45 protein-coding genes are annotated in these 56570 nt (G+C 73.6%); 12 read left to right on the forward strand and 33 right to left on the reverse strand.

Annotated elements, in window-relative coordinates; translation table 11 throughout:
• Positions 1–121: 121 nt before the first annotated feature.
• From AB0D94_RS20955 to AB0D94_RS20990, 8 genes are all read right to left on the reverse strand, one after another.
• Positions 122–1066 (reverse strand): MerR family transcriptional regulator, encoded by a 945-nt coding sequence (locus tag AB0D94_RS20955; RefSeq protein WP_362053922.1) that lies wholly within the window; start codon positions 1064–1066, stop codon positions 122–124.
• 68 nt (positions 1067–1134) lie between these two features.
• A complete protein-coding gene (locus tag AB0D94_RS20960) occupies positions 1135–1617 on the reverse strand; it encodes a VOC family protein (RefSeq protein WP_362053925.1) in 483 nt (160 codons plus the stop codon).
• A 136-nt stretch (positions 1618–1753) separates the two neighbouring features.
• A complete protein-coding gene (locus AB0D94_RS20965) occupies positions 1754–5335 on the reverse strand; it encodes a bifunctional glycosyltransferase family 2 protein/CDP-glycerol:glycerophosphate glycerophosphotransferase (protein ID WP_362053928.1) in 3582 nt (1193 codons plus the stop codon).
• A 194-nt stretch (positions 5336–5529) separates the two neighbouring features.
• Positions 5530–5904, reverse strand: coding sequence for a hypothetical protein (locus AB0D94_RS20970; RefSeq protein ID WP_362053931.1), 375 nt, complete (start codon positions 5902–5904; stop codon positions 5530–5532).
• A gap of 80 nt (positions 5905–5984) precedes the next feature.
• Positions 5985–6404: a roadblock/LC7 domain-containing protein gene (locus tag AB0D94_RS20975; protein WP_362053934.1), complete on the reverse strand. Its 420-nt coding sequence runs from the start codon at positions 6402–6404 to the stop codon at positions 5985–5987.
• Between the two features lie 71 nt (positions 6405–6475).
• Positions 6476–7267 carry a transcriptional regulator gene (locus AB0D94_RS20980; RefSeq protein ID WP_362053937.1) on the reverse strand — a complete coding sequence of 264 codons (792 nt, stop codon included), beginning with the start codon at positions 7265–7267 and terminating at the stop codon, positions 6476–6478.
• Positions 7264–7683 carry a hypothetical protein gene (locus AB0D94_RS20985; RefSeq protein WP_362053940.1) on the reverse strand — a complete coding sequence of 140 codons (420 nt, stop codon included), beginning with the start codon at positions 7681–7683 and terminating at the stop codon, positions 7264–7266. Before AB0D94_RS20985 ends, AB0D94_RS20980 begins: the two co-directional genes overlap by 4 nt.
• A 160-nt stretch (positions 7684–7843) precedes the next feature.
• Positions 7844–8425 (reverse strand): TetR family transcriptional regulator, encoded by a 582-nt coding sequence (locus AB0D94_RS20990; protein ID WP_362053943.1) that lies wholly within the window; start codon positions 8423–8425, stop codon positions 7844–7846.
• Positions 8426–8579: 154 nt separating this feature from the next.
• Here AB0D94_RS20990 and AB0D94_RS20995 point away from each other — a divergent pair, with 154 nt between their 5' ends.
• Positions 8580–9992, forward strand: coding sequence for a helix-turn-helix domain-containing protein (locus AB0D94_RS20995; RefSeq protein WP_362053946.1), 1413 nt, complete (start codon positions 8580–8582; stop codon positions 9990–9992).
• Here the strand turns inward: AB0D94_RS20995 and AB0D94_RS21000 are convergent.
• The 4 genes from AB0D94_RS21000 to AB0D94_RS21015 all read right to left on the reverse strand — a co-directional run bounded on the left by AB0D94_RS21000 (position 9898) and on the right by AB0D94_RS21015 (position 16374).
• Positions 9898–11850 (reverse strand): APC family permease, encoded by a 1953-nt coding sequence (locus tag AB0D94_RS21000; RefSeq protein WP_362053949.1) that lies wholly within the window; start codon positions 11848–11850, stop codon positions 9898–9900. The two genes, AB0D94_RS20995 and AB0D94_RS21000, sit on opposite strands and share 95 nt — an antisense overlap.
• Positions 11847–13445, reverse strand: coding sequence for a helix-turn-helix domain-containing protein (locus tag AB0D94_RS21005; protein ID WP_362053952.1), 1599 nt, complete (start codon positions 13443–13445; stop codon positions 11847–11849). The genes AB0D94_RS21000 and AB0D94_RS21005 overlap by 4 nt, the downstream gene beginning before the upstream one ends.
• 242 nt (positions 13446–13687) lie before the next feature.
• The gene (locus AB0D94_RS21010) at positions 13688–14143 is read right to left on the reverse strand and encodes a (2Fe-2S)-binding protein (protein ID WP_362053955.1); all 456 of its coding nucleotides are present in this window, start codon (positions 14141–14143) and stop codon (positions 13688–13690) included.
• Positions 14144–14163: 20 nt separating this feature from the next.
• Complete coding sequence (locus tag AB0D94_RS21015) at positions 14164–16374, reverse strand: molybdopterin cofactor-binding domain-containing protein (RefSeq protein ID WP_362053958.1); 2211 nt, start codon at positions 16372–16374, stop codon at positions 14164–14166.
• A 370-nt stretch (positions 16375–16744) separates the two neighbouring features.
• Between AB0D94_RS21015 and AB0D94_RS21020 the strand changes: the two genes are divergently transcribed.
• Both AB0D94_RS21020 and AB0D94_RS21025 read left to right on the forward strand, forming a co-directional pair.
• Positions 16745–16996 (forward strand): SCO4226 family nickel-binding protein, encoded by a 252-nt coding sequence (locus AB0D94_RS21020; RefSeq protein WP_362053961.1) that lies wholly within the window; start codon positions 16745–16747, stop codon positions 16994–16996.
• A 217-nt stretch (positions 16997–17213) separates the two neighbouring features.
• The gene (locus AB0D94_RS21025; protein ID WP_362053964.1) at positions 17214–18638 is read left to right on the forward strand and encodes a SpoIIE family protein phosphatase; all 1425 of its coding nucleotides are present in this window, start codon (positions 17214–17216) and stop codon (positions 18636–18638) included.
• Between the two features lie 113 nt (positions 18639–18751).
• On the opposite strand, the gene AB0D94_RS21030 is transcribed toward AB0D94_RS21025, so the two are convergent.
• Positions 18752–20248, reverse strand: coding sequence for a hypothetical protein (locus tag AB0D94_RS21030; protein ID WP_362053967.1), 1497 nt, complete (start codon positions 20246–20248; stop codon positions 18752–18754).
• A 229-nt stretch (positions 20249–20477) separates the two neighbouring features.
• Between AB0D94_RS21030 and AB0D94_RS21035 the strand changes: the two genes are divergently transcribed.
• On the forward strand, positions 20478–21602 hold the full coding sequence (locus AB0D94_RS21035) for an aminoglycoside phosphotransferase family protein (protein ID WP_362053970.1): 1125 nt from the start codon (positions 20478–20480) through the stop codon (positions 21600–21602).
• A gap of 99 nt (positions 21603–21701) precedes the next feature.
• Here AB0D94_RS21035 and AB0D94_RS21040 read toward each other — a convergent pair whose 3' ends face one another.
• Positions 21702–22358: an ankyrin repeat domain-containing protein gene (locus tag AB0D94_RS21040; protein WP_362053973.1), complete on the reverse strand. Its 657-nt coding sequence runs from the start codon at positions 22356–22358 to the stop codon at positions 21702–21704.
• Between the two features lie 177 nt (positions 22359–22535).
• On the opposite strand from AB0D94_RS21040, the gene kstD reads away from it, so the two are divergent.
• Positions 22536–24308, forward strand: coding sequence for a 3-oxosteroid 1-dehydrogenase (gene kstD / locus AB0D94_RS21045; protein WP_362053976.1), 1773 nt, complete (start codon positions 22536–22538; stop codon positions 24306–24308).
• Positions 24309–24345: 37 nt separating this feature from the next.
• On the opposite strand, the gene AB0D94_RS21050 is transcribed toward kstD, so the two are convergent.
• From AB0D94_RS21050 to AB0D94_RS21090, 9 genes are all read right to left on the reverse strand, one after another.
• Positions 24346–24846 carry a hypothetical protein gene (locus AB0D94_RS21050; protein WP_031151070.1) on the reverse strand — a complete coding sequence of 167 codons (501 nt, stop codon included), beginning with the start codon at positions 24844–24846 and terminating at the stop codon, positions 24346–24348.
• Between the two features lie 102 nt (positions 24847–24948).
• Positions 24949–25767: a maleylpyruvate isomerase family mycothiol-dependent enzyme gene (locus tag AB0D94_RS21055; RefSeq protein WP_362053981.1), complete on the reverse strand. Its 819-nt coding sequence runs from the start codon at positions 25765–25767 to the stop codon at positions 24949–24951.
• Between the two features lie 34 nt (positions 25768–25801).
• Positions 25802–28834, reverse strand: a complete 3033-nt coding sequence (locus AB0D94_RS21060) for an AAA family ATPase (protein WP_362053984.1) — start codon at positions 28832–28834, stop codon at positions 25802–25804.
• Between the two features lie 159 nt (positions 28835–28993).
• Positions 28994–29401: an ACT domain-containing protein gene (locus tag AB0D94_RS21065; protein WP_362053987.1), complete on the reverse strand. Its 408-nt coding sequence runs from the start codon at positions 29399–29401 to the stop codon at positions 28994–28996.
• A 211-nt stretch (positions 29402–29612) separates the two neighbouring features.
• The gene (locus AB0D94_RS21070) at positions 29613–29852 is read right to left on the reverse strand and encodes a DUF397 domain-containing protein (RefSeq protein WP_362053990.1); all 240 of its coding nucleotides are present in this window, start codon (positions 29850–29852) and stop codon (positions 29613–29615) included.
• Positions 29853–29972: 120 nt separating this feature from the next.
• Positions 29973–31139 carry a thiolase domain-containing protein gene (locus AB0D94_RS21075; RefSeq protein ID WP_362053992.1) on the reverse strand — a complete coding sequence of 389 codons (1167 nt, stop codon included), beginning with the start codon at positions 31137–31139 and terminating at the stop codon, positions 29973–29975.
• Positions 31136–32203: a thiolase domain-containing protein gene (locus tag AB0D94_RS21080; RefSeq protein WP_362053995.1), complete on the reverse strand. Its 1068-nt coding sequence runs from the start codon at positions 32201–32203 to the stop codon at positions 31136–31138. The genes AB0D94_RS21075 and AB0D94_RS21080 overlap by 4 nt, the downstream gene beginning before the upstream one ends.
• Entirely contained in the window at positions 32203–33165 is a 963-nt protein-coding gene (locus tag AB0D94_RS21085) for an OB-fold domain-containing protein (RefSeq protein WP_362053998.1), read from the reverse strand. Before AB0D94_RS21085 ends, AB0D94_RS21080 begins: the two co-directional genes overlap by 1 nt.
• A 330-nt stretch (positions 33166–33495) precedes the next feature.
• Entirely contained in the window at positions 33496–34296 is an 801-nt protein-coding gene (locus AB0D94_RS21090) for a crotonase/enoyl-CoA hydratase family protein (protein ID WP_362054001.1), read from the reverse strand.
• A gap of 187 nt (positions 34297–34483) precedes the next feature.
• On the opposite strand from AB0D94_RS21090, the gene AB0D94_RS21095 reads away from it, so the two are divergent.
• A complete protein-coding gene (locus tag AB0D94_RS21095) occupies positions 34484–36115 on the forward strand; it encodes an acyl-CoA synthetase (RefSeq protein ID WP_362054004.1) in 1632 nt (543 codons plus the stop codon).
• A 94-nt stretch (positions 36116–36209) separates the two neighbouring features.
• On the opposite strand, the gene AB0D94_RS21100 is transcribed toward AB0D94_RS21095, so the two are convergent.
• Complete coding sequence (locus AB0D94_RS21100) at positions 36210–37061, reverse strand: alpha/beta hydrolase (protein WP_362054007.1); 852 nt, start codon at positions 37059–37061, stop codon at positions 36210–36212.
• Positions 37062–37166: 105 nt separating this feature from the next.
• Between AB0D94_RS21100 and paaK the strand changes: the two genes are divergently transcribed.
• Both paaK and AB0D94_RS21110 read left to right on the forward strand, forming a co-directional pair.
• Positions 37167–38468 (forward strand): phenylacetate--CoA ligase PaaK, encoded by a 1302-nt coding sequence (gene paaK / locus AB0D94_RS21105; RefSeq protein WP_362054010.1) that lies wholly within the window; start codon positions 37167–37169, stop codon positions 38466–38468.
• Between the two features lie 349 nt (positions 38469–38817).
• On the forward strand, positions 38818–39717 hold the full coding sequence (locus AB0D94_RS21110; protein WP_362054013.1) for a YhjD/YihY/BrkB family envelope integrity protein: 900 nt from the start codon (positions 38818–38820) through the stop codon (positions 39715–39717).
• Positions 39718–39760: 43 nt separating this feature from the next.
• On the opposite strand, the gene AB0D94_RS21115 is transcribed toward AB0D94_RS21110, so the two are convergent.
• A complete protein-coding gene (locus AB0D94_RS21115; protein WP_362054016.1) occupies positions 39761–41266 on the reverse strand; it encodes a fatty acyl-CoA synthetase in 1506 nt (501 codons plus the stop codon).
• An 86-nt stretch (positions 41267–41352) separates the two neighbouring features.
• Complete coding sequence (locus tag AB0D94_RS21120; RefSeq protein ID WP_362054019.1) at positions 41353–42558, reverse strand: ionic transporter y4hA; 1206 nt, start codon at positions 42556–42558, stop codon at positions 41353–41355.
• Positions 42559–42843: 285 nt separating this feature from the next.
• On the opposite strand from AB0D94_RS21120, the gene AB0D94_RS21125 reads away from it, so the two are divergent.
• Positions 42844–43581 carry a hypothetical protein gene (locus AB0D94_RS21125; RefSeq protein WP_362054022.1) on the forward strand — a complete coding sequence of 246 codons (738 nt, stop codon included), beginning with the start codon at positions 42844–42846 and terminating at the stop codon, positions 43579–43581.
• A 95-nt stretch (positions 43582–43676) separates the two neighbouring features.
• Here the strand turns inward: AB0D94_RS21125 and AB0D94_RS21130 are convergent, their stop codons facing one another.
• Both AB0D94_RS21130 and AB0D94_RS21135 read right to left on the reverse strand, forming a co-directional pair.
• The gene (locus AB0D94_RS21130; RefSeq protein ID WP_362054025.1) at positions 43677–45245 is read right to left on the reverse strand and encodes an acyl-CoA synthetase; all 1569 of its coding nucleotides are present in this window, start codon (positions 45243–45245) and stop codon (positions 43677–43679) included.
• Between the two features lie 12 nt (positions 45246–45257).
• The gene (locus AB0D94_RS21135) at positions 45258–46364 is read right to left on the reverse strand and encodes a nitronate monooxygenase family protein (RefSeq protein WP_266938514.1); all 1107 of its coding nucleotides are present in this window, start codon (positions 46362–46364) and stop codon (positions 45258–45260) included.
• Positions 46365–46791: 427 nt separating this feature from the next.
• Between AB0D94_RS21135 and AB0D94_RS21140 the strand changes: the two genes are divergently transcribed.
• A complete protein-coding gene (locus AB0D94_RS21140; protein ID WP_362054030.1) occupies positions 46792–48603 on the forward strand; it encodes a serine hydrolase domain-containing protein in 1812 nt (603 codons plus the stop codon).
• A gap of 54 nt (positions 48604–48657) precedes the next feature.
• Here AB0D94_RS21140 and AB0D94_RS21145 read toward each other — a convergent pair whose 3' ends face one another.
• A complete protein-coding gene (locus tag AB0D94_RS21145; protein ID WP_362054033.1) occupies positions 48658–49047 on the reverse strand; it encodes a VOC family protein in 390 nt (129 codons plus the stop codon).
• Positions 49048–49056: 9 nt separating this feature from the next.
• Complete coding sequence (locus AB0D94_RS21150; RefSeq protein ID WP_362054036.1) at positions 49057–49773, reverse strand: TetR family transcriptional regulator; 717 nt, start codon at positions 49771–49773, stop codon at positions 49057–49059.
• Positions 49774–49856: 83 nt separating this feature from the next.
• Between AB0D94_RS21150 and AB0D94_RS21155 the strand changes: the two genes are divergently transcribed.
• Positions 49857–51050, forward strand: coding sequence for an FAD-dependent monooxygenase (locus AB0D94_RS21155; RefSeq protein WP_362054039.1), 1194 nt, complete (start codon positions 49857–49859; stop codon positions 51048–51050).
• A gap of 134 nt (positions 51051–51184) precedes the next feature.
• The gene (locus AB0D94_RS21160) at positions 51185–51631 is read left to right on the forward strand and encodes a nitroreductase family deazaflavin-dependent oxidoreductase (protein WP_362054042.1); all 447 of its coding nucleotides are present in this window, start codon (positions 51185–51187) and stop codon (positions 51629–51631) included.
• Between the two features lie 73 nt (positions 51632–51704).
• Here AB0D94_RS21160 and AB0D94_RS21165 read toward each other — a convergent pair whose 3' ends face one another.
• Genes AB0D94_RS21165 through AB0D94_RS21175 form a run of 3 tightly spaced genes read right to left on the reverse strand, consistent with a single transcriptional unit; the run spans position 51705 to position 56397 of the window.
• A complete protein-coding gene (locus tag AB0D94_RS21165) occupies positions 51705–53324 on the reverse strand; it encodes an NAD(P)/FAD-dependent oxidoreductase (RefSeq protein WP_362054045.1) in 1620 nt (539 codons plus the stop codon).
• Complete coding sequence (locus tag AB0D94_RS21170; protein ID WP_362054048.1) at positions 53321–55489, reverse strand: serine/threonine-protein kinase; 2169 nt, start codon at positions 55487–55489, stop codon at positions 53321–53323. Before AB0D94_RS21170 ends, AB0D94_RS21165 begins: the two co-directional genes overlap by 4 nt.
• Positions 55471–56397, reverse strand: a complete 927-nt coding sequence (locus AB0D94_RS21175) for an oxygenase MpaB family protein (protein ID WP_362054051.1) — start codon at positions 56395–56397, stop codon at positions 55471–55473. Before AB0D94_RS21175 ends, AB0D94_RS21170 begins: the two co-directional genes overlap by 19 nt.
• Between the last annotated feature and the right edge of the window lie 173 nt (positions 56398–56570).

A 56570-nucleotide genomic window follows, 5' to 3' on the forward strand; every position in this document is an offset into this window, starting at 1 on the left:
GGCTCGTACTGGACGTACCGGCGCGGTCCGACAACGCGGCGAGGTGCCGTGCCGGGCGGCGCGACCCGGTGAACCTTTCCGGTCACAGCACTAGATTCCGGGGCGGTGCCCACTGCGGTGACTAGGTCCTGTCCGGGTCATTGCGCAGGGCCTGGATGAGCCAGGGATACACCGGGATCAGGTTCGGTACCACCTGCCAGCCGTTGACGATCCACACCAGCCGCCAGTACCGGTCCACCCGGGGATCGTGTGCTTCTTCGAACTGCTGGGCCAGCCAGTCCCGGAATTCCGTGTCCGGGGTGCGCGCGAACACCGCGGCAAAGCGGCGCACGAGGTCGTCGATGACGGGTGCCGCCCTGTCGCCGAGCGGGTCGGTGCCCGACTCCATGGCCTCGGCCACCTTCTGGCGGGTGAACTCCATCAGTTCCTCGCCGGCCTCGCTCTCGATGTCGAGCGTGCGCCCGGCGGCCTGGCGCCTGGCCGTCCGGCGCATCCGGGCCCGGAAGTCCTCGTCGCCGACCAGCTCGGCGAGTTCCACCCACGCGGCGACCTGCTCGCTGGACGGATCAGCCGGGAGGGCGGGAGTGGCAGCGCGGACCATGGCCACCGCGGCCGGGTCGGCGTCCACTGTGCCGAAGGTGCCATCGACGAAATCGTCGATCAACCGTCGGCGTTCCTCGACGGACAACTGGGTGAGCCTGTGCATGAGCTTGGTCTCCTCGGGATCGGACCCGCGTCCGGCCACGGCTCGCAGAACGCTCCGACGCAGTTGCAGCACCCGGATCTGGACGTCCATGGCGTCGGCGTGCGCCGCGGCGACTTCCGCCACCGAGAGCTCGCGGTCCAGCACCCGCTGGATCGTGGCCAGGTCCATGCCCAGTTCGCGCAGGGTGCGCAGGAGTTCCAGACGAAGCAGTGCGTCGAGGTCGTAGAGCCGGTAGCCGGCGGGACTTCGGGTGGTCGGCGCCACCACCCCCGAATCGGAGTAGAACCGGATGGTCCGCACGGGCAAGCCGGTCCGCCGGGAGAGCTCCCCGATCGAATAGAGGGTCGTGACGTCTTCCATGTCCCCCACTCTGCTGTCTCCACTCACTGGAGACTCAAGCCTCAAGGCTCGATCATCCAGCGGGTTCGCTACTCCCCGTCGGCCGCGCGGCGCATCGCCGCAACGTCCAGCTTCTTCATCTTCAGCATGGCGGCGGTGGCCCGGGCGGCCCGCGCCGGGTCCGGGTCGGCGATCAGGTCGATGGCCTCCTCCGGGGTGACCTGCCAGGACACGCCGAACTTGTCCTTGACCCAGCCGCAGGCCGACTCCTGCCCGCCGTCACGGGTCAGCGCCTCGTAGTAGTAGTCCGCCTCGGCGTCGTCGGCACAGCGGATCTGGAAGGAGATCGCCTCGGTGAACGGGAACTGGGGCCCGCCGTTGAGGCCGACGAACTTCTGCCCGTTGATCTCGAACTCGACGACCATGACGTCGCCGTCCGCCCCCGGACCCGCCTCCGTGTAGCGGCCGATCCGGCCGAGCTTGCCGTCCTTGAATACGGACAGGTAGTAGTCGGCGGCGGCCTCCGCGTCCCCGTCGAACCACAGGCACGTGGTGAATCCGTTGCTGCTCATGACTGCCTCCAGGCGCGTGCGTGCCGGACGGTTCCGCGGTGGACGCCGTCCCTCACATACAGACCGGCCCCGGGCCCGGAATTCATCGGTGGGCCCGGGGCCGGTCTGTGTCCAGCCTGGAATTCGCTCGTACGGGTTACTTCGCGGGCGTCCCGGTCACTCCGAGCATCCGGTCGACGACCCGCTTGGTGGCCTCGCCGTCGTCCAGGTCGCAGAACTCGGCGCGGAACGCCGCCCGCGCCTCGGCGTACTGCTCACCGACCGCGTCCGCGTCCCGCACGGCGGCGATCAGGCTCGCCGAGTCCGCGAGCAGCGGGCCGGGCGCCTTCTCCTCCAGGTCGAAGTTGAAGCCGCGCAGCGTGCCGCGGTAGTGCTGGAGGTCGTACGTGAAGAGCAGGATCGGCCGGTCCGTGAGGGCGAAGTCGAAGATCGCGGAGGAGTAGTCCGAGATCAGCACGTCGGCGACGAGCAGCAGGTCCGTGGCGTCGGGCCAGCGCGAGACGTCGACGACGAAGCCGTCACGGGCCCCCTCGCGGACCTGCTCGCCCACGTTGTGGTGGCCGCGGATCAGCAGGACGTGGTCCTCGCCGAGCTCGCGGCGGGCCTGGTCCAGGTCGATCCGCAGGTCGAGCTTGTAGCCGCCGGACCAGCCCTCGCAGTTCTCCCGCCACGTGGGCATGTAGAGGACGACCTTCTTGCCCTCGGGCAGGCCGAGCCGGCGCCGGACCTCCGCGATCCGCTGCGCGTCGGGCCGTACGAGCGCGTCCGTGCGCGGGGCGCCGGACTCGATGACCTCGCCCTGGTAGCCGAGGGCGCGCTTGAGGACGGGCGTGGCGTACGAACTCGGGGAGGCGAGCAGGGTCCACTGGGCGCTGTCGTGTTCGAGCCCCTCCAGCACCTCGGGGCTGGTGTAGTAGTCGTGGACGAAGTCGTGGCCGATCTGCTTGATCGGCGTCCCGTGCCAGGTCTGGACGACGGTCTGGCCGGGGCGGCGGAGGAAGTTCCGCGGCACGTTGGAGTTCACCACGTAGTAGCGGGCACGGGCCAGGACGTCCCAGGACTCCACGCTGTCGTACTGCACGGCGCGGGCGGTCTCCGGCACCTCGGCGCGGCCGTCGCGGACCAGCCAGATGTGCTCCAGCTTCTCCCCGCGGCGCAGCAGCTCCTCGTGGATGGCGCGCGGCGAGTCCCCGGCGCCGTTCCCCTGGAAGGTGTCGTAGACGACGATGTCCTTGACCGGCAGGGCGCGCTGCGCCGGGTAGGTCTCGAAACGGGCCACGCGCTGGGCGAAGTTGGAACGGTCGTGCGGGCTGAGCAGCGGGTCGGAGACCAGGACCGTGCGGTCGTAGAAGCGCGCCTCGACGCGCATCCGGCGGCCGTGCGTGGTGAAGGGGTGCGGGCCGGCGAAGAGCAGGCCCGGGCCCATCTGCACGGGCGCGCCGCGGTCCACGCCGAGCAGGCCGGCGGTGGTGCCGCCCTGGGCGGCGGGGCGCAGCGTGGGCCACCAGCGGCCCTCGGGGAGCGTGGTGCGGCCGGCGTAGGCCTCGGGGAGCGAGGGCTCGAAGGTGGCCGTGAAGCCGTCCCCGTCACGGGTGACCGGGTAGCTGAACTCGACTCCGTGCGCGTTGTGCAGGACGAGTTCGTACGGCTCGTCGGTGGGCGCGACGAAGCGGCCGCGCAGGGTCACGCTGCCGCCCTCGGTCTCGACGGCGTCGACCAGCGGCGGCGAGGGCTGCACGGAGAGGGTCAGGTGTCCGGTGTTGCCGCGCTTGGCGAAGAGGGTGCGGCCGGCATCGGCCCCGGGCAGGGGCACGACGAGGCCGGTGAAACCGCCGCGCTCGTCGTAGACCAGCCGGTGCTCGGTGCCGTCGGCGCCGAGCACCGACAGGCTCCAGGGCTCGGGGGTCCACTCGCCGGGCTCGCTCTCGGCGTCCGGTACGGCGGCCAGCTCGGCCAGTGGCACGCGGGCGGTGAACGGGGTCCGGCCGCCGGTGCCGGCCGGGGCGGTCTCGACCGGGACGGTGAGGACGGTGCCGGTGGAGACGTGGACGGCCTGCAGGGTGGCCTCGGTGCCGATCTCGGCGGCGAGTTCACCCCTCACCTCGACGGCGTCGTCGCCGGCCTTGCGGACGTCCAGGGCCCGGGCGCGGACGAGCTCCACCTGGATGGTGAGGGCGCCGGACACGGTCGGGAGGATGCGGACGTCGGGGGCCACCCAGTGCGGGGGCGGGTTCTGGCCGGTGTCGTGCTCGCCGCCCTTGAGGCGGGCCCGGTGCAGGCCGCCGGCACCGGTGACGGCGATGGAGGTGGTCCACGTACCCTCGCGCCAGCCGCCGCCCGACTGGAAGATCGAGGGGTCGACGACGGCGGTGAAGCCGGCCCAGTCGGCGTGCTTCAGGGCGAGGTGCGGGGCGTTGACGGTGGCCATCGGGGAGGCGACCGTACGGGCGCTGACGACGGAGCGGCGGCGCTTGCCGCCCTCGCGGAACACCAGCATCTTGCGCGAGCCGAGGCGGCTCTCCGCGCCGAGGTGGCCGGGCACGGCGTAGCCGCGCAGCAGCAGCTTGCCGTCGGCCCAGGCCGCCTGCTCCAGGCGGCTGACGACGCGGCGTTCGCGAGGGCCGAGGGTGAGGATCTTGGCGGGGACCGGCGGGCGGCCGTGCAGGAAGGGGTAGTCCGCCTGCGGGCGGGCGAGTCCCTTGACGGGCACGCTGTAGTGGTAGTCGCGCTGGTGGTCCTGGAGGGCGATGAAGTCCTCGACGCGGCCTTCGCGGGCCAGGTAGGCCTTGAGGCGGTCGGCGACGGTCAGGTCGGACCAGGGGCCGGTGCCGATCTCCCGGACGAGGCCGCCGACCTCCTTGACGAACGCGGCGCGGAAGTCCGGGCCGCCTTCACCGACGTACTTGTAGATGAGCGGGAGCTCCTCGCTCAGCACGTTGTAGTCGTAGTCGCGGAGGTAGCGCTCGTACTTGGCGCCCTGCTTGGCCTTGAGGGACTCGCGGACCAGGCGGACCGACTTCACGCGGTCGATGAGGGAGACCGGGTCGGTGGAGCGCTGGGTGATGGAGCGCTCGCCGGTCTCGCGGACGCGCCAGTGGTAGACGCAGTCGCTGATGATGTCGACGCTGGAGGCGAAGTAGTGCGCCGGGATGCTGACGGGGGCGTCCTCGTAGAGGATGCCCTCGGGGTACTGGAAGCCGTGCGCGTCCCAGAAGGTGCGCCGGTACACCTTGTTCCACGCGGTGCGGTCGGTGACCAGTGCCGGGAACTTGGAGATGTGGGTCTTCAACTGGGTCTTGGCGAATGCCGCCCGGTGGCCCCAGGACTGCTGCATGCCGACGGAGCGGAAGCGCTTCACGTTGCCGCCGGCGAAGTCCGAGCCCGTCTCGTCGAGGGCGTCGATGAGCCGCTGGTAGGCGTAGACCGGCATGGTGTCGTCACTGTCGACGAAGGCCAGGTACTCGCTGTCCTTGTCGGCGTGCCGGGCGCCCACGTTACGGGCGGCGCCGAGGCCTGCGTTCTCCTGCATGACGACCCGGAAGCGCTTGTCCCGCGCGGCGAACGCCTTGGCTATGACGGCGCTGGTGTCCGTGGACCCGTCGTCCACGAGGATGACCTCGAAGTCTTCGAAGGTCTGAGCGGCAATGGATTCCAGGCACTCGTCGAGGTAGAGCTCGACGTTGTAGACGGGGACGACGATGCTCAGGCGCGGGGGCATGGGTGGCGGATTCTCCAGCGTTTTATGCTTTATCGATGATCAGTTGATGACAGCATCCTACTCTGTAACAGATTCATAAAATCCCCCTATCTCGGTCATACCCCAACTGATCGCCGGGGCGGACGGCAAAGATTTCAGCCGCCCGCCACCCGGACGATACGGTCGGACGCGGTCCGGCGAGCGGGGGACCCGGGTCAGACCTCCAGCTCGTTCTCGATCTTCTTCAGCTGGTGGCGTGCCATCGCCAGGTTCGCGCGGCCCTTGTCGAGGGCCAGGTAGAGGAAGAAGCCGCTGGCACCGCGGCCCTTCAGGAGCCGGATCAGGTGGTACTGGTTGCCGAGGGTGATCAGGATGTCCTCGATCTCGTCGTTCAGCCCGAGCATCTCCATGGTGCGGACCTTGGCGCGCACCACGTCGGTGTTGCCCGCGGCCGCGACCGCGAGGTCGAGGTCCTTGCCGCCCCCGACGGTGCCGAGGGCCATGCCGCTGCCGTAGTCGACCAGTGCGGCGCCGAGCGCGCCGTCGATCGTCGTGGTGGCTTCCTTGAGGGCGGTGTCGACGTTGGCCATGGGTGTTACCTCTTTCTCTGTTCTCTGTGGTGGTTGCGGATCCGGTCGGACCGCGGAGTCGGCTTCGGCTTCGGGTCGGATCACGCGGGGGGTGCGGCGGGACCGCGCCGCCCCAGGGTGTGGTCGATGAGTTCGGCTATGCGCAGGCTGGAGCGCCGGGCCTCCAGGTGGAGGCGCCCCACGTTGAGGCGCGGCTCCGCGATCAGGGTGAGGACGGCCGCCTCGCCCGCCGCGTACGTGGCCACGTAGCCGTGCTCGCCGCGCACCAGCAGCTCACGGAAGCCGCCCTGGCCGGTGCTGTCGCTGAGCCGCTGGGCCACCGCGAGCGCGGCCGCGGTCAGCGCCGCGACGGACTCGGACTCGGTGGCGGCGCTGTCCTGGGCGAGCACCAGGCCGTCCGCGCTGGCGGCGAGGGCGCCGGTGAGCTGCGGTACGCGGGCCCGCAGCCTGCGGAGCTCGGCGAGTATCTCGGCTTCCGCTTCGGCGGGCACCGTACTCATGTCGGCCTTTCTCCTCTCGGGCTGCCTCCGCTCGGAGCGGTCGGCGCGCAGGGCCGGTCGCAGCGGGAGCCTCACAGGCTTGCCTCCAGTGCGTCGCGTAACCGGCGGAGCAGCGCCACGTCCGGGGATTGGGCCTGGGTCATCCAGTCGGGCAGGGGATGCGCGGCCGGTACGGGGGCCGGCGCGTGCGGGGTCTCGACCAGTCCGGCCGCCGCGAGGCGCCGTACGTCGAGCAGCGTGTGGAAGGCGGGCCTGCCCAGCAGCCAGGCGAGGTCCGCGGGGGTGCGTACGCCGTCCGCCCGGTCCAGCAGCAGCCGCTGGCGGGCGGTGACGGTCTGGCCGGGTGCGGCGGCCCGCGGCACCACCGGGGCGGTGTCCAGCAGCGGGTACGGCCAGACGGCGTCGAGCAGCTCGCAGCGGCGCCGGGTCTCGCGCTCGACGGCGGCGGCCGGGACCGAGCGGACGGAGCCGATCCAGTGGGTGGCCCCGCGGCGGAACCGGGAGGGCCCGCTGCCCGGGGACAGGGCGAAGAACGCGGCGTCGAAGATCGCGGCGAGATGGCAGATCTCCAGTTCCCCGCCCGCGAGCCCGCCGCTGTCCACGAGGAAGCGGGCGACCTGGCGGCGGGCGCCGGCCCGGTCCACGGCCTCGCGCCAGCGTTCGGGGGCGAGGCCGCCGCCGGTGGTGAGGAGCACGTCGAGGCCGGGGGTGGCCGGGCTCTCGGCGTGCACGATGCGGCCGTCCTCCAGGAAGAGGGTGCCGCGGTCCCGGAGCAGGGCGCCGGTGGCGCGCTCGGCGGCGAGCCGGGTGAGGAGGGGGGAGACCGCGACCGAGGCGGCCGGGGCGGTGGCCGCGGCGGTCATCTGAGCACCAGCCCTTCGGCCAGTGCGCGGAGTCTGTGGCGGGCGAGGGCGAGGTTGCCGTCCGCGCGGTCGAGCCACAGGTGCAGGAAGACGCTGCTGTCGAAGCTGGTCTCGACGAAGCGGAGCACGTGGTAGCCGGTGCGGGTGGTGACGATCAGGTCCTCGACGGGCGGCCCGGAGAGGCCGGGGCCCGCTCCGCCCCGGGGCGCCGGCCCGTCCGCCGCCGGGGCGAAGGACTCGTACTCGGCGGCCGCGCGGGCCAGCTCGGCGGTCTCGGCGGCGGTCGTCTCGTGGTCGCCCACGGGCGAGTCCCCGGCGGTGCCGAGGGCCAGTCCGCTGCTCCAGTCGACCAGCGCGGCCCCCCGCGCACCAGGCAGGGCCATGGCTTCGAGCAGACATTCGTCGATCCCGGGCACTCGGGCTCCCCTCCCGGCCGGACGTGCGGGGTGCACGGTCGTACGGCGCGACAGGAGGGAACTTACTCAACTTCCACACTGCGGAAGGGCGTTCTGGCATTTTCCGCTGGAACATGCGCGGATGGGCGCGACAGCTTGGCCGGAACCCGTCGACTTTTGATCACGTAGGGAGCGGAAGATCGTCCGCGGGTCGCTCGGGGAGGAGGCGCTCGACCATCACCTTGATGAGCCCCTCCACGGAATGGGGCTCCAGCAGGCCGGGCACGGTCAGGTCGTCCACGATGAGGCCGAGCATGGCGAGGTAGAGCAGGACCACGCCCTGCCGGTCCCCCGGCAGGCCCGCCGCCAGGTGCCAGTCGACGTTGGCCGCCAGCTCAGCCGCCTGGAACCCGGCGAGTTCCGCCTGGAGCTCGGGGCGCCGGGTGCCCTCCAGGCGCAGCTCCAGCATCGCGATGTGCACGCTGCGCTCGCGCCTCATCCGCTCCAGGAGTTGCCTGAGCAGCACCTCGGTGTCCAGCGGGCCGGTCAGGTCCGCCGGGTCGGGGGTGAGCCGCTCCCGGGTGCGGTGCAAGATCTGCACGAGCAGCTGGGCCCGGTTGGCGAAGTAGTTCGAGGCGGTGCCGATGGGCACGCCCGCCTCCGTGTCCACGGCCCGCAGCGTCAGGCCCCGCGAGCCCTCGCGCGCCAGGACTTCGATGGCGGCGTCGAGCAGCGCGGCGCGGCGTTGCGGATTCTGGCGCATTGGCGGTTCCTGGGGACGGGGGCGGCACCTGAAGATGATCACTGCAAGTGCAGTACTTCGATCACAGTAGCGGATGCGGAAGGACCTGTCTTTCCGATCAGGCGTCATCCGGACCCCTCCCCACCGCCGCCTCCCGCGTGTCAGGCTGCCCGTCATGGAGCGGATCATCGAGGAGATACGCGAGGACCTGTACCGCCGGCTCGCCCCGGTGGCGGACCGGCTCGCCGACCGGACCCTGGCCGAGGACCCCGCGTACGCCGCCCTGCTCGGCCGGGCTGAGCTGCGCGAGCGGATCCACCACAACCTCCGGCAGGCCGTCGAAGGCCTGGCCCGCAGCCTCCGCGGGCTGCCGGTGGACCTCTCCGACGCCCGCGCCACCGGCACCCTCCGGGCCGAGCAAGGGCTGCCGCTCGCCTCGCTGCTGCGCACCTACCGCCGCGGCGGGCGGCTGCTGTGGCAGACCCTCACCGAGGCCGTCACCGCGTACGACCGCGCGGCGCTGCCCCGGCTGCTGCCGGGCGCGAACGCCCTGTGGGACGTGCTGGACCAGCTGACGGACGCCGTGGCCGAGGCCTACCGGCGTACGGAGTCGCTGCGCGGCGAGCGCGACCGGGAGCGCCGCGCGGCCCTGCTGGACGTCCTGCTCGACGGGGCCGCGGACGGGCCGGCGGCCCCGGAGGCCGCGGCGCAGCTGGGACTGCCGGAGCGGGGGCGCTTCGCGGTGGTCGCCGTCGGCCCCGGCGGCCCGGCCCTGCTGCCCGGTGCCGCGCCCGCGACCCGCAGCGCGTCCGGGGTCGCGGGTGTGGCAGCAGGCGGGGGCGCGGCAGCGTCCGGGGTCGCGTCCGCCGGCCAGGGCTCCGGCTCGGGCCCGCGCGTGCTGTGGCGGATCCGCGCCGACGGGGAGACCGGCCTGGTGGAGCTGGGCCACCATCCGCTGGAGTCCGTACGGGAGCTGCTCGCGCCGTTCGGGGTCCGCGCCGGGGTCAGCCCGGTCGTGGAGGCGCCCGCCGAACTGGCCCGGGCCCGCGGGCTGGCCGCCCTGGCGCTGCGCACCGCACCCGCGTCCATGTCCGTGTCCGGCGGCCCGTACACCGTCCTGCTCGACGAACGGCTGCCCGCGGCGCTCGTCGCGGCCCAGGCCGAACTCGCCGCCCGGCTGCGCCAGGTGGTACTGGGGCCCGTACTGGAGCTGCCCGCGGAGGACCGCCGGGTGCTGCTGACCACCCTCGGGACCTGGCTGGCCTGCCAGGGCTCGACGATCCACGCGGCCCAGCGGCTGTACTGCCACCGCAACACCGTCTCCAACCGGCTGCGCCGCATGGAGCGGCTCACCGGCCGCAGCCTCGCCGACCCGGCCCACGTGGTGGAACTGGCGCTCGCGCACGCGGCGGTCGTCCAGCGGGCCGCCGCCGAGCCGGGCCCGGCGCGCCCGGGGCAGGGCCGGGGGCCCGGCCTCGGCCCGGACGGCCGGGCTATCCCCCTTCCGCGTCCTGGCGACCCGGCCGCGCGGCGGTCTTCGCCGACTCCAGCCGGTACGGCACGTCGATCACCGCGACCCCGGGCGTGAACAGGAGCCGCGCCTTCAGCCGCAGCGCGTTCTGGTTGTGCAGGGGCTGCTCCCACCAGTGGCCCACGACGTACTCGGGGATCACCACCGACAGCATGTCCGTCGAGGAGTCCGCGGCCAGTTCCTGGATATGGGACATGATCGGCCCCACCACCTCGCGGTAGGGCGAGTGCAGGATCTTCAGCGGGAGCCCCGGATCGTGCTCGGCCCAGTCCTGCCTCAGCCGGGCCGCGTCCTCCTCGTCCGCCGCGACGGTGACCGCCGTGAGGGTGTCGGCCCGCAAGCCCTGCGCGTAGCCGAGGGCCTTCAGGGTCGGGGCGTGCACGGAGGCGACCAGGACCAGTACGTGGTGGCGGGCGGGCTTGCGCGGCCGGGCGCCCGGGGGGACGGCGACCTGGCGGGCGACCTGGTCGTAGTGGCGGCGTACGCCCTTCATGCCGAGGAAGAGCAGCGGCATGGCGATGACGACCAGCCAAGCGCCGTGCGTGAATTTGGTGACCAGGACGATGACCAGGACCAGCGCGGTCAGGGTGGCGCCGACCGCGTTGATGGCGAGGCGGCGGTGGATGTGCACCCGCTCCGCGCGCGGGGTGGCCGGTGAGGCGAGTTCCCTCCTCCAGTGCCGGACCATGCCCGACTGGGAGAGGGTGAAGGAGACGAAGACCCCGATGATGTAGAGCTGGATGAGGCGGGTCAGCTCGGCGTCGAAGGCGACGATGAGGGCGATCGCGGCGAGCGCGAGGAGCACGACGCCGTTGGAGTAGACGAGCCGGTCGCCCCGGTTGAAGAGCTGGCGGGGCGCGTAGCGGTCCTTCGCCAGGATGGAGGCGAGCATCGGGAAGCCGTTGAAGGCGGTGTTCGCGGCGAGGATCAGCACGCCGGCGGTGACGGCCTGGAGCAGGTAGAAGAGGAAGTGCCAGCTCCCGAAGGTGGCGCGGCCGATCTGGGCCAGGGCGGTGGACATCGGGGTGCCGGGCGGCAGGCCCAGTTCGGTGGGGTCCTCCGCGACGTGCACCTGGTAGGTCATGGCGAGGGCGGTGATGCCCACGAACATGGTCACCGAGAGCACGCCCATCGCGGCGAGCGTGTTCGCCGCGTTCCTTGCCTTGGGCTTCTGGAAGGCGGGCACGCCGTTGCTGATCGCCTCGACACCGGTGAGCGCGGTACAGCCGGAGGCGAAGGCGCGCATCGCGAGGAGTACGAGGGCGAGGCCCGCGTAGGTGCCCTCCGCGGTGATGGGCAGGTGCGCCGATTCGGCGCGGATGGTGTCGCCGGTCGCCAGCCGTACGGCGGCGCAGGCGAACATGATGTAGACGACGAGGACGAAACCGTAGGTGGGGATCGCGAAGACGCGGCCCGACTCGCGGACGCCGCGCAGGTTCATCAGGGTCAGCAGGACGACGAAGGCGACGGACAGGGCCACTTCGTGGTCGCTGAGCGCGGGGACGGCCGAGGTGATGGCGGAGACGCCGGAGACGATGGATACCGCGACGGTCATCACGTAGTCGACGAGGAGGGCGCTGGCGGCGGTGAGCGCGGCGGTGGGCCCGAGGTTCTCGGAGCTGACGACGTACGCGCCGCCCCCGCCCGGGTAGGCGTGGCAGGTCTGCCGGTAGGAGGCGATGACCACCACCAGCAGGAAGACGATGGCGGCGGCCGCGTACCAGGCGAGGTGGAGCAGCGCGACGCCGCCGAGGGCGAGGATCAGCAGGATCTCCTCGGTGGCGTAGGCCACGGAGGAGAGCGGGTCGCTGCAGAAGATCGGCAGGGCGAGCCGTTTGGGCAGCAGGGTCTCGCCCAGGCGCGCGGTGTCGAGGGGCTCACCGACCAGCACGCGTTTCGCATTGATACGCCTCATTTCGGCATGATCGTGCATGATCCTGCCCGATTCGCGGTCTTCACCCCCTGCTGCGCCTGTGTCACCCCGGCGAGCTCTTCCGCCCGGTGCGCCAGCCACAGGTCGTGGCGGGTGCTCGGGCACTGGAGCAGGGATCGTTCCAGCACGGCCTCGATGCGCGTGAGCCGCTTGCGCGCGCCGGGCACCGAGATGCCCAGCGCGGCTGCCGTCGGGACGAGTTGGGCGTCGTGGTCCAGCCAGGTGCGGATGGTCGCGCGGGCACCCGGCGGGGCCCCGGTCCCGGCGAGCGGCCCCAGATGGGTGCGGGCCCAGGCGGTCAGCCCCGGATCGCGCAGCACGTCGTCGAGGGCAGGCTTCGGGTCCGGCGGAGGCGCAGGGGCTCCGGCCCGGGCGCGTACGGTGTCCCCTCCCCCGCCCGGCCGCGCGGCGCCGGGCGTCAGCCGCAGCGCCAGCGAGAGCGCCGCCTGGTCGGCGAGGCGCGTCAGGTCCAGCCCGAGCACGGCCTCGATCAGGCGCAGGCGTCCGGCCAGCGTATTGCGGTGGATCTTCAGCAGCCGGGTCGCGTGCGAGGTGAAGTTCAGCCAGGCGTGGGCGGTGGCGCGCAGCTCCTGCGCTCCCGGGTCCTGGAGGCGGCGGGGCTCGTACGCGTGCAGGGGCGCGAGCAGGGCTTGCGCCCAGCCCGCCCCCGCGCCGTGGGCGGCGAGCGCCAGTTCGGGTCCCGGCCCGAACCGGGCGTGCCGTTCGTCCCGGCCCCGGGCGACGGCCAGGGCGTGGAAGGCCTGGCCGTAGGCGGCCGGCGCCTCGCGCAGGAACAGTTCCCCGCTGACGCCGACCGCGCAGTCCGGGGCCGCGCCCACCAGGGCCGCCGCGAGCGGGTCGTGGTCGGCGGCGACCGCGGCCAGGCCGGCCGGGACGAACACGATGAGGTGGCGTACGTAGACCGGGCAGCGCACGATCCAGGCCTGGCCGCCCGTCAGCTCCTCGCACAGCCGGGTCACCTCGGCGCGGCTCCCGGTCCGGCATTCGACGACGTACATCCGCATCGGCTCGGGCAGCGAGGGGCCGAGCGCCCCGGCGATCTGGTGGGCGGTGGAGAGCCGGCCGTTCATCAGCAGGTGCAGCACCGCCTCGCGGGCCCGCGACTCGGCGAGCGCCGCCCGCTCCTCGCGCCGCACGGCCTCCTCGGCGCGCAGGACGAGGGCCAGCGGTACGGCGGCGTCCGCGAGCAGCGCCGGCGCGCCCTGGTGGTGCGGGCGCTCCAGTACGGCGGCCAGCGCGCGCCCGCCCTCCAGCGCGAACAGCAGCGCCACGGAGCCGCCGCCGTGCAGGACGGCCGAGCGCACGCCCCGGGCGCTCATCTCGGCGGCGCCCCGGACGGCGAGTTCGGGTCCCAGGGCCTCCACCGTGTCCACCACCCCGGTCCAGCCGCCCAGCCGTGCGGCGAGCCATTCCAGCAGTGCGGCCGAACCGCCGGTGTGGGCGAGCCGGTGGAGCCGGAGGACGTCGTCGGACCGCGACCAGTCCGAGTACGGCGGCGGGGGCCGAGGCGGCGGGGGCGTGGGCGGAGGCGGCGGGGACGGGGACGGGGGCGGCACGGCGCGGTGCTGAATGGGACGCTCCCTCCGGTCCGGGACAGGGCCGCCGCATTCAACCATCCGCCGCACACTGTGCGCAGTGATACCGGTCTCGCCCGGCCACTGGGCACACCGAATCCTGCGAACGGGCCGGTGGGCGCCTAGGTTGGGCCACAGGCACCGGACCCCGGTGTTCACGGGGGAAGCACCGGGGTCCGGCAGCCGTGCCCGCCCCGCGCCCCGTGCGCCGCGGGGGCCGGCCCCTACATCTTGGCGGCCGCGCTGCGGATGGCCTCCCGGATGCGGAAGTAGGTCCCGCACCGGCAGATGTTGGCGATCGCGTCGATGTCCTCGTCGGTGGGCCGGCTGGTGCGCTTCAGCAGGGCGACCGCCGCCATGATCTGGCCGGGCTGGCAGAAGCCGCACTGGGCGACGTCCTGTTCGAGCCAGGCCTCCTGCACGGGGTGCAGCTCGTCCCCGTCGGCCAGGCCCTCGATGGTGGTCACCGCCTTCCCCGCGCAGGCGGAGACGGGCACCACGCACGGCCGGACGTCCTCACCGTCGAGGTGGCTGGTGCAGGCCTTGCAGACGTCCACGCCGCAGCCGTACTTGGGACCGGTGACGCCCAGCATGTCGCGGAGCACCCACAGGAGGGGCAGATCGTCGGGCGCGTCCACGGTGACGCTCTGCCCGTTGACGGTGAAGGTGTGCGAGGGCACGGCGTACTCCTGGCTCGGTGCTATCGGGGGTAGGGGGTGAAGTCGACGTCGAAGTCGAGGGGGAAGCTGCGCGGCTTGGAACCGGTGGCCCGGGCCCAGGCGTTGGCGATCGCCCCCACCGCCGCCGGGACCCCGAGCTCGCCCGCTCCGCCCGGCTCCTCGCCGGTGGCGGGCAGCACGAAGACCCGTACGTCACGCGGGGTGTCCCGCTGCTGCGCCCAGTGGAACTGGCTGTAACTGCCCTCCAGGGGAAGCCCCTTGTCCAGGTGGAGTCCGGCGCGCAAGGTGGTGGAGATGGCGTCGGTGAGGCCGCCGATCATCTGGGCCTCCAGCCCGCGCGGGTTGACGGGCAGGCCCACGTCCACGGCGATGACCGCCTTGGTGACACGGACGTGCTGCGGGTCGCGGGTGTCGATCTCGACCAGGCAGGCGGTGCGGGACTTGTACTCCTCGTGGAAGGCGATGCCCTGGGCGCAGCCCGGCTCCATCGGCCGCCCCCACTGCCCTTCCGTGGCCGCCTTGTCGAGCACGGCCCGCTGGGCGGCGGTCTTCAGGAAGGTCCGCCGGAACCGGTAGGGGTCCCGGCCGGTCCGCGCGGCCAGTTCGTCGACCACGATCTCCTCGGCGCCGCGGGTGTTGGCGGAGTACACCGAGCGCCAGGAGCCGGTGGGGATGCCGGTCGGCACCTCGGTCAGCGCTTGTGTGGTGAGCCCGAAGTGGTAGGGGGACTTCACCGTGGTGTGGAAGAGGGTCTGCGCGAGGGTGGCGTTGCCGATGCCGAGCGGGAGGTGCGCGGCGGTGGCCGTGATGATCTCGCCGAGCCCGTGCCGGAAGTCGGTCTCGGCGGCGGCGACGCGGTGTTCGAAGCTGAGCACCTCCCCCAGCAGGTGGGTGGCCCGGATCTTGTGGTGGGTGGCGGGGCGCATCCGGCCGTGCCGGGTGTCGTCCACGCGGGTCCACATCAGCCGGACCGGGCGGCGGCAGGCCTTGGAGATCCGGGCGGCCTCCAGGGCCGCGTCGAAGAAGAGCCGCCGGCCGAAGGAGCCGCCGGCCTGGACCACGTGCACCGTCACCTTGTCGAGGGGCAGGCCGAGGTCGGCAGCGATGGTCTGGCGGGCCACGATCGGGGACTTGAGCCCGGACCAGATCTCGGCGCGGTCCTCCCGTACGTCGGCGACGGCGGAGTTGGTCTCCATCGGGGCGTGGCTGACGAAGGCGAAGTCGAACTCGGCGTCCACGTACGGGGTCAGCAGGGGCGGCACCAGCAGCGGCGGGGTCGCGGCGCGCAGCGTGGAGCGGATCTGCGCGTCCGACAGGTGGTCGGCGGGGCCGGGTCCCCAGGTGACCTGGAGGGCGGCCTTGGCGTCCAGCGCCTGCCCGAAGGTCTCGGCGACGACGGCGACCCCGGTCGGGACGGTGACCACGTGCAGGACGCCAGGCATCGCCTTGACGGCGGCGAGATTGGCGACGGCGCGGACGCTGCCGCCGAGGGTGGGCGGGCGGCGCACCACGCAGGGCTTGGCGCCGGGCACCTGGAGGTCGAGCGTGTACCGCTGGGAACCGGTGACCATGGCGCGCGCGTCGATACGGCTGGTCGGCTTCCCCACCAGGGTGTGCTTCGCCGTCTTCTTGGGGGTGGCGCCGAGGACGACCAGGCCGGGGTCGGCGGCGGCCGCGGCGAGGCTTCCGTAGTCGGCGGTGCGGCCGTCGGGGGCGCGCACGGCGCCGTCCGCGGTGGTCAGCCCGGCCGCGGAGAGGTTCCAGCGGCGGGCGGCGGCCGCGACGAGGCGGGCCCGGGCGGTGGCGGCGCACTGCCGGACCGGCCCGTAGAGGGAGCGGATCGAGTTGGAGGAGCCGGTGAGCTGGTTGAAGAGCAACTCGGGTCGGGCGTCGTCCAGTTCGACGCGCACGTCGGCCAGCGGCGCGTCGAGTTCCTCCGCGACCAGCATGGCGACGGCGGTGTTGAGTCCCTGGCCGACCTCCTCGCGCGGCAACCGGAAGCGGATGGTGCCGTCCGCCTCGACGGCGAGCGCCAGCAGGGCGGAGGTGGGCGCGCCGGCCAGGATGAACAGGTCGCCGAGGTCGATGAGGTCGGCGACGGCGGGCAGGCTCGGCACCACGGCGTGGGCGGGCTGCGGGAGCAGGGCGTCGGCGCCGGCCCGGGTGACGAGGGCGAGGGTCGGCGCCGCGACGAGGTAGGTGAGGAAGGAGCGGCGGCTCTGCCCGGTCATGTGTCGTGTCCCCACCCTGCGCGGGTCCGCCCGTGCGAACCACCCCCGGTTCAATACCGACACGTAGAGTAGCTACCGGCGGGTACGGTGGGAAGCCCGGGGCCGGTGAGGTCTGCGCCGCCGGTACGGGGAGGCCGCCGCGGCCCGCCGTGCGGGAGCGCGGCGTCCTCCGTTCGGGCGGCGGGGCCCCGGAATGTTGATCCGCACCCCGGGCCAATTGCGTCGGCCCGCTCGCTTCGTACGCCTCGGCCGTACGAACGAGAAGCCTCCTCGGCAGGGCCTATTTCCGGCCGCCGTGCCCGGCCGCCTCCGACTCGACCTCCCCTCGTCACGGGCGGATGATGGAGTGAGCAGAGGGAGGTGGTCCATCATGGCCACGTTCATGGATGTCCACACCGGAATGAAGGGCATCACGAGCGAGCAGCTGGCGGAGGCCCACCGGGCCGACCTGGCGATCGAGGGCGAAGAGGGCGTCCACTTCGAGAAGGCCTGGGCCGACCCCGAGTCGGGCACGGTCTACTGCCTCTCCGAAGGCCCCTCCGCGGAGGCGGTCCAGCGCATCCACGAGCGCACGGGCCACCCGGCGGACGAGATCCACCCGGTTCCGCTGACCGTGTCCTGAGCCCGCGCCCCGGTCCCACGTCCTGACCTCACGCCAGGAACGCGGCTGACTGGATTCGTTCGCACGGGAAGGAGGAACCCGGAGGCCTGCGGCATATGCCAGGAGCAAGGCCGTTGCGGATGTTGCCAAACGTCTTACACGTCGTCGCTGCCTGTGCAACAGTCATTACCGGTCCTTCCTTCAGACTTGGCCGTGCCGCGCCTGTATCGGAGTTCTCATGCCGTCCCACCTGTTCGCGGACCGTCCCGCGCAGCCGCCCGAGCCAGGGTCGGTGGACGCGCTGATCTCGCAGACCCGGCGGCTGCGGGGCGAAGTGGATGCCGTCCGCCGCGACACCGTCGTGGACGACGACGACGCCCAGGGCCGCTGGCAGCGCGCGCTGTGTGATCTGGCCGTCCATCACCTCGACGACCTCGGCCAGCACCTCGGCCAGCTCAAGGAGGGCCTGCCACCCGTCCCCGAGCGGATCGAGGCCCCGCAGGCCGGGCCGGAGCTCGGTCCGGAGGACCGCCAGACCCGCGTCGGCAGCGCCGAGTGGAACCTGCTGACCGACGAGGTCACCTGGTCCGACGAACTCTTCCAGATCTTCGGCCGCTCCCCCGAGGCGGGTGCGCTGCCCCTCGACGAGCTGGGCTCCACCCTCTTCTCGGAGGACCAGCCCCTGCTCACCGCATGGGTCACCGCCTGCCTGGTGGACGGGCGGCCGATAGACGGGGAGTTCCGCATCGTCCGGGCCGACGGCCGGGTCCGGACGCTGCACATGAGGGGCGAGCCGGTCATCGACTCCGACGGCTGTACGGCATCCATGTGGGCCGTACTGCGGGACGTGAGCGAGCTGCGGCGGAGCCAGCGGGCGGTGCGCGAGTCCCGTGACTCGCTGCAGCGCCGGCGGGAGATCGCGCAGACCGAGCACCGGCTGGCGGTCGAACTGCAGGAAGCCGTGCTCCCCCCGTGGCGCGGCTCCCTGCGGTTCCCGCACGGCAGCGCGGGCAGTCTGGACGTGGCCGCGCACTACCTTCCCTCCGCGACCAGCGCGCTGATCGGCGGCGACTGGTACGACGCACTCGAACTCCCCGACGGGCGCTCGATGCTGACGGTCGGTGATCTGACCGGGCACGGGGTGACCGCCACCTCCGGCATGGCGATGATGCTGGGCGCCCTGCGCGGGATGGCCATGGCGGGGATCGAACCGGGCCCGCTGATGGGCTGGCTCAACCAGCTCCTGGAGACCTCCGTACAGCCCGCGCTCGGCTCTGCCGTGTGCTGCTGCTACGACCCCGCGCGCCGCGTGCTGACCTGGGCCCAGGCCGGGCACCCCGCCCCGCTGCTGTTCCGGCGCGGCTCGGGCCGCTCCCTGGTTCCGCCCGAGGGCGTGCTGCTGGGCGCGACCTCCGGCGCGTCCTACGGGCAGGCCGAGGAACCGCTCGAGGTGGGCGACGTACTCGTCCTGAGCACGGACGGACTGACCCCGCGCAGCATCGAGTTCAGCCGCACGGACGGCACCGAGCGGCTGCTGGCGCTGGCGCCGCGGTTCTCGGCGGCGCGGTCGGCGCAGGACTGCGTGCGGATGGTCATCGAGGAGTTCGGCGAGAGCGAGCGCGAGGACGACGCCTGCGTGCTCGTCGCCCGGGTGGGCGGGTAGCGGGTAGCGGGCGAGCCGCCCGCAGGAGCTTCGGGGCCGCGCCGGGAGGCGCGGCCTTCTTCGTCTCCGTGCAGGGGCGCCGTACGGGTCCGCCGTACGGTGCCGGTCGGGGGCTATACCTCGCTGCCGCGCGGGCTGCGCGGCGCCGGGCTGTCCGGGAGGGCCAGCTCGATCTCCTCGCGCAGGTCCTCGATGCGCCCGTACCCGGCGTACTGGCCGGTGAGCCGGTACATCTCGCGCAGCCGGTCCCATGTCCGGTGCGAGGAGGTCTCGTTCATCGAGACCAGCGCGAGGCGGGCGTACCGGTCGGCCTGCTCCGGGTCGTCGGCGATGAAGCAGGCAGAGGCCATCGAGATGTAGTCGAAGATCTGCGAACGCTGGTAGCCGTCACCGCGCAGCCGCAGCGCTTCCCTCGCGTGCCGCGCGGCGACGGGCGCCGCCGTGGCGTCGTGGTCGGCGAGCGTCCGGTACGCCAGAGCCTGCATGCCGTGCAGGTCCGCCTCGTCGAAGTGCTGCATCCAGCTCGGCGGCGGTACGTCGCCCTTGTCGGAGACGAACAGCTCCTCCGCCTCGCCCAGGGTGCGGCGCATGGCCTGGCCCTTGCCCATCGCCGCCTGCGCCCAGGCCTCGATGGTGTGCAGCATGGCGCGGGTGCGCGGCAAGGTCTGCTCGCCCGAGCCGGACTTGGCCAGCTTCATCAGGTCCAGGGCCTCGTGCGGTTTGCCGAGGTGGACCATCTGCCGGGCGGCCCGGGACAGCGCCTCGCCCGCGCGGGGCCGGTCGCCGCCCTCGCGGGCCGCGTGCGCGGCGATCACGAAGTACTTCTGCGCCGTCGGTTCGAGGCCCACGTCGTGGGACATCCAGCCCGCCAGAACCGCCAGGTTGGCCGCCACCCCCCACAGCCGCCGCTGGAGGTGGTCGGGGTGGTGGTAGGCGAGCATGCCGCCCACCTCGTTGAGCTGGCCGACGACGGCCTTGCGCTGGAGTCCGCCGCCTCTGGAGGCGTCCCAGGCGCGGAAGACCTCCACGGAGCGCTCCAGGGCTGCGATCTCCTGGGATCCGATCGGGGCCGCCTCGTAGCGGTCGTAGCCCGCGGGGTCGGCCTGGAAGGAATCTCCGGGGCCCTGCGCTTCCCTGGCGCGGGAGGGGTCGGTGTGCAGCCAGTCGTACATGGCGTTGCTGAGGGCGGAGCCGGCGGTGAGCACGGCGCCCGCGCCCATCAGACCGCGACGGTTGAGCATGAGGTCCATTCCCGTGAATTCGGTGAGGACCGCGGCCGTGCGTTCGGGCGCCCAGGGCACTCCGTCGGGGTTCTCCTTCACCCCGTCCGGCTGCCGTTTGCTGGTGCGCCGCTGCCGTACGAACCCGAGGTCCTCGATGGTCACGACACGACCGAGCCGCTCGGTGAACAGTGCTGCCAGTACCGTGGGCACCGGTTCGCGCGGGGTCTCCCCCATGTCGATCCAGCGCCGCACCCGCGAGGTGTCGGTGGCCAGTTGGTGGTGACCCATGGCCGCCGCCTGCCGGTTGACCATCCTCGCCAGTTCGCCCTTCGACCAGCCGGCCAGGCCGAACAGGTCGTTCAAGCGGGTGTTTGGACCTTTGCTCACGTCAAGCCCCCAGGTTCTCGGCTGACTTGACAGTAGCCCCCCGTCAGATGCCGAGCGACTATTCGCCAGGCTTCGCCAGGGCACGCTCGATGGTCCGCCACCCACGGCCGGGTGTCAGGTAGGAATGCGCCTCCCCGACCCGGTCACCGGCGGAACTCCCCAGGGTGAAGTACGGGATCCGGCGGGGCGGCGTACGAACTCGTCGGCGCACGAAGGGATCCGTAACGCCATGTACGCATCAACATCCTCCGTGTCCGCACCGGTCCGGCCGCACCGCACGCTCCAGGCGGGCGGCGGCCCCTACCTCGACCCCGGCCGCCCGGCGGCCCCGGCGCCGGGCACCGTACGGGCACGGCGGCTGCCGGGTACCGGATCGCAGCCGCTCAGCGGGAGAATCGACTTCTCCGGACCGCAGGGTGCGCAGCTGCGCACGGCGCTCGCCTCGGTGCAGCGGATCTGTCCGGAGTTCGCCCCGGTCCAGGTGCTCCGGCGCAGCGGCCGCTCGGTCCTCCTCGTGGGGACGACCGGGCGCATGACCGCCGTCGCGAAGGTTTTACTGGATCATTCGCCGGAGTGGCGCGAGCGGTACCGGCACGAAATAGCGGCATACCGGGCGTTCGTCCGGCACCGCCCGCCGGTCCGGGTACCGCGGCTGATCGCCGCCGACCCGGAGAACTGCACGCTGGTGGTCGAGCGGATGGCCGGCCGGGTGGCGGCGCTCCAGCGGCACCCGGTCGAGGCCCCGCCGCGGGTCGACCTGCGGGCCGCCCTGGGCGCGGTCTGCCGGGTCAACCAGTGGCGTCCGCCGGGCGAGCTGTTCGGGACCCCGCTGAACTACTCGCGCCGGATCGTCCGCGACTACGAACTGGGCCTGCTGACCGACCGCGACCTGGGCGACCTCCAGAAGCTGCTGCACGGCGTGAAGCTGTCGGGCACGGCGCTGCAGTTCAACCACGGTGACGCGCTGCTGTCGAACCTGCTGCTGTCCCCGGCCGGGCCGGTCCTGCTCGACTGGGAGCACGCGGGCTGGTACCTGCCGGGCTACGACCTGGCCACGCTGTGGACGGTCCTGGGCGACGCCCCGGCCGCCCGGAGCCAGATCAGCCGCCTCGCCCAGTCGGCCGGCCCGGCCGCCCGGGACGCCTTCCTGGTCAACCTGATGCTGGTGCTGACCCGGGAGATCCGGATGTCCGAGACGGCGGTGCAGCGCTCGATGCACGCGACCGCCCCGACCCAGCCCCTTCCGTCGGGCGCGCTGTCCTCTGGCGAGGAGCAGCGGCTCCTACTGCGCCGCCTGCACGACGATGCCGGAATGGCCCGCAGAGCGGTCCGCGCGGCGGTCGGCACACGCTGACCTCCGCCGGGTCATCCCCACCCCCATGGTTGCCGAGCCCCGGGTCACCCGCCCGGGGCTCGGCAGTGTGCGCGTCCGGGCGGCGGAGCCGCGGTCCGCTCAGACGAATCCCTCGGCGACCAGCTCGGTCGCCCCGGTGGTGATGCGGTGACGCCGGCCCGAGCCGCCGACGACGCGGCTGGCGCTCTCGGTGACGAGGCTGTCGCCCTCCAGCCAGTAGGAGAAGCCGCCGTACATGCCGGGTACGGGGAAGTGCATCCGCGGCTCGGCGAGTTCGGTCAGCACGGCCAGCGCGGGCAGCTTCAGGCGGTGCCGGTCGGCCAGACCGTGGCTGTCGGCCCGGATCAGCTCGTGCAGCCGGCCTTCCAGCGCGTGGAGGGTGGCGCTCGGGAGCGGGTGGCGCACCAGGGGCTGGAGCAGGGCCGACACGCTCTTGTGGCCGCGGGCCACGGCGATGTCCAGGGCCCGCTCCCCGTCCGCGGTCGGCAGGGTGCGCCAGGCTCCGCAGCCGACGAGCACGGCGACGGCGTCCTGCGCGCCGTGCCAGGCGGCCTGGTGCAGCGGGGCGAATCCGCTGCGGCCGCCCACGCGGGTGGCGTTGACCCAGTCGGGGTTCTGCCCCAGCTGCTCGAACACCCGCTGCCAGTCGCCGTCGCGGGCCGCGTCCGCCAGCAGGTCGCGCCGGGCCAGGACGTCGTCGGGGTACACGTCGCGGGTGGTGACGCCGTCCCACTGCGAGCGTTGTGTGTTCGCCATGCCCCGATCGTAGATCGCGGCGCCGGGGTCCCGGACGGCCGGGCACTCCGGCCGGGTGCCGGGTGGCGCGTATGCCTTGACTTCACATGATCCCCCGAACACCTTCCTCTCCTGACGTGTCATCAGAATCCCTCGGTCATCTGCCCCTTGCCTCCACACACCGCCTGGAGACCGCCCATGACGTCGTCCTCCCTTCCCTCCCGCCGCAGCGTCCTGGCCGGGACCGGTGCCGGTGTGCTCGCCGCCACCGTGCTGCCCGGCGGGACCGCCACGGCCGACAGCGCCCAGGACGGGCCGCCGCTCGGCGAGTACGACGTGGTGGTGGTCGGCTCCGGTGCGGCCGGAATGACCGCCGCGCTCACCGCCGCCCGGCGGGGCCTGAGCGTGGTCGTGGTCGAGAAGGCGCCCACGTTCGGCGGGTCGGCGGCGCGCTCGGGGGCCGGGATCTGGCTGCCGAACAATTCGGTGATCCTCGGCGCGGGCGTCCCCGACACCCCGCAGAAGGCGGCGCAGTACCTCGCGGCCGTCGTCGGGGACGAGGTGCCGGCCGACCGGCAGGCCGCGTTCCTGGCCGAGGGGCCGCGGATGCTCGACTTCGTGATGGCCAACAGCCCGCTCAGGTTCCGCTTCATGGAGGGGTACAGCGACTACTACCCCGACCTGCCCGGCGGGCTGCCGAACGGCCGCTCCATCGAGCCGGACCAGATCGACGGCCATGTCCTCGGCGCCGAACTGGCCCGTCTGAACCCGGCGTACATGCCGGTCCCGGCCGGGATGGTGGTGTTCAGCCAGGACTACAAGTGGCTGAACCTGGCGGCGGTGAGCGCCAAGGGGCTCGCCGTGTCCACCGAATGCCTGGCCCGGGGCACGAAGGCCGCCCTGCGCGGGGAGAAGCCGCTGACCATGGGCCAGGCCCTGGCGGCCGGGCTGCGCGCCGGGTTGCAGCGGGCGGGGGTGCCGGTGTGGCTGAACAGCCCGCTGGTGGACCTGGTCGAGGAGGGCGGCGCCGTGACGGGGGTCGTGGTGGAGAAGGAGGGCGTACGGGGCACCGTACGGGCCCGGCGCGGCGTGATCATCGGTTCGGGCGGCTTCGAGCACAACGCGCAGATGCGGGCGCAGTACCAGCAGCAGCCGATCGGCACCCAGTGGTCGGTGGGCGCGAAGGAGAACACCGGGGACGGGATCCGGGCCGGTCAGCGGGCCGGGGCGGCGCTGGCGCTGATGGAGGACGCGTGGTGGGGGCCGTCGATCCCGCTGCCCGCGGAGCCGTACTTCTGTCTTGCCGAACGGACCTTGCCGGGCGGCCTGATCGTGAACCGCAACGGCGCGAGGTTCGTCAACGAGGCCGCCCCGTACAGCGATGTGGTGCACGTGATGTACGAGAAGGACCGGGGCGCGGTCGGCTCGCACATCCCGGCGTGGCTGATCGTGGATCAGAACTACCGCAACAAGTACCTGTTCAAGGACATCCTCCCGACGCTCGTCTTCCCGGACTCCTGGTACGAGGCGGGCGCGGCGAAGAAGGCGTGGACGTGGGACGCGCTGGCGGGCCAGATCGGGGTTCCGGCGGCGGCCCTGCGCGCGACGCTGAACCGCTTCAACGCGCAGGCGTGGCACGGGACCGACACCGACTTCCACCGCGGCGCCACGGCGTACGACCACTACTACACGGACCCGAACGTGCAGCCGAACTCGTGCCTGGCGCCCATCTGGGCGCCGCCGTTCTACGCGTTCAAGATCGTGCCGGGGGATCTGGGCACCAAGGGCGGCATCGTCACGGACGCGCGGGCCCGGGCCCTGCGGCCGGACGGCTCGGTGATCCGGGGCCTGTACGCGGCCGGCAACGCGAGCGCGGCGGTGATGGGCCACAGCTACGCGGGGGCCGGATCGACGATCGGCCCCGCGATGACGTTCGGCTACGTGGCGGCCAACGCCATCGCGGACGCGTGACGGCGCCCTCTGCGCGCGGTGCGGGTACTGGGGGTGGTCAGCCCTGCTGGAAGAGCTCGGCGGGGAGCGGCTTCAGGAGGGCGTAGAGGTCATCGGTGATCGGGCGGTCCCAGCTGGCGATGGTGACCAGCACATTGTCGCTGCGGTCGAACTGGACGCAGGAGATGCGGGACTCCGACAGCTTGATCTTCCGGACGATGAGGAGGTTGTCGCCCTGCATGACGGGGCAGTCCTCGGCGCCGGTGACCTCGACGTCCTCGTCGTTCTCCAGGGCGTCGAGGAGCTGGGCCACCTCGAAGGGGATCTGCCCGTCGGAGAGGTCCCGGGCGGGGGAGCCCTCGGGGAGGTTCCCGATGATCATCGCGGGGCCGCGTCCGCCGAACAGGTCGTAGCGGAGGAAGACACCCTGGCAGCTGCCGTCGGGCGCGGGCAGCAGCCCGGCCCCGAGATTGCCCGGCCAGTCCCCCGGGTCCATGGCCAGGACGTCGAAGTCCGGGCCGGCGGGTGTGGCGGCGCGGTGGCGGCGGAGGAAGGACATGCCGCCATGGTACGTGGCCGGGCGCAGTTTTCCGGCCCGGGGCCCCTCATCCGGCTCCGGCCCCGGCAGGGTCCCGGCGGGGCCGCCGCCGGGATCCGCGGGTCAGACGGGTGGGACCAGGGTGAAGTAGTGCGGCAGCAGACCGGCGTCGCCGGAGACCCTCAGGGCCGTGGGCGGGAGCCGGCGCCAGAGGAAGAGGGCCAGGTCCGAGGCCGTCCCCGCGGCCTCGACGGCCACCTGGGCGGTGGGATCGGGGTCCGCCAGGACCTCGTCCCCGTCGAAGGTGACCGTCCAGGCCTGCGGGCCGTCCGTACGCCGGAAGCGGTACCGCTCCCCCGTGCCCGGCGGGGCGACCCGCCAGGACCGCCGGGCCGGAGCCATCACCTCGAAGGTCTGGGCCACGGCGTCGGCGGCCAGGGCGGGGTCCAGGGGGCCGGCCGACCCCGTCACCGATTCGGCGTCCCAGCGGTGGAGTGCCAGCTCGATCGTCTGCATCCGCAGCCAGAAGCCCGAGGTCCGCTCCGGCGCCCAGGTCCACACGGGCACCTGGGGCCCGAGCTCGCGGAAGAGGGCCGCCAGCTCTCCCGCGCCCCGCGCGAACCACTGCGTCAGCGCCTCGGGCACCGGTCCCCGGTTCGGGGCCCGGTCGGGCACCGGCCAGGCGGCCCGTACCCGCGGGTCGGCCGGGAGTCCGTAGAGGGAGAGGTCCGTGGGGTCCGGGGCCTCGGTGAGGCGTTCGCGCAGGATGTGGGCGACGTAGCGCTGCACGCTCCCCAGGTGCCCGACGAGGTCGGACACCGACCAGCCGGGGCACGAGGGGACCAGTGGCGCCTCGCCGCCCGGTTCGAGCGCGCGGCGGACGGCCTTCTCGAACGCGGCGGCCTCGCTCCGGAAGTGTGCGGTCCGGGTGATGTGGTCCATGGGGATCACTCTGCCCGGGGAGCGGGGGAACCTCTCATCCTTGGCCACGGGCGGACGCGGCCAGGGCGGCGGGCAGCCCCGGGCGGTCCGTGCCGAGCTTCCGGCAGGCCGCGGACAGTTCCCAGTCCGGTCCGGCCGCCGCCGCGCCGGCCGGGTATGGGGTGCGCCCGGCGCGGTCGGCCTCGGCCCGGTCCACACGTTCGGCCCGGCCGGCGTCAGCCCGGTGCAGACGATCGGCCCGGCCGGCGTCAGCCCGGTCCACACGTTCGGCCCGGCCGGCCCGCTCCGCCGCGGCCGCCCGCTCCGCCGCACGGAGCTCCTCCGGCGTGAGCCCGTCCTCCCAGGAGGACCCGAACGGCAAAGCGCCGCCCAGCCCGAGCAGAGCCTCGGCCGCCTCCGCCTCCAGGGCGTCCGCGCCGCATTCCCGGGCCGTCACCACGGCCCGTTCCAGCAGTTCCGCGTCCCGCAGCCCGGCGCCCAGTGCGGCCTGCGCGCGGGCCAGTTCGTACCCCGCCGGGGAAGCCGCCAGCAGGGCCACCGCCTCCCGGAGCAGTCCCACCCGGTCCTCGGGCGCCGCGACCTCCGCCGCCACCCGAAGGGCCTGCCCGATGCCCGAGGCGGAGCCGAAGGCCCGGGCCCGCCGGACCGCGTCACCGGCCAGGGCCCGGGCGCGGTCCGGGTCCTCCGCCGACACCGCGCGGGCCAGGTGCAGCTGCCACGGGCACCAGGCCGGGTTCTGGATGCCGCGCGGGGTCAGCCGCCGGTCCACCGCCTCCAGTTCGGCCGTGGCCCCCTTGGTGTCGCCGCGGGCCAGCAGCAGTTCGGCGTAGACGGTCTGGGAGTCCGGGAAGACCACGGCCGCCGGGAAGGGCGCCCGGTACTCGTGCTCCCGGGCCAGCTCCCAGGCCTCGTCGGCCCGCCCCCGCGCCAGCAGGGTCGTGACGAGGATGGCTATCGCGTACCAGTGCACCGGCGTACGGCGGCCCACGCGCTCGGCGAGCCGCAGCCCGGCCCGGGCCAGTTCCTCGGCCTCCACGAGCCGCCCGCGCCGGTAGCGGATGTACGCGCGCAGGCTGTACGCGAAGGAGAGGTGGGCGCCGCGCCAGCCCTGCCGCTCGAACTCGGCGGTGCCCGCGTCGAACAGCCGCTCCGCCCGCCACGGCCGGTCGGCGTACATGTGGACCATCGCGGCGAGCACCGGGACCTCGAAGCCGCGGTCCTCGTGGGCCCAGCTGAGGTCCTGGCGCAGGGCCCGCTCGGCATGGTGCAGGACCACGCCGACCGGTTCGCCGCGCAGGCAGGCGTCCCAGGTGCGCAGCCCGATGATGTACCGCTCGGTGAGGTCGCGGCAGGTCAGCCGGTCTGCGAGCCTGGCCAGCCTGCGGGAGCGGGCCGGGGAATCGGCCTCGGCGGCGTTGAAGGCGTCCCACATGAACTGCTCCGACTGCAGCCGCAGCCGGGCGCGGACGTCCGCGGTGTACGGGATCTCCCGCGCCAGTGCCTCGGAGGCCTCGGCGAGGTGGTCGCTGTGCGCGAGGACCTGGGCGAGCCGGATGACGATGCCCTGGCGCAGCGCGGGGTCCTCGACCGGTTCGGCGAGGGCGGCGCGCAGGTGGTTGACGGTGTTGGCGGGTTCGGTGAGCAGGGAGGCGCAGCCGAGTTCGTACAGGACGGCCGCGCGTTCGTCGAAGTCCGGGGGTTCGCGCAGGGCTCGGGCGAGCTGGCGGCGGGCGGCCTCGGGGGCGCCGGCCCGGAGGTTCTCGGCGGCGGCCTCGCGCAGGGTGCGTACCACCCACGGGTCGTTCTCGGGGTGGGTCTCCAGGAGGTGGCGGGCCGCGGCGGAGGAGCCGAGTCCGGCGTCGACGACGGCTGCGGCGGCCTTGCCGTGCAGGGCCACGCGCAGGGCGTCGGGGATGGAGCGGTAGAGGGCGGTGGCGATGAGGGGGTGGACGAACTCCAGCCCGGCCTCGGGTTCTTCCGCCGGGTCCGGCCCGGTGGTGGCCCCGGCCGTGCCCGCAGTGCCCGGTGCCGCGCCCGCCGTGCCCGCCGTGCCCGCCGCGGCCGCCGCGGCCGCCGCGGCCAGGATGCGGGCGTCCCGCAGCCTTCCGGTGGCGTGCGCGGCCTCCTCGGTGCCCAGGGCGGCGACCCGGGCGGCGAGTTCCTGCGGGATGGCGGTGCCGAGGACGGCGCAGGCCCAGGCGAAGCGGACCGTGGAGGGCCCGAGGCGGTCGAGGCGGGCGACGAGGCCGCTGCCGCGCTGGGCGGCGGCGAGGTCGCGCAGGAGCGCGGCGCTCGTACCGACCGGGGCGAGTCCCTTGTCCCGGACCTTGGCGGTGAGTTCGACGGCTTCGAAGGGGTTGCCTGCGGTGACGGCCCAGAGCTCGTCGCAGAAGGCGTCCTCGGCGTGGTCGCCGAGCGCCTCCCGGACCAGGGCGGCGACGGCGGTGGAGGTGAGCGGGGCGAGGGGCAGCGGGCGCTGTCCCGCCCGGCCGGGCAGCGTACGGAAGGCGTCGGCGTGCGCGGGCAGTTCGTCGGGGCGGTAGGCGACGACGAGGAGCAGCGGGAGGTGTTCGGTGCGCGGGGTGAAGGCGGCGAGCCAGCCGAGGGATTCGGGGTCGGCCCAGTGGGCGTCGTCGAGGACGAGGGTGACGGGGGCCCTTTTGACGACGAGGTGGGTCAGCACCCAGTCGAGTCCGTCGCGCAGGCCCTGGGGGTCGGGCGGGGCGCCCTGTTCGGGTGCGCAGAGGCCGAGGGCCGGGCCGACGATGGTGTACCAGCTGCCGAGCGCGGCGCGCAGTTCCTCCTCGGAGGTGCCGGCGAGCTGGGGCTGGATGAGCTGGCGGGCGACGTGGAAGGGCTGGTTCTGCTCCTGTTCGCCGCCGCGCGCGGTCAGGACGGTGCAGGAGCGGGTGCGGGCGCGGCGGCGCACTTCCGCGAGCAGGGTGGTCTTGCCGAGGCCGGCGGGGCCGGAGAAGGCGAGGAGCGCGCCGCCGGGGCCGGGTCCGGGGCCGCCGAGCTGGTCCAGGGCCTCGTCCACGGTGGCGAGTTCGGCCTCGCGCTCGACCATCGTGCGGATTCTGCGGGCACGGTGTTCCGTCACGACTGGTACCCCCCAGGCCTGTTCAGGGGATCAGCGTACGCCCGCGCGCACCAGGAGGGATCCCGGTACGGGGAATGGATCCGATCTTCCTTGCGGGTCCCGTTCCGGGGGGCGGTGGCGGGTAGTTCAGTCCTGGGCGGAACGCGCCGCGAGGTCCTCCAGGACGGCGACGGCCTCGGCGGCCCGGTCGGCGGCCACGAAGAGGTGGTCGTGGTGGTAGCCGGCGATGACGTTGCAGCTCAGGCCGTGTGCGCCGAGTTCGGTGGCGAAGGCGGCGGTGAGGCCCACGGCGTCGAGGGCGGAGTGGATCCGCAGGGTGATCCAGCCGGCGGTGAAGTCGTAGGCGAGACCGGCGGCGTCGGCCTCCTCCTGGCGCAGGACCAGGGTGAGTCCCTCGGCTTCCAGGACGGTGGCCACGGGGGCGGTCCCCGCGGGGACCGTCGTGCCGGGGACGGTGCAGAACACGTACCGTCCCTCGTGCAGCTCGGGCCGCATGCCGCTCAGCAGCTTCCGCAGGTCGCTCTCTCCGCTCATGCGGCCACCCTAACGGTGATCCTCGTAGAGCCGCCGGTGCCACCAGGGGTACGGCATGCCGCTCCGGTTCGCAGTCTGCTCGTGCGGCGCGCCCGGGCGGGCACCAGGCCGGCCCGGGCCCGGCGGGCCGACGGGCCCGGCCTCCGGCCTTCCTCGCCGGCGGCCACCGGGGCGGCGGCTCCCCGCCCCGGTGGTGCGCCGGGCACCCCGACTACGTCAGGTCGAACTCCCCGCCCCGGGCGTCCAGCACGAACTTGTTCCACTCGTCCGGCGCGAAGATGAGCGAAGGGCTTTCGGGGCGCTCGCTGTTGCGCATGGCGACGAACCCCTCGACGAAGGCGATCTGGACGTCACCCGCTCCCCTGCTGCTCGACCGCCAGTCCGCCTCGGTGAGATCGAGGTCGGGCTTGCCCCAGCCAGCGAGGGGCTGTGAAGTCATGCTCTCGGCCACGTGCGTGCTCCTCCCGGTACGTCGTCCGGGGGCCAGGTTAACCACCGCAGCGGGTGCCGCACAGGCCACTGTGAGTCACCCGTGACCGGTCCGGCACTCCGCCCGGACGTCCCGCCGCGGTCAGGAGGCGGGCGGCTCGGCTCCCACCAGCCACATCGCGAAGAACTGCGCGCCGCCGCCGTAGGCGTGCCCCAAGGCGCGGCGGGCGCCCGGAACCTGGTGCTCCCCGGCCTGGCCGCGGACCTGGAGGGCCGCCTCGGCGAAGCGGATCATGCCGGAGGCGCCGATGGGGTTGGTGGACAGGACGCCGCCGGACGGGTTCACCGGAAGGTCCCCGTCGAGTTCGGTGACCCCGGCCTCCGTGAGCTTCCAGCCCTCCCCCTCCGCCGCGAACCCGAGGTTCTCCAGCCACATCGGCTCGTACCAGGAGAACGGCACGTACATCTCCACCGCGTCGATCTCCCGCCGCGGGTCGGTGATCCCGGCCTGCCGGTACACGTCGGCCGCGCAGTCCTTGCCGGCCTGCGGGGAGACGAAGTCCTTGCCCGCGAAGAGGGTCGGCTCGCTGCGCATCGCCCCGCCGTGCACCCACGCCGGCGGCCTCGGCGACCGGGCCGCGCCCGCCCGGTCGGTGAGGATCATGGCGCAGGCGCCGTCCGAGGAGGGGCAGGTCTCGGAGTACCGGATCGGGTCCCACAGCATCGGCGAGGCCTGGACCTTCTCCAGGGTGATGTCGTGCTCGTGCAGGTGCGCGTACGGGTTCTTCAGCGCGTTGCGCCGGTCCTTGTACGCCACCAGCGAACCCACCGTGTCGGGCGCGCCGGTGCGCCGCATGTACGCGCGCACGTGCGGGGCGAAGAACCCGCCCGCGCCGGCGAGCAGCGGCTGCTGGAAGGGGACGGGGAGCGAGAGCCCCCACATGGCGTTCGACTCGGACTGCTTCTCGAAGGCGAGGGTGAGGACGGTCCGGTGGACGCGGGCCGCGACCAGGTTGGAGGCGACCAGGGCGGTGGACCCGCCGACCGAACCGGCCGTGTGCACGCGGAGCATGGGCTTGCCGACCGCGCCCAGCGCGTCCGCCAGGTACAGCTCCGGCATCATCACGCCCTCGAAGAAGTCGGGGGCCTTGCCGATGACGACCGCGTCGATGTCCGCCCAGGTCAGTCCGGCGTCGGCGAGGGCGCGCACCGCCGCCTCCCGGACCAGTCCGGCGATGGAGACGTCGTGGCGGGCGGCGACGTGCTTGGTCTGGCCGATGCCGACGACGGCGACGGGCTCCTTGCTCATGCTCGGTCCCCTTCCAGGACGGCGACCAGGTTCTGCTGGAGGCAGGGGCCTGAGGTGGCGTGGGCGACGGCCCGGTCCGACTCGCCGCGGTGGATGCGGGCGGCCGCCTCGCCGATCCGGATCAGGCCGGCGGCCATCATCGGGTTGGCGGCGAGCGCCCCGCCGGAGGGGTTGACCGCCACGTCCTCGCCGAGGCCGAGGGCCTTGCGGAGCACGACCTCCTGGGAGGAGAACGGCGCGTGCAGTTCCGCCGTGTCGACGGGGGCCTCGAAGAGCCCGGCGCGCTCGGCGGCGGTCCGGGTGGACGGGGAGTCGGTGAGGTCGCGCAGGCCCAGGCCGTGCGCCTCGATGCGGTGGTCGATGCCGGTGATCCAGGCGGGGCGTTCGCACAGGCGCCGGGCGGTGTCCCCGGCGGCGAGGATCACGGCCGCGGCGCCGTCGCCGACGGGCGGGCAGTCCCCGGTGCGCAGCGGCGCCACCTGGTAGTCGCCCTGCGGGACGGCGCCGGTGAGCTGGGCGTGCGGGTTGGCCCCGGCGGCCGCGCGGCTGCGGGCGCCGATGGCGGCCAGGGCGCTCTCGTCGGTCTCGCCCGCGTCGATCAGGGCCTGGGCCTGGAGGGCGGCCAGTGCCACCGAGTCGGGCCAGAGCGGGGCGAGGTAGTAGGGGTCGAGCTGGCGGGTCAGCACGTCGCGTACGGATCCCGGTGAGGACTTCCCGTAGGAGTAGACGAGCGCGGTGTCGGCCTCGCCGGTCTGGATCTTGACCCAGGCCTCGTAGAGGGCCCAGGCGCCGTCCATCTCGACGTGCGACTCGGAGATCGGCGGCCAGGCGCCGACCCCGTCGAGGGTCATGGTGAAGGAGAAGGCGCGGCCCGCGAGGTAGTCGCTGGAGCCGGAGCAGGTGAAGCCGATCTCCTTGGCCTTCAGCCCGGTCCGCGCCAGCACCTGGTGCAGCACCGGCATGACCATCTCGACTTCGCTGAGCTCGTCGGTGCGGCGCAGGTGGTCGCTCTGCGCGAAGGCGACGACGGCCACGTCGCGTGCGTACCTGTGCGTCGGCGGCATCAGATGAGCTCCTTGTACGCGTCGTAGTCCGCGTCCGGTTCGCCGGTGGGACGGTAGTGGTCGGGGTAGCGGCCGCCCTCGGTCCAGACGGGTTCGACGCGCAGGCCCATGCGGACCTGGTCGTAGGGGATGCCGCCGATCCGGCCGTGCAGGGCGAGTCCGGCGCCGTCGAGGGCGATGTGGGCGTAGACGTACGGCACCTCGATGTCGAGGTTGCGGGCCTTGATGTTGACGATGCAGTACGTGGTGACCGTGCCGGCCGGGCCGACCTCGACCTGGTCGGTGGTGGCGACCCCGCAGGTGGGGCAGGCGCCGCGCGGGGGGACGTACACCTTGTGGCAGGAGGGGCAGCGCTCGCCCACCGTCTTCTGCTCGGACAGGCCGTTGATGTAGGCCGTCTGGGCGCGGCCGGGGCTGTACGTGTAGTCCAGGCGGGCCTCGGCGACGATGCCGGTGACGGCGTCCGCGAAGGTCCCGTCGTGCGGGGTGCCGTGGCCGGCGGCGGGACCCTCGTAGGGCTCGAAGCAGGCGATGTCGGTGATGGCCCCGGACCGTTCGGCGGCCCAGCGCACCCGCACCCGCATGCCCGTGCGCACGGATTCGGGCCCGGGGACGTCGAGGGCGTGCAGGAGGGCGGTGTCCGCGCCGTCGAGCCGGACCAGGACCCAGGCGAAGGGGGTGCCGAGGGGCTGGTGGGGGCGGGGGCGGCCGTTCCAGGCCCAGGTGGTGACGGTACCGGTGGCACCGACCTCGACGAGCTCGCGGATCTCCTCGGCGGTGACGGGGTCGTACTCGGCGGGCGGGACCATCACCTTCCCGTCGGAGGTCTTGACCCCGAGCACGACGCCCTCGCGCAGGCCGGTCAGAAAGGCACTCTGCACGGGCCCGAGGGACCGGGTGAAGGGAAACTCGACGACGAGGGGCGCCCGAAGCACCTCGGGTGGGGACGCGGCGGCTGTCATGAGCGGCTCTCCGATGTTCAGGAAGGTCAAAGGAAGTGCGCCCCAGGGACGCACGAGGTCATCTCGGCCCCGCTGGGGCCGCTTCTCCCGCCGGGGCATTTCCCCCGCCGGGCGCGGTTCCCCCGCCAGGGCGCTCCCCCGCCGGGGCGCGCGGTTCCCGCGCCAGAGCAAATCCGGCGCCTCAGGGGCCCTTCCAGCCCTGCTGGGGGCAATCCGGCGCCGGCCCGATCCAGCCCCGCCGGCGTTTGAGGCGCGGAGTGCGGGGCGGAGCCCCGGGCAACGGCCCCGCACACGGACCCGCCAAGGACCCGCCAAGGACCCGCCACGCCCCTACTCCCGCCGATACACCGCCGGCCTCTTCTCCGCAAAGGCCCGCGCCCCCTCCTTCGCGTCCGCCGTGTCGAAGACCGGCCACCCTCGGACGAGTTCAGCGGCCAGCCCCTCCGTCTCCGTCATTTCAGCGGTCGCGTACACAGAGGCCTTGACGGCCTCCACAGCCAGCGGCCCGCACGCGTTGATCTGCTCGGCGATCTCCAGGGCCTTCTCCAGCGCCGTCCCGTCGGGCACCACCTGCCCGACGAGGCCGATCCGGGCCGCCTCCCCGGCGGAGTACGGGCGCCCGGTCAGCAGCATCTCCAGGGCGTGCGTACGCGGGATCTGGCGCGGCAGCCGCACCGTGGAACCGCCGATCGGGAAGAGCCCCCGCTTGACCTCGAACAGCCCGAAGGTGGCGCCCTCGCCCGCGACGCGGATGTCGGTGCCCTGGAGGATCTCGGTCCCGCCGGCCACGCAGTACCCCTCCACCGCAGCGATCACCGGCTTGCGCGGCCGGTGGTGGCGGAGCATCGCCTTCCAGTGCAGGTCGGGGTCGGACCTCAGCCGGTCCCGGTACTGGTCGCCCGCCATGCCCTTCCCGGCCAGCGCCTTGAGGTCCATGCCGGCGCAGAAGTCCCCGCCCGCACCGGTCAGGACGACCGAGCGGACCGTGTCGTCGGCGTCCGCCTCCAGCCAGCCGTCGTACAGGCCCACCAGCAGCGGCAGCGAGAGCGCGTTCTTCGCCTCGGGCCTGTTCATGGTGAGCACCAGCGTGGCGCCGTGCCGTTCCACGGTCAGGTGTTCTGTCCCACCCATTGCCGTCCTCCCGTCTCAAGACCTAGAACAGGTTGCAGTAGGGGAGGGTGCAGTTCAATAGTTTTCTGACACCCAGTCAGATTTCTTGGGCGGCTCCCTTCCCAGTTCGGTTCGGCGGCGCTCTAATGACCGCCGAGCAGACCAGCCATGGGGCCAGCCATGGGAACTCCCGCGGTCAGGAGGAACGGTGGAGTACAACCTTGCCGACCTGTTCGAGTCGGTCGTGGACGTGGTCCCGGACCGCGAGGCCCTCGTGTACGTGGACCACCCCGGGACCGGCGCCGAGCGCCGCCTGACCTACGCGGAACTGGACGCGGCGGCGAACCGGATCGCGCACCACCTGCTGGACCGCGGGCTGAAGCCCGGTGAGCACCTGGGCCTGCACCTCTACAACGGGATCGAGTACCTGCAGACCGTCCTGGCCTGCCTGAAGGCCCGGCTGGTGCCGGTGAACGTCAACTACCGGTACGTCGAGGAGGAGCTGGTCTACCTCTACAACGACGCCGACCTCGCCGCGCTGGTCTTCGAGGGCGAGTTCACCGAGCGGGTCGCCGCCGCACTGCCGCAGACGGCGAAGCTCCGCCACCTGATCCGGGTCGGGGCGGTCCCGGAGGGCGCCCCCGAGCCCTCGCTGGTGCCCGTCGCGTTCGAGGACGCCGAGGCGGCCGGTTCGCCCGGGCGCGGCTTCGCGCCCCGCAGCCCCGACGACCTGTTCATCATCTACACCGGCGGCACGACCGGTATGCCCAAGGGCGTCATGTGGCGGGCGGAGGACCTCTTCTTCGCCGGGCTCTTCGGCGGCGAGCCGTCGGGCGAGCCGGTGAAGCGGCCCGAGGAGCTGGCCGAGCGGGTCGCAGCGCGCGGGGCCGGCCTCACCTTCTTCCCGGCTCCCCCGCTGATGCACGGCACGTCGACGCTGACCTCGTTCATCGCCTTCAACTACGGCCAGCGGGTCGTCATCCACCGCAAGTACGTGCCCGAGGAGGTGCTGCGCACCATCGAGAAGGAGAAGGTGTCGAGCGTGTCGCTGGTGGGCGACGCGATGCTCAGGCCCCTGATCGACGCCCTGAACGGCCCGCTCAAGGGGACGGACCTGTCCTCGCTGTTCAGCGTCTCCTCCTCCGGCGCGATCATGTCGGAGACGGTGCGCGCCGAGTTCCAGCGGCTCGTCCCGAACGTGCTGCTCCTGAACAACTTCGGGTCGTCGGAGTCCGGGTCGAACGGCAGGGCCACGGACGACTCCAGCCCGGAGAAGGGCTTCCGGCTCGAGGTCAACGACCGTACGCAGGTGGTCGACCCTGTGACGCACGAGCCCGTCGCGGTGGGCGAACCCGGCCGTCTGGCGCAGCGCGGCCACGTACCGCTCGGCTACTACAACGACCCGGCCAAGACCGCGGAGACCTTCTTCCAGAAGGGCGCGGAGCGCTGGGTGCTGCTGGGAGACATGGCGACCGTCGACGAGGAGGGCATCGTCACGGTCCTCGGCCGCGGTTCGCAGTGCATCAACACGGGCGGCGAGAAGGTGTATCCGGAGGAGGTCGAGCAGGCGCTGAAGTCGCATCCGGACGTGTACGACGCCCTGGTCGCCGGTGTCCCGGACCCCACCTGGGGCAGTCACGTGGCCGCGGTGGTGCAGGTCCGCGCGGGCGCGCCGGCCCCGACGCTGGACGAGATCCAGACCCACTGCCGCACCCGGCTGGCGGGCTACAAGATCCCCCGCCAGCTGGTGATCGCGCCCGCCATCCAGCGCTCCCCGAGCGGGAAGGCGGACTACCGCTGGGCCAAGACGGTGGCGACGGAGGCGGACACGGCCCGCTGACACCACGGCCGGGGCCCGGACCCACCGGGCCCCTCCGATCCCCCATCGGCCCGCCTGCGCCGGCCTCCACCGGCTCCCTGGGCTCCCTGGGCCCCTAGGCTCCCGTGGCCAGGAAGCGCTCGATCCGGGCCGCGAACCAGGCGGGGTCGTCCAGCCACGGGTGGTGCCCGGCCGCCGGCTGGACCTCGGCCGACCCCTTCGGGAAGAGCTCCGCGATGCGGGCCGCGAGGGCCGGCGGCGGATTGCCGTCCACTTCTCCGGCCAGGACCAGGACCTCGCACGCCACGCGCGCCACGGCCGTCCGGGTGGCGGCCGGGTCGAAGGCTCCCGGGCCCGCGTAGGCCTCGGCCGCCTTCTCGTTCTGCTGCCGCTCGCCGGCCGCGTATTCGGCGCGCGCGACGGCGTCCCAGCGGCCGTAGAACAGCGGCCCGGCCAGGTCCCAGTCCGCGTCCCCGTGGTCGGCGCCGGCGAGGATCCGGGCGTAGGCCGCTATGGCCGCGTCGTACGGTTCGGCGCCCGCCCGCAGCCGGGCCGCCGCCAGCCGCTGCGCGGCCGTGGCGGAGAGGTCCAGGGCCCGCGCGTTCGGGGTCACCAGGACGAGCCGCCGCAGTCGCCCGGGGTGGGCCGCCGCGTAGAGCTGGGCGAGGTCGGCCCCGGCGGAGTGGGCGAGGAGGTCCATGCGCTCCAGGCCGAGGTGGACCCGTAGCGCCTCGACGTCGGCGACCTGGTGGTCGACCCGGTAGGTGGACTCGTCCGCCGGTACCGCGGAGTCACCGGTGCCGCGCAGGTCGAGCAGGACCAGCCGCCGCCCGGCGGAGAGTCCTCCGAGGTCGCCCAGGTACTGCGAGGCCCGCATGGCGCCGCCCGGGAGGCAGACGAGCGGATCGCCCTGCCCCCGGACGTGGTAGGCGAGTGCGGTTCCGTCCTGGGTGGTGAAGATCGGCATCGGGCCATCAAATCAGGCGATCACCCGTTCGAGTCATTGATTTACCCGCCGGGGTCCGGCAATCTACCGAATGATCGGTCGGGTGGCTCACGATGAGGTGACGGCATGACGGCGTACGCGGATCTCCATGACGAAGGCGAGCGGCTGGGCCGCGACGAGCTGGCCGCGCTCCAGCTGACGCGGCTGCGCGCGACCCTGCACCGGGTCTACGAACGGGTGCCCTACTACCGACAGGCCTTCGACAAGGCCGGCGTGCACCCCGACGACTGCCGGGCCCTCGCCGATCTCGCCCTCTTCCCCTTCACGACCAAGGCCGATCTGCGCGACCAGTACCCCTTCGGCATGTTCGCGGTACCGCGCTCCGAGGTGCGCCGCGTGCACGCCTCCAGCGGGACCACCGGGCGCCCCACCGTCGTCGGGTACACCGACGGGGACCTCTCCACCTGGGCCGACGTCGTGGCCCGGTCCTTGCGCGCGGCGGGCGCCCGCCCGGGCCAGCTCGTCCACATCGCCTACGGCTACGGGTTGTTCACCGGCGGCCTCGGCGCGCACTACGGCGCGGAGCGGCTGGGCTGTACGGTCGTCCCCGCTTCCGGCGGGATGACCGACCGCCAGGTCCGGCTCATCCAGGACTTCCGCCCGGAGGTGATCATGGTGACCCCTTCGTACATGCTGACCCTGCTGGACGAGATGGAGCGCCAGGGGCTGGACCCGCGCGCGACCTCGCTGCGGACGGGCGTCTTCGGAGCGGAGCCCTGGACCGAGGAGATGCGCCGGGAGATCGAGGAACGGCTCGGCATCGAAGCGGTGGACATATACGGCCTGTCCGAGGTCATCGGACCGGGCGTGGCGCAGGAGTGCGTGGAGAGCAAGGACGGCCTGCACATCTGGGAGGACCACTTCTATCCCGAGGTGGTCGATCCGCTGACGGGCGCGGTGCTGCCGGAGGGCGAGCCCGGGGAGCTGGTGTTCACCTCCCTCACCAAGGAGGCCATGCCGGTCGTCCGCTACCGCACCCGGGACCTGACGCGGCTGCTGCCCGGCACCGCCCGCCCGGCCTTCCGCCGGATGGAGAAGGTCACCGGTCGCAGCGACGACATGATCATCCTGCGCGGGGTGAACATGTACCCGACCCAGATCGAGGAGATCCTGCTGCGGACGGCAGGTCTGGCCCCGCACTTCCAGCTGCGGCTGACCCGGGAGGGCCGGATGGACGCCCTGACGGTCCGGGTGGAGGCCCGGCGGGAGACCGGCTCCGCCCAGCGGGAGGCCGCGGCGGCCGACGTGGTCCGGGCGGTCAAGGAGAGCGTCGGGGTCTCCGTGGGAGTGGAGGTGGTCGACCCCGAGACACTGGAGCGATCGGTGGGGAAGATCAGACGACTGGTGGACCTCCGCGACGGGAGCTAGTGCTGTGGCCGGAAAGGTTTGCCGGGTCGCGTCGTCGGGTGCGGTGCATCGCAAGGCGGAGGGCCGCGGCTCGTACTGGACGTACCGGCGCGGTCCGACAACGCGGTGAGGTGCCGTGCCGGGCGGCGCGACCCGGTGAACCTTCCCGGTCACAGCACTAGCGGGCTTCCGCACAGCCCGCCTGGCCGACGGGCGGGAGCGAGAGTTGGCGCCACTCCCCAGTCGGTTCCCGCCGGTCGTGCCGGGCCCGCTCCTTCCCGCGGCCTCCGGGCGGCCGAAACCACCCCTTCGGGCCTACTTCGGGACTGCCCCCGGGAGCCGGGAGGGCCTCGCGGGTAGGGCATGAAGTGTGACCTCGACCCTCCGGCGGCTCCACGACCGACTCCAGGGCTCCCCGGCCGGGCTGGCCTGGAGCCGCGGCCGGGAGATGGAGCTGATGCACCGGGCGATGGGCTTCGCCGCCCTCGGGTTCCTCACCCTGGTGCCGCTGCTGGTGGTCGTCGCGGCCGCCGCGCCCGGCAGCGGCTCCGGCTTCGGCCGGTGGCTCGGCCAGGCCCTCGGGGTCACGGAGTCCTCGCGCGGCCGGGTCGAGCTGCTGTTCGGCGCGGCCGACCTCGCCCTGGAGCGGACCACCGCCTTCGGACTGGCCGCCCTCGCCGTCTTCGGCCTGACCTTCGGCTCGGCGGTCCAGACCGGCTACGAGAAGGTCTGGGACCTGCCGACCGCCCGCTGGCACACCATGTGGCGGCACGTCATCTGGCTGGGCCTGCTGGTCTGCTACCTCGCCCTGCTCGTCGAGATCCCGGCGCCGGCCGACGACGTGTTCGGCAGCCTGCTCGGCACCCTCGGCGACCTCGTCGGCACCTGCGTCTTCTTCTGGGGCTCGCAGCGGCTGCTGCTCGGCGGCCGGGTGCGCTGGCGCGCGCTCGTGCCGGGGGCGGTGGCGACCAGTCTCGGCCTGCTGGGGCTGCGGGTCTTCTCCCAGCTGGTGTTCTCCCCGCTGATCGCCTCGAACGCCGTCACGTACGGCCCCTTCGGCACCCTCCTCGTCGTCCAGTCCTGGCTGGTCGGCGTCGGTTTCGTGGTCTACGGCGGCGCCCTCGTCGGCCGCCTCCTCCACGAGTACCTCACGCTCAAGCGCCTGCGCGACAGCGGGATCCTGCCCGCCGACGAGCCAGGCCCGCACTTCCCCGGCCCGCACGTCTCCGGCCACCACGACCCCGGCCACCACGACCCCGGACCGGGCTGAGCAGCCGGACCGCGGCCCGCGGCCGCCCGCCCCGCCGGGCCCCTCAGCCGGCCGCGCCGGGAGCAACCCCGGCGAAGCGGTCCCGGAGTTCACGCTTGAGGATCTTGCCGCTGGCGTTGCGCGGAAGGGCCGTCACGAACAGCACCTGCTTCGGGGCCTTGAAGTGGGCCAGCCTCTCCCGGGCGTACGCCAGCAGCTCCGCCTCCGTCACCTCCCCGCGCGGCACCACCACCGCCGTGACGGCCTCGATCCACCGCTCGTCGGGCAGCCCGATCACCGCCGCCTCGGCCACCCCCGGGTGGCTGTACAGGGCGTCCTCGACCTGCCGCGAGGCGACGAGCACCCCGCCCGAGTTGATGACGTCCTTCACCCGGTCGACGACCGTGAAGTACCCCTGCGCGTCCCGCACCGCGAGGTCGCCCGAGCGGAACCAGCCGTCGCGGAAGGCCTCCCGGGTGGCCTCCGGGTCGTCCCAGTAGCCCAGGCACAGCTGCGGCGAGCGGTACACCACCTCCCCCACCGTGCCCGCCGGGACCTCGCCGCCGTGCTCGTCGACGACCCTCGCCTCGACATGGCGTACCGGACGCCCGCAGGAGTCCAGCCTCCCGTCGTGCTCCTCCGGCCCCAGAACCGTGGCCAGCGGCCCGATCTCGCTCTGCCCGAAGCAGTTGTAGAAGCCGAGCCCCGGCAGCCGGGCCCGTAGCCGCTCCAGGACCGGGACCGGCATGACCGAGGCCCCGTAATACGCCTTGCGCAGCGCTCCCAGCTCGCGCCGCCCGAAGTCCGGATGGTTGGCCAGGGAGATCCACACCGTGGGCGGGGCGAAGAGGCTGTCCGCCCGGCCCGCCTCCACCAGGTCGAAGATCTGCTCCGCGACGGGCGCGTCCAGGATCGTGTTCTCCGCCCCCACCGCCAGGTAGGGCAGCAGGAAGACGTGCATCTGCGCCGAGTGGTAGAGCGGCAGCGAGTGCACCGGCCGGTCGCCCTCGGCCAGGTCGAGCGCCTCGATGGCGCTCTCGTACTCGTGGGCCAGCGCCTCGTGCGTCATCATCGCGCCCTTGGGCAGGGCGGTGGTCCCGGAGGTGTAGAGCAGCTGCACCACGGCGTCGGGGGCGCTGCCGCCTTCGTACGGTGTCTGCCGCGCCTGCGGATCGGCCAGGTCCCGCAGCGGCCGTACCTCGTACCCCGCCGGCACCTTGCCGGCCAGATCCGGGTCGGCGAGCACCAGCGAGCTGCCCGAGTTCCGCAGGATGTGTCCGAGGTCCTCACCGGTCAGGTTCTGGTTGACCGGGACGTGGACGAGCCCCGCGCGGGCGCAGGCGAGGAAGGCGATCAGGTAGGCGTCGGAGTTGTGCGCGAAGGTGGCGACCCGGTCGCCGGGGGCCAGCCCGTAGCCCTCCCTGAGCAGGTCCGCGGCGGTGGAGACCGCCGAGTCGAGCCGGGCGTAGCTCCACGTCCGTTCCCGGTAGCGGACCGCCGTCCGGTCCGGGGTCCGCCGGGCGCTGTCCCGCACCAGTCCGTCGACCGTGTTCTGCCGCACTGCCTTCATCACGCGAACCTCATCTCCCCCGTGGGACACAGAACGGGTAGTTGACAGACCATCGGACCACCCTGCGGGACCGGCCCGGCAGCCCGCTAGGGGCTGATGGCGAGGAAGATGAACCCCGCGAACAGCACGAGGTGGACGCCGGCCTGGAGCAGCGTGGCGCGGCCCGGCGCGATGGTGAGGGCGCTGACCACGACCGTGAGGGCGAGCAGCACCATGTGGATCGGGCCGAGGCCGAGGGTGAGGGGGCCGGAGAGCCAGATCGAGGCCAGGGCGATGGCGGGAATGGTCAGGCCGATACTGGCGATTGCGGAGCCGTAGGCCAGGTTCAGGCTGGTCTGGACACGGCCGCGGCGGGCGGCGCGGACGGCTGCGAGGGTCTCGGGCAGCAGCACGAGCAGGGCGATGATCACGCCGACGACGGCGTTCGGCAGGCCCGCGCTGGCGACGCCCGTCTCGATGGTCGGGGAGACGGCCTTGGCGTTGCCGACGACGGCGACGAGCGCGACGAGGAGCAGGCCGAGGCTGATCAGCGCGGCGCGGGCGGTCGGCGGCTCGGCGTGGTCGGTGTGGTCCGCGTCCTCGGAGTCCTGGGCGTCAGCCGTGGTGGCTGGAGCGGCCGGAGCGCCGGCGGCCGGAGGGGCGCCGGCGGCCGCGGTGGCCTGCCGGGTGGATTCCGCTCGGTGGGGCTTGGTGTCCACGGGCAGGAAGTAGTCCCGGTGACGGACCGTCTGCACGGTGATGAACAGCCCGTAGAGGGCGAGCGAGGCGACCGCCGCGAAAGCCAGCTGGGCCGTGGAGAACTCGGGGCCGGGCTTGCTGGTGGTGAAGGTCGGCAGGACGAGACTGAGGACGGCGAGGGTCGCGACGGTGGCGAGGGCGGCGCCGGAGCCCTCGGCGTTGAAGACGGCGACCCGGTTGCGCAAGGCGCCGACGAGCAGGGACATGCCGACGATGCCGTTGCAGGTGATCATGACGGCGGCGAAGACGGTGTCCCGGGCGAGGGAGGAGGTCTTGTCCCCGCCGTCGGCCATCAGGGTGACGATGAGGGCCACTTCGATGACGGTGACGGCGACGGCCAGCACCAGGGAACCGAAGGGTTCGCCGACCCGGTGGGCGACGACCTCGGCGTGGTGGACGGCCGCCAGCACCGCGCCCGCGAGACAGAGCGAGACCAGGGCCACCGCCCATGAGGGCAGATCACGTCCCCAGCTGAAGACGAGAACGACCAGGGCCACCACGGGAACCGCGACGGTCCAGTCGGTCAGGGGGGATCTGTGCGTAGCCGTACTCATATGAGCCAAGTTGCCAGAACTGTTCCCCGGGTGCGGCGCAAGGCGCGCCTCCGAGGCCCTGACGTGGTGATTCTCACGGAGACCCCGGGCGCGGCGGCCGCCCGGCGGTCCGCCGCCCCGGCCCGGCGGCCGAGGTCCGCCTCTCAGGATCGGCCGAAGAACGGCTGGCCCCGGTCGGCCGGTAGCAGATGGAATGCCGGTGTTGCCGCCGATCGGGCGGTATGCGCTGTCGCCTCATCCCCCGGCCGTCCACCGACGCCGGGGCCGACGACCAGGAGACCCGCTTTGCGCCGCACATCCGGCTTACGCACCGCTCTCCTCGCCCTGACCGCCGCGCTGGCCGCGGCCGTGACCGCCGCCGCACCGGCCGCAGCCGCTCCGGCCTCCGGCTCCGACTCCGCCGCCCCCGCAGCCGCTCCCGCTTCCGCCGCCTCCGTGGGCCCCGTCGCCGTCCACCTCACCGGCATCGGCGGCGGCCCGCAGAACATCGCGGCGGCCGCGGCCTACGACTCCCTCGACCGGCAGGCCGCCGAGTACGGCTTCAACGGGTCGCAGTGCCGGGTGACCCTGGGGCCGGTCTACCAGTACGTCACCGCGAACTACTGGCAGGCCATGATCAAGGCCACCTGCAGCGGCGAGCCGGCGGTGAGCACCCCCACCCGCAGCCTCAACCGGCTGATCGGCCCGAACGGCGAGCACATCAGCACCGTCTGGAACGTCCCGCCGGGCTACACGGTCGAGGGCAGCCTCGGCCAGCTCTACACGAGCCCGCGTGAGGGCACGGTCCCGCTGTACCACTGCGTCGTCCGCAAGGACAACTTCCTCTCGGCGGACGTCAACTGCGAGGGGCAGACCTACGTGTCCCGGCTCGGCTGGTTCTACCCGGGCCAGCCATCGGGCGTGGGGAGCCTGCCGCTGATGCGGTGCATGGTCGGGAAGCAGCGCGAGTTCTTCGAGTCGAACACCACGAACTGCGAGGGCCAGACCTCCGGCGGCCAGCTGGGCTGGATCTTCACGGGCTGACCCGGCGCGGGCCGGACGTACGGCGTCCGGGCCCCTGGGCGTACTGAACGGGCCCGGGCCCGGGGCGTCCGTACGCCCAGGGCCCGGACGCCCCGTCACATCGCGCGCTCGTGGCCCTCCCAGTACGGGTCGCGCAGCCGCCGCTTGTACAGCTTGCCGTTGGGGTCGCGCGGCATCGTCTCGATGAAGTCGACCGTCTTGGGCCGCTTGTAGCCGGCCAGCCGGCGCTCGCAGTGCTGCAGGATCTCGGCGGCCAGCGCCTCCCCCGCCGCGAATCCCTCGGCCGGTTCGACGACCGCCTTGACCTCCTCGCCCCAGGAGGGGTGCGGGATGCCGAAGGCGGCGGCGTCGGCGACGGCCGGGTGGGTGAGCAGGGCCGACTCGATCTCTGCCGGGTAGATGTTCACCCCGCCCGAGATGATCATGTCGATCTTGCGGTCGCGGAGGAAGAGGTAGCCCTCCTCGTCGATCAGCCCCAGGTCGCCGACGGTGAAGAAGTCGCCGATGCGGTTCTTCTTCGTCTTGCCCTCGTCCTTGTGGTAGCTGAACCCGCCGGTGTTCATCTTCAGGTAGACCGTGCCGAGTTCACCGGGCGGCAGCCGGTTGCCGTCGTCGTCGAAGACGGCCAGCTCACTGATGGGCCAGGCCTTGCCGACGGTTCCCGGCTTCTTCAGCCAGTCCTCGGCGGTCGCGAAGGCTCCGCCGCCTTCGCTCGCCGCGTAGTACTCCTCCACGCACCGCCCCCACCAGTCGATCATCGCCCGTTTGACGTGGTCGGGGCAGGGCGCGGCGCCGTGGATGGCGTGCCGCATGGAGGAGACGTCGTAGGCGTCCTTCACCTCCTGCGGGAGCGCGAGCAGCCGGTGGAACTGTGTCGGGACCATGTGCGTGTGCGTGCAGGCGTGTTCGTCGATCAGGCGCAGCATCTCCTGCGGGCTCCACTTGTCCATCAGGACCAGGGGGTGCCCGATGTGCAGGGCGGCGCCCGCGAACTGGAGCACGGCCGTGTGGTAGAGCGGCGAGCAGACCAGGTGGACGTTGCCCTCGAAGGGGCGGATGCCGAAGATCCCGAGGAACCCGCCGAGGTACGTCTCCTCCGGGAGCTTGCCGGGCAGCGGGCGGCGGATGCCGCGGGGGCGGCCGGTGGTGCCGGAGGTGTAGTTCATGACCCAGCCGAGGGTGCGCTCCGCCGGGACCGTCCCGGGCTGCCCCTGGAGGAGTTCCCCGTACGGCCGGAAGCCCGGGACCGCTCCGACGGCGTAGCGGTGGCTCGCGGGCAGGGCCGCCTCGTCGGCAGCGGCGGTGGCGGCGTCGGCGAAGCGCTCGTGGGCGATCAGGACCTTGGCTCCGGAGTCGGAGACGATCCAGGCGATCTCGGGGCCGACGAGGTGGTGGTTGACGGGGACGAGGTAGAAGCCGGCCTGGGAGGCGGCGAGGTAGGCGGTGAGGAACTCGACGCCGTTGGGGAGGACCACGGCGAAGACGTCGCCGCGCTCCAGGCCCGCGGCGCGCAGTCCGTGGACGAGCCGGTTGACGTCGGCGTGCAGCCGGCCCGCGCTCCACTCCTCGCCCTCGGGGGTGACCAGGACGGTGCGGGCCGGGTCGACGCCCGCCTGGGCCCAGAACCCGTTGGGCGGCTGCTGCTGCGGGGTGTTGTCGGTCATCTCCCGGCCTCCTCAGGCTCGTCCGGCGATGCGGTTGATGCGGTCGACGGCCTTCTCGAACCCGCGGGTGAGGTCGTCGAAGACGGCCTGGACGGAGCGTTCGGTGTTCATCCGGCCGACGATCTGGCCGACGGGGGTGCCGAGGAGCGGCTGGACCTCGTACTTCTGGATCCGGGAGACGGCCTCGGCGACGAGGAGCCCCTGGAGGGGCATGGGGAGCGCTCCGGGGCCCTCCGGGTCGTCCCATGCGTCGGTCCACTCGGTGCGCAGCTGGCGGGCGGGCTTGCCGGTGAGGGCGCGGGAGCGGACGGTGTCGCCGGAACCCGCGGCGAGCAGTTTCTCGGTCAGGGCGCGGGAGTGGAGGTCGGCCTCGGTGGTGGTGAGCCACAGGGATCCGAGCCAGGCGCCCTGGGCGCCGAGGGCGAGTCCGGCGGCGATCTGCTCGCCGCTGCCGATACCGCCCGCGGCGAGGACGGGGAGGGGGGCGACGGCTTCGACGATCTCGGGGACGAGGACCATGGTGGCGATGTCGCCGGTGTGGCCGCCGGCCTCGTAGCCCTGGGCGACGACGATGTCGATGCCGGCTTCGGCGTGGCGGCGGGCGTGCTTGGCACTGCCGGCGAGGGCGGCGACGAGGACGTCGTGGTCGTGGGCGCGCCGGATGACATCGGCGGGCGGGGAACCGAGGGCGTTCGCCAGGAGTTTGATGGGGTAGTCGAAGGCGACGTCGAGCTGGTTGCGGGCGACCTGTTCCATCCAGCCCGTGATCCGCCAGCCGGACGCCTCGCCCTCGGCGAGTTCGGGCACGTGGTGCTTGGCGAGGGTGTCGCGGACGAAATCGCGGTGCCCGGCCGGGATCATGGCCTCGATGTCGGCCTCGCTGATGCCGTCGACGGCCTTCTTGGCGGGCATGACGACGTCGAGGCCGTAGGGCTTGCCGTCGGTGTGCTCCTGCATCCAGTCGAGGTCGCGCTTCAGGTCGTCGGGGGCGGTGTAGCGGACCGCGCCGAGTACGCCGAAGCCGCCCGCGCGGGTGATCGCGGCGGCGACCGCGGGGAAGGGCGTGAAGCCGAAGATGGCGTGCTCGACTCCCAGTTTCTTGCTCAGCTCCGTCTCCATGGGCCGCAGGATGCCGCAGCCCGGCGGCCGAGGGAAGAGATTTTCTGATGCAGTGTCAGATTCTTTACGGGGCCGGTCGGTGCGGGGCCCGCCTCGGGCTGGGCAGATACCACTAGCGTGCGGCGCGTGCGGGTCGCCGCGCCCCAGCCCCGCCTGCGTACGAGGCGCGGGGGCCGGGGCCCGGAGTCCTGGGAGGCGGCGCCGCAGGACCACTCGGACAGGGGCAGGGGACGGGAGGGCGGACATGGCAGCACGTACGGGGGCTCAGGGCGCGGCGGGCGGAGAAGCGCAGGCCGCGCCGACGGCAACGGGCGGGCCCGGAAAGGCCTGTGGCGGTCCCGGGCAGGCCGGAGGCGGGCCTGGGAAGGCCAGTGGCGTGCCCAGGCAGGCCGGTGGACGGCCCGGGCTGGCCGGAGGCGGGCCCGGGTTGGCCGGAGGCGGGCCCGGGCAGGCCGGTGGCGGGCTGAGCCGGCGGCGGCTCGGGGCCCGGCTGCTGGCCCTCGGCGGGGTGCTCGTCCTGCACGCCGCGCTGCCCGGAGCCGCGGGGGCGGCGGGCAGCCCGGCCGAGCGGCGCGCGCTCCAGGGGCTACGCCTGCGTTACGGCTCCGCGCGCCAGGCCGGACTGCTGGAGCGGTACCTCGAGGAAGCGGCGGAGGAGGCGCGGCGGTTCCTGGGCCCCTCCCCCGAACACCCCTACTACGCCGGGGCGGTGGTCCTCGCCGGCCGCGGCCGCACCGTCGCCCTGCACCGCGCGATGGGCGACGCCGTCCGGTACGCGGACTACGACGGCCGGACCGACCGGGTGCGCGAGTTCCCGGCGGCCGAGCGGATCGCGATGGCCGAGGACACCGTCTTCGACCTGGCCTCGCTGACGAAGCTGTTCACCTCCGTCCTGGCCGTGCAGCAGATGGAGCGGGGTCGGCTGGAGCTGGAGGCGCCGGTGCGCCGCTACCTGCCGGAGTTCACGGGTGGCGGGAAGGAGGTGATCACGGTCCGTCAGCTGCTCACGCACACCTCGGGGCTGCGCTCCTGGGCGCCCTTCTACAAGGAGTCCACCCGCGAGGGCCGGCTGAGGCTGCTGTGGTCGGTGCGGCCGCAGGAGACCCCTGGGACGGTGTACCGCTACTCCGACCTCAACCTCATCACGCTGCAACTGCTCTTGGAACGGATCACCGGCCGCACTCTGGATGTCCTGCTCCACGACGAGATCACCGCTCCACTCGGGATGCACCGCACTCGTTACAACCCGCCGCTCTCCTGGCGCCGGGTCACCGCCGCCACCGAGGTGCAGCGCCCGCCCTGGTCCGGCCTGGACCGCGGGCTGGTGTGGGGCGAGGTCCACGACGAGAACGCGTACGCGCTGGGCGGCGTCGCGGGCCACGCCGGGGTCTTCGGCACCGCCTGGGACCTGGCCGTCCTCGCCCGCACCCTGCTCGACGGCGGGGCCTACGCGGGCAAGCGCATCCTGCGCCCCGCCTCCGTGGAACTGCTCTTCACCGACTACAACACCTCCTTCCCCGGTGACGACCACGGTCTCGGCTTCGAGCTTTACCAGCACTGGTACATGGGCGCGATGGCCACCCCGCACTCCGCCGGCCACACCGGCTTCACCGGGACCTCCCTGGTCCTCGACCCCTCCACGGACTCCTTCCTCGTGCTGCTCGGCAACTCCGTCCACCCCGTGCGCACCTGGCGGGCCGGCAGCGCGCCGCGCGTCGCCGTGGGCAACCGCTTCGCCCGCGCCGTCCCGGTCCGCACCCGGCACGGCGGCCAGGCCTGGTTCTCCGGGATCACACCCGGCGGCTCGGGCACCCTCACCCTGCCGCCGGTGACCCCGGCCACCGGCGCCGCCCGGCTGCGGTGCGCCGTGTGGTGGGACACCGTTCCCGGCGAGGGGGCCTTCCACCTCGAGGTCTCCGCCGACGGCGAGAGCTGGGAGCCGCTGCCGTTCAGCACGGTGCGGTCTACCGGCGGGGCCCCCGAGGAATGGCCGCTGGGCAAGGCCGGAGGCTGGTCCGGCCGCATCTGGCACCGCCTCGAAGCCCCGCTCACCGCCGCCCGGGCAGGCCGCGAGGTACGGCTGCGCTTCCGGCACGCCGCGACCGGCCGCTACGTGGGCCGCGGGGTCTACGTGGACGTCGTACGCGTGGCAGAACCGGCGGCCCTGCTCTTCGCGGAGGACCGCCCGGCCGACGCCGCCCGCATCGAGGCGGACGGCTGGACCAGGTCCTCGGACTGACCGCCCCGGACACCCGGCGCGGCCCCGGGCCCGGCAAGATCCGAAAGACACGCCCTAGTGGCGCACGAGGCAGAAGGGGTGGCCGGCCGGATCGGCGTAGACGCGCCAGGCGGGCTCGGCGGAGCCCTGTCCCGAGCCGTCGTCGAGGAGCGTCGCGCCGCGGGTCAGTACTTGCTCGTGCGCGCGGCCCAGGTCCGGCACGCCGAAGTCCAGGTGGAACTGCTGCGGCCTGGCCGGGTCCGGCCAGCGCGGCGGCCGGTGGTCCGTGACCCGCTGGAAGGCGAGCACGGAGCCCGATGGCGTGTGCAGGGTCGCCCAGTCCTCGTCGACCGCCCACCGCCGGTCCGGCTGGTTGACGGCGCCGCCCAGCAGGGACCGGTAGAACCCGGCGAGCTCCAGCGGGTCGGGGCAGTCCAGGACCACGCACTGCAGTTCAGCGATCATGGCCGGATCCTATCCAGCCCCCTTCGGGGCGAGGGCCGCGGCGATCATCCGCCGGGCGGTGCAGGTCAGTTCGGCCAGGTCCGGCGCCGAACGCGAGCGGGCGAGGGACCCGGCCAGCCGGTCGTAGAGGAGCCCGTCCGTCCAGGCCACCAGCAGTTCGGCCGCCTCCCGGGGCCGCTCCGCCCCGAGCGCGACGAGGAGGGCCTCGGCCCGGGCCCGGGGCTCCTGACCGGCCTGCCGGAACTCCGTCTCCAGCTCCGGGTTGCGGGCCGCCTCGAGGCCGAGTTCGAAACGGGCCAGCTGGCGCTCGCGCCCCGCCGTCAGCCACCGGTACAGCAGTCCCGCGAGCGCCGCGGCGGCCGCCTCCCGGTCCCCCGGCTCCGGCGCCGGGCCGCTCCCGCCGCGGCCGTCGCCGTGGCCCTCGCCGCGCTCCCCACCGCCGCCCCCGCCCCGATCCTGCCCGAGCCGAACCTCGCCGCCACCGCGCTCCGCGCCCGCGTCGAGGTCGTGGAGATCCAGCTCCCCCAGCCGCCGGTAGCAGGCGCCGATCAGCGCCGTCCGCGTACGGAAGTAGTACGAGGTGCTGCCCGCCGGCAGTCCGGCCGCGCCGTCGACCGCGCGGTGCGTGAGGCCGCGCAGCCCGGAGGCGGCCACGAGGCCGATCGCCGTGTCCGCGATCAGCGTCCGGCGGTCCGGCGCGGGCGAGGTCGTGTGAGGGGTGGACATGACCGAACTCTACAGCTGTAGAGTGACACCGACATCGACCCTCTACGCATGTAGAGGGTCAAGGCGGAACAGGAAGGTACGCCATGGCGAAGCTGGAGCGTCATGCGGTCGTGGCCGGTGCGGGCATCGGCGGACTCACCGCGGCCGTGGCCCTGCAGCGCCGCGGCTGGCGGGTCACTGTGTGCGAGCGGGCGCCCGGGCCGAACGCCGTCGGCGCCGGGATCCTGCTCGCCCCCAACGCCCTGCGCGCCTTCGACGCCATCGGCTTCGACCCCACCCGCGCCGCGGGCCCCGCCGCCCCGGCCGCGATGGGCCTGCGCCGCCCCGGGGGCGCCTGGCTGAGCCGCACCGACGGCGCCGCGCTGGCCGCCCGTTACGGCCGGGCACCGCTCGCCGTGCACCGCTCGGCCCTCGTCGCCGCCCTGGCCGCCGCGCTCCCCGACGGCGCGATCCGGTACGGCGCCGCCGTCACCGGCGTCGACGACGCCGACGGCTCCCCGGTGGTCCGCACCGAAGCCGGGGACCTCGGCGCCGACCTCGTCCTCGCCGCCGACGGCATCCACAGCCCGCTCCGCCGCCAGTACTTCCCCGCCCACCCCGGGCTGCGCTACAGCGGAGAGACCGCCTGGCGCACCGTGCTGCCCGCGGCGGCGGGCGCGCACGCCGGCCCAGCCGCCGATGTCATCGAGACCTGGGGCCGCGGCGAGCGCTTCGGCGTCGTCCCGCTCGCCGACGGCCGGTACTACCTCTTCGCCACCGCCGTCGTCCCGGAGGGGTACCGCCCCTCTGACCTGCGCGCCGAGTTCCTGCGCCGCTACGGCACCTGGCACGACCCGATCCCCGCCCTGCTGGAGCGGATCGACCCGGCCGCCGTGCTCCAGCACGACCTGTACGACCTGGCCGTCCCCCTCCCGCGCTACCACCGGGGCCGGCTCGCCTGGCTCGGCGACGCAGCCCACGCCATGACCCCCAACCTCGGCCAGGGCGGCTGCCAGGCCATCGAGGACGCCGTGGTCCTGGCCCATCTGCTGGAGACCCGGGAGGTGCCGGCCGCGCTCGCCGCCTACAGCGCGGTCCGCCACGCCCGTACCGACGCCATCCGCGTGCGGGCCCGTCGCGCGGGGCGGATCGCCGCCCTCACCCACCCCCTCGCCGTGGCCTGCCGGGACCTCGCCGTCCGTGCCACCCCGGCGGGCCTCGCGCTGCGGGCCATGGACGACCTCTTCGACGGGTTCACGCTGCCGGCCCCTGCCGTGCCGGCGGCGCGTGCGGCATGAACCCCGCGCGGCATGCCCCCGCGGCATGCACCCCCCGCGGCATGCACCCGCGCGGCATAAACCCCGTGCCCCCCGGCGTTGCCATTCGTTGGTGAGGTTCGTTGACCGTTCAACACGAAGGCAGGCTGAGCGCTGTGACCACCGACATCGACTGGGACAACCCGACCGACCCCAAGCCCGGCTGGACGCTGGACCACATCAAGCAGTACGTCGGCTCGAACGGGGCCGAGGGCCAGTACTGGAACGGAACCCAGACCCTCCTGCTCACCACCCTGGGCCGGGTCTCCGGCAAGCCCGTGCGGACCCCGCTCATCTACGGTGAGGCCGACGGCCGTTACTTCCTCGTCGCCTCCAACGGGGGCGCCGTCGCCGACCCGCTCTGGTACCGGAACCTGTCCGCGCACCCCGAGGTCCGCGTCCAGGTCGGCCCCGAGATCCTCCAGGGCACGGCCCGTACGGCGACCTCCGAGGAGCGCGCCGCGTACTGGCCGCTGATGGTCGAGCACTGGCCCGCCTACGACGAGTACCAGGCCAGGACCGACCGCGAGATCCCGATCGTGGTCATCGAGCCCACGCGCTGAGGCAAGGCCGCCGGGGCACGGCAGCCGGGGGCACGGCAGCGGGCAATCGGCAGCCCAGCCACGCGGGTCCGGGTCAGTGCCCCAGCACGGCCATCGCCGCGTTGTGGCCGGGGACCCCGCTGACTCCGCCGCCGCGCACCGCGCCCGCCCCGCACAGCAGCACGTTGCGGCGGGCGGTCGCCACGCCCCAGCGGCCGGCCCCCGTACCGGCGCCGGCCGCGTCCCCGTCTGCGTCCCCGTCCCCGTACGGCCAGGACAGGTCCCGGTGGAAGATGTGCCCGCCGGGCAGGCGCAGTTCGCGTTCCAGGTCCAGCGGGGTCTTGGCCTCGATGCACGGGCGGCCGTCCGCGTCGAAGGCCAGGCAGTCGGTGAGCGGCTCGGCCAGGTGCGCGTCGAGCTGCGCGAGGGTGGCCGTCAGCAGCACCTCGCGCGCCTGCCGGTTGTCCTTCTCGAACAGCCGGGCCGGGGTGTGCAGGCCGAACAGGGTGAGGGTCTGGTAGCCCTGCTCCGCCAGCTCCGGCCCCAGGATCGTCGGGTCGGTCAGCGAGTGGCAGTAGATCTCCGAGGGCGGGACCGAGGGCAGTTCCCCGGCGGCGGCCTCCGCGTGGGCCCGGGCCAGCTCGGCGTACCCCTCGGCGATGTGGAAGGTGCCGCCGAAGGCCTCGCGCGGGTCGACGGCGGTGTCCCGCAGCCGGGGCAGCCGCCGCAGCAGCATGTTGACCTTGAGCTGGGCCCCCTCGGGTGCGGGCTCCGCCGGCGCCTCCCCGAGGAGTTCGGCCAGGGCCCGGGGCGAGGCGTTCACCAGCACCGTGCGGCCCACGACGCTCCCCTCCCCCGCCGCCGTGCGGAAGACCACCTCGGCCGGCGTCGTCCCGTCCGTGTCGATGCGCAGCACCTCGTGCCCGGTGGCGATCTCCGCCCCGGCCTCGCGCGCGGCGGCGGCCAGGGCGTCCGTCAGCGCGCCCATGCCGCCGACCGGGACGTCCCAGTCACCGGTCCCGCCGCCGATGACGTGGTAGAGGAAGCAGCGGTTCTGCGCGAGCGAGGCGTCGTGCGCGCCTGCGAAGGTGCCGATCAGGCCGTCCGTGAGGACCACTCCGCGCACCAGGTCGTCGGCGAAGTGCCGTTCCACCGCCAGGCCCAGCGGCTCCTCGAAGAGCATCCGCCACGCGTCCTCGTCGTCGATCCTGGCGCGCAGCTCCGCCCGGGTGGGCAGCGGCTCGGTCAGGGTCGGGAAGACCTTGCCCGCGAGCCGCCCGGTGGTTCCGTAGAAGGCGCGCCAGCTCTCGTACTCCCGCTCCGAGCCGGTCAGCCGTGCGAAGGAGGCGCGGGTGCGCCCCTCCCCGCCGCCGACGAGCAGCCCGCCGGGCCGGCCGTCGCGCTCCACCGGGGTGTACGAGGAGACCGTGCGCCTGCGCACCGCGAACCGCAGGCCCAGGTCGCGGACGATCTTCGCCGGGAGCAGGGAGACGAGGTACGAGTAGCGCGAGAGGCGGGCGTCGACGCCCGCGAAGGGGCGGGTGGAGATGGCCGCACCGCCGGTGTGCCCGAGCCGTTCCAGCACCAGCACGGACCTGCCCGCCCGGGCCAGGTACGCCGCGGCCACCAGGCCGTTGTGTCCGCCGCCCACGATCACCGTGTCGTAGACCGCCTGGCCGAACGCCGTGTGCCCGGTTCCCCGCGAGGTCGTCATGGCTCTTGGTAGCACACCTGGCCGAGCCGCTCCAGGCAGTACGCCTCGTCGGCGTGGGCCAGGGCCGTGTCGGGGTGCTCGTCGCCGAGGCCCCGTTCGCGGATGCCCGAGAGGTCGCGGTAGATCGGCAGGGCCTCCTCCCAGCGGCCCAGCCGGCCGAGGCCGACGGCGAGTTCGCGGCGGCTGACCAGGGTGTCCGGATGCTCCGCGCCGAGGGTCTCGGCGCGCGCGGCGGCCACCTCCCGGGCCTCCGCGACGGCCTCGTCCCAGCGCTCCAGCCGGCCCAGGTTGACGCCGAGGACGTGGCGGGCGCGCAGGGTCTCGGGGTCGGCGGTCCCGTAGGCGCGGGTGCGGTCGCGGACCAGGGCCCGGAACAGGTCGAGGGCCTGCGCGCACTGGCCCGTGCGGCCGAGGGCGATGCCGACCTCGTAGCGCGCGGCGAGGGTGCCGGGGTGGTCGCGGCCGAGGACGCGTTCCCGTACGGCGGCGACGTGGCGGAAGCCGTCCAGGGCCTCCTCCCAGCGCTCCAGCCGGCCGAGCGCGTACGCGACCTCGTAGCGGGTCAGCAGGGTGTCGGCGTGCTCCGCGCCCAGCACGGCCGTCCGGGCGGCGGCGACCTCCTCGGCGGCGGCGTGGGCGTCCGCGAACCGGCCCAGGCCTCCCAGGGCGCAGGCCAGGTTGTGGCGGCAGCGCAGGGTGTCGGGGTGGCGCGGGCCCACGGTCCGCTCGCGGGCGGCGAGCACCGCCCGGTAGGTCTCGTACGCCTCCTGGTGGCGGCCGAGCCGGGCCAGTTCGTACGCCGTCTCCTGGCGCGCGGCGAGGGTGTCGGGGTGGTCCGGGCCGAGGACGCGGGCGCGCCCCTCGGCCACGGTCAGGTACACGGCGAGGGCGGCCTCGGGCCGGCCGGCGCGGCTGAGGGAGAAGGCGCGGGTGTGCCCGGCGGCGAGGGCGGCGGCGCCGGTGGCGTCGTCGCCTGGGTTGTCCGGGCGGGGGGCGCGCGGGATCCCGTAGGCGACGGTGAGGCGCGGGTCCTCGGCGGGTTCGGGGCGGACGATCCGCTGCGGGCCGACGGGGTGCGCGGGGGCGTGCTGCCCGGTGCCGTGCTGGGCCGTGCCCTGCTGCGCGGGGCGGGGGATGCCGTTGTGGCCGCTGGGACGGCCGTCGAGGCGGGCGGCCGTCCAGGAGCCGGTGAGCACGGCCCAGGCGCCGCTCGCGGGACGGGCGTCGGTGCCGGCCTTGCGGCCGGCGGTCATCCCCCGGGCCCAGTCCGGGAGCGGCCCCCTGGCGCCGGGCACGCCGACGCGGCCGGTGCGCTCCTCGACGAGCCGCCGGTGCAGGTGGCGGGCGTCGCCCGGCCGGTCCTCGGGGCGCTTGGCCAGCAGGTCGAGGACCACCCGTTCGAAGTAGCCGGGCAGTTCGGGGCGGTGCTCGCGGAGCGGCACGGGCGCGGTGTCGCGGTGGCCGACCAGCACCGACCAGGAGTCGCCGAGGTCGAACGGCGGGGCGCCGGTGGCGATTTCGTACAAGACGCAGCCGAGGGAGTAGAGGTCGCTGCGGTGGTCGACCTCGCCTCCCGCGATCTGCTCGGGCGACATGTAGTGCGGGGTGCCCATGGCCATGCCGCCGCCGGTGAGCTTGGCGGTGAAGCCGATGTCGTGCGCGAGCCGGGCGATCCCGAAGTCGCAGATCTTCACCGTGCCGTCGGTGAGGCGCATGATGTTGGCCGGTTTCAGGTCGCGGTGGACCACGCCCTGGTCGTGCGTGTAGCCCAGGGCGGCGGCCATCTGCTCCGCGATGTCGACGACCACGTCGACGGCGAGCGGGCGGGCCTCGTTGTCCTCCAGGAGCTGGCTGAGGTTGCGGCCTTCGAGCAGTTCCATGACGAGGTAGAGGCAGCCGCCGGCGGCGCTGTCGTCACCGAAGTCGTGCACGACGGTGACCCCCCGGTGCTGGAGGGCGGCCGCGACGCGCGCCTCGCGGCGGAACCGCTCGCGCAGCACCTGGGTGAAGTGCGCGTCCTGCTCGGCGCCGATGGGCTTGAGGCACTTCACGGCGACCTGCCGGCCCAGCGACTCGTCACGGGCCCGCCACACCTCGCCCATGCCGCCGCGCCCGATCAGATCGAGCGACCGGTACCGGCCCTGGATCAGTCTGGACTCCGCCATGTCTTGAAGCCGCCCCCGTCGTCGTGCTGTGCCCTCCCCGGCCCGTCCAGTATGGCCGCTGATGTACGCAGTGTGTACGGGGAAGGGCGGCTCCCGGGGCCCATGCGACGCATCGCTTTCAAGATGTGACCTGGAGGCAGCTGCCAGCGCAGACCTGCGGGAATGCTGCGCAGCACGCGGCCGGTGAGGCGCATGCGCCGGGTGACGACGCGCGGGGCCGGTGCGGGCCGCCCGTACAGCTGGTGCGCCCAGCCGGGGAGGGAACCGTACGCGAGGCCGGCGAGCGGGCGCCAGAGCAGGTTCCGGCCGGGGACGAGGGCCGGGGGGACGGGCGGGCTGCGCAGGAAGGCGTCCACGGCCCGGGCGTCGGGCCCGGCGGCGAGGCCGGGGCGGACCGCCTCGAAGTACGCCGCCAGCTCCGCGGTGCCGGCGGGTACCCCGGCGGGGTCGAGGCCGACCATGCGGGCGTTGACCCGGTTCTCGTCCACGTAGCGGTCGGCCTGGGCGGGGGTGAGGCGGACGCCTGAGCGGCGCAGGACGTGCAGGAAGCTGTCGATCTGCGCGCAGTGGATCCACAGCAGCAGTTCGGGGTCGTCGACGGGGAAGCTCCGGCCGGTGGCCGGGTCGGTCGCGGACAGCCGGCGGTGGATGGATCGGACCCGTGCGCCGGCCCGCTCGGCGTCCTCGGTGGTGCCGTAGGTGAGGGTGCCGACGAAATCGGCGGTGCGGATCAGCCGCCCCCAGGCGTCGCGGTCGAAGGAGGAGTTCTCCATGACCCCGCGTACGGCCCGGGGATGGAGGGCCTGGAGGTACAGCGCGCGCACTCCGGCGATCCACATCATCGGATCCCCGTGGCACTGCCAGGTGACGGACCCGGGCCCGTAGAGCCCGGGGTCGGGTACAGCCACGCTCGAGCCTCCCGGGGTCCATGGGGCCGAATGCCGTCCCGTGTGGTGTACCCGGGCCGGAGCCCGGGCATTCCGGCTCTGCCGTCCCGCACGGCGGAGCCGGTGGAAACGGCGTGCGGGCACCCGCGTGGCGGTCCCCGGGGAGGGAGCCGAGAATGGGATCGGGGGCGAGC

The organism is Streptomyces sp. NPDC048255 (genome assembly GCF_040652415.1).
Classification (GTDB): Bacteria; Actinomycetota; Actinomycetes; order Streptomycetales; family Streptomycetaceae; genus Streptomyces.

What these genes read in the sequence shown, in the direction of transcription:
- AB0D94_RS20990 (WP_362053943.1), bottom strand. Translation starts at nt 8,425, where the DNA reads ATGCGCCAGAATCCGCAACGCCGCGCCGCGCTGCTCGACGCCGCCATC.
- AB0D94_RS20960 (WP_362053925.1), bottom strand. Translation starts at nt 1,617, where the DNA reads ATGAGCAGCAACGGATTCACCACGTGCCTGTGGTTCGACGGGGACGCG.
- AB0D94_RS21170 (WP_362054048.1), bottom strand. Translation starts at nt 55,489, where the DNA reads ATGGCGGAGTCCAGACTGATCCAGGGCCGGTACCGGTCGCTCGATCTG.
- kstD (WP_362053976.1), top strand. Translation starts at nt 22,536, where the DNA reads ATGACGTCGTCCTCCCTTCCCTCCCGCCGCAGCGTCCTGGCCGGGACC.
- AB0D94_RS21090 (WP_362054001.1), bottom strand. Translation starts at nt 34,296, where the DNA reads ATGGGTGGGACAGAACACCTGACCGTGGAACGGCACGGCGCCACGCTG.
- AB0D94_RS20995 (WP_362053946.1), top strand. Translation starts at nt 8,580, where the DNA reads ATGGAGCGGATCATCGAGGAGATACGCGAGGACCTGTACCGCCGGCTC.
- AB0D94_RS21060 (WP_362053984.1), bottom strand. Translation starts at nt 28,834, where the DNA reads ATGGTCGAGCGCGAGGCCGAACTCGCCACCGTGGACGAGGCCCTGGAC.
- AB0D94_RS21015 (WP_362053958.1), bottom strand. Translation starts at nt 16,374, where the DNA reads ATGACCGGGCAGAGCCGCCGCTCCTTCCTCACCTACCTCGTCGCGGCG.
- AB0D94_RS20965 (WP_362053928.1), bottom strand. Translation starts at nt 5,335, where the DNA reads ATGCCCCCGCGCCTGAGCATCGTCGTCCCCGTCTACAACGTCGAGCTC.
- AB0D94_RS21080 (WP_362053995.1), bottom strand. Translation starts at nt 32,203, where the DNA reads ATGCCGCCGACGCACAGGTACGCACGCGACGTGGCCGTCGTCGCCTTC.
- AB0D94_RS21100 (WP_362054007.1), bottom strand. Translation starts at nt 37,061, where the DNA reads ATGCCGATCTTCACCACCCAGGACGGAACCGCACTCGCCTACCACGTC.
- AB0D94_RS21050 (WP_031151070.1), bottom strand. Translation starts at nt 24,846, where the DNA reads ATGTCCTTCCTCCGCCGCCACCGCGCCGCCACACCCGCCGGCCCGGAC.
- AB0D94_RS21120 (WP_362054019.1), bottom strand. Translation starts at nt 42,558, where the DNA reads ATGAGTACGGCTACGCACAGATCCCCCCTGACCGACTGGACCGTCGCG.
- AB0D94_RS21000 (WP_362053949.1), bottom strand. Translation starts at nt 11,850, where the DNA reads ATGAGGCGTATCAATGCGAAACGCGTGCTGGTCGGTGAGCCCCTCGAC.
- AB0D94_RS20970 (WP_362053931.1), bottom strand. Translation starts at nt 5,904, where the DNA reads ATGGCCAACGTCGACACCGCCCTCAAGGAAGCCACCACGACGATCGAC.
- AB0D94_RS20980 (WP_362053937.1), bottom strand. Translation starts at nt 7,267, where the DNA reads ATGACCGCCGCGGCCACCGCCCCGGCCGCCTCGGTCGCGGTCTCCCCC.
- AB0D94_RS20975 (WP_362053934.1), bottom strand. Translation starts at nt 6,404, where the DNA reads ATGAGTACGGTGCCCGCCGAAGCGGAAGCCGAGATACTCGCCGAGCTC.
- AB0D94_RS21085 (WP_362053998.1), bottom strand. Translation starts at nt 33,165, where the DNA reads ATGACAGCCGCCGCGTCCCCACCCGAGGTGCTTCGGGCGCCCCTCGTC.
- AB0D94_RS21025 (WP_362053964.1), top strand. Translation starts at nt 17,214, where the DNA reads ATGCCGTCCCACCTGTTCGCGGACCGTCCCGCGCAGCCGCCCGAGCCA.
- AB0D94_RS21075 (WP_362053992.1), bottom strand. Translation starts at nt 31,139, where the DNA reads ATGAGCAAGGAGCCCGTCGCCGTCGTCGGCATCGGCCAGACCAAGCAC.
- AB0D94_RS21145 (WP_362054033.1), bottom strand. Translation starts at nt 49,047, where the DNA reads ATGATCGCTGAACTGCAGTGCGTGGTCCTGGACTGCCCCGACCCGCTG.
- AB0D94_RS21115 (WP_362054016.1), bottom strand. Translation starts at nt 41,266, where the DNA reads ATGAAGGCAGTGCGGCAGAACACGGTCGACGGACTGGTGCGGGACAGC.
- AB0D94_RS21135 (WP_266938514.1), bottom strand. Translation starts at nt 46,364, where the DNA reads ATGGAGACGGAGCTGAGCAAGAAACTGGGAGTCGAGCACGCCATCTTC.
- AB0D94_RS21155 (WP_362054039.1), top strand. Translation starts at nt 49,857, where the DNA reads ATGGCGAAGCTGGAGCGTCATGCGGTCGTGGCCGGTGCGGGCATCGGC.
- AB0D94_RS20955 (WP_362053922.1), bottom strand. Translation starts at nt 1,066, where the DNA reads ATGGAAGACGTCACGACCCTCTATTCGATCGGGGAGCTCTCCCGGCGG.
- AB0D94_RS21130 (WP_362054025.1), bottom strand. Translation starts at nt 45,245, where the DNA reads ATGACCGACAACACCCCGCAGCAGCAGCCGCCCAACGGGTTCTGGGCC.
- AB0D94_RS21020 (WP_362053961.1), top strand. Translation starts at nt 16,745, where the DNA reads ATGGCCACGTTCATGGATGTCCACACCGGAATGAAGGGCATCACGAGC.
- AB0D94_RS21055 (WP_362053981.1), bottom strand. Translation starts at nt 25,767, where the DNA reads ATGGACCACATCACCCGGACCGCACACTTCCGGAGCGAGGCCGCCGCG.
- paaK (WP_362054010.1), top strand. Translation starts at nt 37,167, where the DNA reads ATGACGGCGTACGCGGATCTCCATGACGAAGGCGAGCGGCTGGGCCGC.
- AB0D94_RS21165 (WP_362054045.1), bottom strand. Translation starts at nt 53,324, where the DNA reads ATGACGACCTCGCGGGGAACCGGGCACACGGCGTTCGGCCAGGCGGTC.
- AB0D94_RS21040 (WP_362053973.1), bottom strand. Translation starts at nt 22,358, where the DNA reads ATGGCGAACACACAACGCTCGCAGTGGGACGGCGTCACCACCCGCGAC.
- AB0D94_RS21035 (WP_362053970.1), top strand. Translation starts at nt 20,478, where the DNA reads ATGTACGCATCAACATCCTCCGTGTCCGCACCGGTCCGGCCGCACCGC.
- AB0D94_RS21065 (WP_362053987.1), bottom strand. Translation starts at nt 29,401, where the DNA reads ATGAGCGGAGAGAGCGACCTGCGGAAGCTGCTGAGCGGCATGCGGCCC.
- AB0D94_RS21150 (WP_362054036.1), bottom strand. Translation starts at nt 49,773, where the DNA reads ATGTCCACCCCTCACACGACCTCGCCCGCGCCGGACCGCCGGACGCTG.